We start from the raw sequence: 56407 nt of genomic DNA on the forward strand, positions 1-56407 counted from the left end.
GGAGTACAACGAGGAACACGGCTTCGAGCCGACGACCATCGAAAAGGAGATCGGCGAGACGAACCTCCCGGGGAGCAAGACCGACACCGGCGGCGTCTCCGGGATGGACCCCGAAGACGAGGCCGAGGCCGAGCGACTGATCGCGGACCTCCGCGAGCGCATGGAGGACGCCGCCGACAACCTGGAGTTCGAGTTGGCCGCGGACATCCGCGACCGCATCCGCGAGGTGCGCCAGGAGTACGACCTGCAGGGCGACGACGAGGACGGCGTCGTCCCCGAACCGGCCGAGGAGTTCTGAGCGACCGGGCGAGACGTAGCTAGGCGACCTCGATATAAATCTTGGCCCCGGGCTTCGTTCCGAGAAAGCGTGCGGTGATAGTAAGTCGGTTGCCGTGGACGGTTCGATTGCATGCCTGCCCTCCAGACGACCGGTTTGACTCGCAGATTCCGTGATAGCGGGGGATTCGGCCCCTTCGGCGACCGGACGGAGTCCGGCGACGTTCTCGCCGTGAACGACCTCGACCTCACGGTCGAGACCGGGGAGGTCTTCGGCTTCCTCGGCCCGAACGGGGCCGGAAAGTCGACGACTATCAACCTCCTGCTCGGGTTCATCGACCCGACGAGCGGGAGCATGGACGTGCTGGGTCACGACCCGACCAGTGACTCGCGCGCGCTCCGGTCCCGCCTCGGCCTCCTCCCCGAGGGGTTCGACGTGTACGAGAACCTCTCGGCCCGGGAACACCTCCGCTCGGCCATCGAGACGAAGGGGGCCGACGACGACCCCGACGAGATCACCGACCGCGTCGGCCTCGACCCCGACGACGCTCGCCGCGCCGCGGGCGGCTACTCGAAGGGGATGACCCAGCGGTTGGCGCTGGGGATCGCGCTGGTCGGCGACCCCGATCTCCTGATATTGGACGAGCCCTCCAGCGGACTGGACCCGAAGGGGATCAAGCTGTTGCGGACCATCGTCCGCGAGGAGGCCGAGCGCGGCGCGACGGTGTTTTTCTCCAGCCACGCGCTCGACCAGGTCCAGAAGGTGTGTGACCGCGTCGGCATCATGGCCGACGGCGAGATGGTCGCGGTCGACACCATCGACGACCTCCGCGAGCAACTGGGGACGGGGGCGGTCGTCGAGGCGACCGTCGACCAGGTGCCGGACCTCTCGCCGGTCGAGCGCCTCGACGGCGTCCGCGAGGTATCCGCGACCGACGGGAGCGTCCGGGTCACCTGCGACGAACCCACCGCGAAGATGGCGGCGCTCCGTCGGCTCGACGACGCGGCGGCGGTCCGCGACATCGCCATCGAGGACGCCTCGCTCGAAGCGCTGTTCGAGGAGTACACCAGCCGGACCGGCGACGCGCCCGAGGCCGAACCGGCGGTCGCCGCGGCGGGAGGTGACGACTGATGGGGGCCTACACCGTCGCCCGCGACGACTTCACCAACGCCCGACGCTCGTATATCGTTCTGGGCGTCATCGGCGTGTTCACCGCGCTCGTCGGGCTGATATTCGCCGCGGAGATGAACATCTACGACGACCCGTACCGGGTGCTCTGGGACGTGTCGGCGCTGGTCGCCTTCGTCTTCCCGCTGGTGCTCGCCCCGCTGGTGTATCTCTCCATCGCCGGCGACCGCATCAGCGGCCGCATCAAATTCAGCATGGGCCTGCCCAACAGCCGGCTGGACTACGTCACCGGGAAGCTCTGGTCGCGGCTTGGGACCGCCGCCGCGGCCGTCCTGCTGGGCGTCCTCGTCGGGTTCGTCATCGCGCTGGCGACGTACGCGACCACGCCGGACCCGCTCCGGTTCCTCACGTTCGCTGGGGTGACCTTGATGTATACGCTCACGTTCGTCAGCGTCTTCCTGGCCATCTCGGCGGCCACGACCAGCCGTGCCCGGGCGATGTTCGGCGCGCTGGGCGCGTACTTCGTGCTCGTCGTGTTCTGGTTCGGCTTCTTCCCGCTGGTCAACCTGCGGACGGTCCTCGACGCCGTCGGCAGCCTGCTCGGGACGGAACTCTCCGAGACGGCCCGGGGCTACCTGACGATGCTCTCGCCGGGCCCGGCCTACCTCCAGTCGACGGAACTCGTCTACGGGGGTGTGCTCGACCAGTACGACGTGTTCGGCCAGTTCGAGGGCGACGAACCCTACGACCAGTCGTGGTTCGCGCTGCTGGTCATGGTCGGGTGGACCGCCGTCTCGCTCGCGGTCGGCTATCTCGCCTTCGACCGGTCGGAACTGGGCTGAGACGGGCTGGTGTGACTGTCTACCGCGACGACCGCCGGCGTTCGGGCGGTCGGTGCGGGAACGGGTTCCAGCGACCCGAACGACGGTGCAACTCCTTTTTCGGGCCGCCGCCGCAGTATCCGGATATGCCGCTCCTTCAGTTCGAGACGACCGTCACGATGTCGCCCGAGGAGACGCGGGCGTTCGCCGACTCGGTGCGGAACTGCTACAGCGAAAGCATGGAGACCGGAACGAGCCACGCGGCCGTCGTCGTCCGCCATCGCTCGCCGGGCGAACTCTCTATCGGCCGGGCGGTCCCCGACGAGGACCGCCTCGTTCTCGACGCGGACGTTCGGGCGGGCCGTCCGTTCGAGTCGAAACGCGAGTTCGCCCTCGCCGTCATGGACCTCGCAGCCGAGGAGTTCGACGTCCCGACGCCCAATATGAAGGTCGTGTTCACGGAACACGACGGCCAGGACATGATGGGGTACGATCGCGTCGGCTCCGAGTGGCAGCCCTCTGAGGGGGAGTGATAGCGGTATCCCCTCGACTCATACGGTTTGCTGTAGATCGTTTCCACATCGATCACCCAATTGCGGGCGATCGTCGCGGGACACAGCTCCAGTAAACCGTATCATGCCCGCGTCAGCGAGTAGAGGATCGCGCTCAACCCGGCGATGTCGAAGCCGGTGATGAGGAGGATGTACTGCGCGTCCGAGAGCGGGGCGACCACCTGGAGGCCGCGAGCGACGACGAAGGGAACGACCGTCAGCAGGCCGATGCCGACGGCTAACAGCAGCATCGGTCGGCTGTCGTTGCGGCGGTAGCCGCGAAACGCCTGGTAGGCGACGAACGCGCCGACGCTCGCGGTCACGAAGCCCAGTGCGACGATCGCGGCCTCGGCATCGAGCGATCCGACGGCCTGCAGCGACCGACCGATCGGCGTCACGCTGCCCCCTCCCGTCTGGTCGCGTGGCTCCCGAGCGGGCACACACCGTCGGCGGATCGGCTCTCAGTTCGTACCATAGATGGCGTACAGGATGACGAGGAGGCCGAGCAGTTCGCTGGCGGTCGTGACGACGGTCCGGTCGAGCGCCGAAACGTCGGTCGCGGTCGGCAACACGAAACTGACGATCGTCGGGACGACGGCCAGGAAGACCAGGCCGGCCGCCAGGTACAGCAGGGGCCTGCTGCGGGCGCTCCGGTAGCCGGTGTAGGCGCGATAGGCGATCGCCAGCGCGAGCACGCCCATCAGGAACCGCCCGACGATCGCCGCGATGACGATCGCAGTCGACCCGCCCGTGGTTTCGAGCATGCCCGTCATCTCATCTCAACTCCTTGTAGAGGCGGGTGAAGCGATCGGCGGCGTCCTCGGCCCGGTCGACCTCGACGGTGAGGTCGCCGTCCTCCAGTTCGATCGTGACGCGTTCCAGACGGGCGGTGTAGGTCTTGTAGTGGTGGCCGTCCGGGTCGAGTTGCTGGTCGCTCGCGAGCAGGCCGAACGACTCCAGGCGGTCGATGCGCCGGTAAATCGTCGGTTCGGAGGCCCCACAGCGCTCGGCGAGCGCGTCGGCGGCCATCGGTTCGACGCTGGTCGCGACGAGGATCGAGCGCGCGTACTCGTCGTCGAGCAACGCGAAGAGTTCGTCGTCATCCTCGTCCACGAGCATCCGGAGGGTTCTCCGACTGGATACTTAAAAAAACGACCACGTTTTCTGGCCCAGAAACCGTGGGTGTCCCATTACTATCGCTCCACTCATCAACCCATGTGCGGGGGCCGCCCCGGGACGTACCGCCCCGTCCCGGTGCGCCCACTCGCCGCCCGACGAGGCCTCCGCACGCACCTGCTTCGCTGGTGGGTGCCTGCCCGCACCGCGATGCCCACCCTGCCACGGCATCGGCCCACCAGCGGTCGGTTGCCACCGACTCCCGACGACACGCCCGTCGTCACCGGTCCCCGACCCTTCCCCTGCCCTTCCCTTTGTTTCCACTCCACACCGTGTAGTGACCTCCAGCTACTCGACCGATGCGACTCGTGACCGTCGGTTCCCGATGACTGCGTTACTCCGCACGTCAGTCCGTCGCAGAAGTGCGCCGGCCGGGAATTGAATCCGGTCTATGATCTCGAGAAGCCACTCACCCACTCTCCGGAGGTATATAGGGGCAGGAGGAGGTTCTCTTTCCATCATCGGGGAGAATGGTACTCCTGATGTGTTTCGACCGTGGCACCTGTGTCGTGTCCGACGTGAGGGGTCGTAGCCGATTCGGTCCCGACTTTTCGAGGTGGTTCTCCGACACTCCAAGCGGGCATTTCGGATGATGTCTTATTTCCTGAACTTCAACAAAGGGCCACCCCTCGACCGAACACAGGTATGCATTCATGCGTCTCGGGTCCGACGACTCATCCGAAACGAAGTGGGTTCATCGGGTACTCCAATCGAGCCCAAGAAGACTGTCCCGAAATTTATCATCAAAGCCAAACATCATGCTCGTATGAGTCAGTCAGAACAACGGGGTGATTTCTGCCCTCAATGCGGGTCTGACATCTCGGGAGCAAACTACTGCCCCGACTGTGGTCATCAGATTGACAGTCGGACAAGAACGGAGGTTCAAGCAGAACCGAATTCAGCGGAGAGTAGCGAGTACGTGTCAGTGTTGGGGAGGCAGTTTCACCGAAGTGAATACATGATGATCCTCGGTGGTCTGCTGGCAATTGTCGGGTCCTTCCTACCGTGGTACTCACCATCTGCGTTGGTCACACACTCCGGAATCGACATCGGTGCAGTAGGCTACTTCCCGATAATCGTCGGTGCTGTTGTTCTCTCTCCGTTGGTTCTTGATGATGAAGACTGGTCGTTGCGAAACATGCTGGCGGGGGCTGGTCTGGCCCTAGTGGGGCTTGCCTTCATCCTGTCTTCGAACCTTCCGATGAATGAACAGCAGATCGGGCTCCTCCTCACAGAGGTCGGCTTAGTCGTTATCGCACTGGCTCCGGGAGTCAAGTACTACTACCGACGACAAAAACAAGTCTCATCAGGTGAACCTACAGCATAATCCTTGAGAGAGGCCTCGTCGAAACGAATACAGCTATCCGCCTTGGTTCAGTGGCTCCCGGCTCTTCTCCTCGTCCGGTAGGATGTACCGCACAGTCGTCTCAACCTGCTTGTGTCACATCTGCTCGGCTTGGGAACCAACTGAATTCCTCCCATCTTCTCGGGCGGGGCGTCCGGTACGTCCGTATCGTCGGTCTGAATCTGACGGGTCATGGTCCACAGTAGCACCTACTCATTGACCAATTGATTGCCTGACATCATAACTCACAGTTAGCCCTTTCCGTCGGCTGCTTCGTGAACCAGTTTCCCGAACGACAAGAGAGAGTGAACGGGTACTGTCGAAGCTGTGCTTTCGATCCAGTAGTAGCGGTGACTGACCGGCTACCGTTAGCGTAGTGGTTTTCATCGGTCTGTTGTCAGACCGGCCAAAACAGACAGAAGGAACGGGTGTAGGATGCGCCGGCCGGGAATTGAACCGGAGCCAGACGTGCTCACTCCGTTCCGCGCGACTGGCAGGGTTCAATTCCTGCCCTGCTCGTTCGCTCGCAGGCTCGCTCACTGCGCCGGCCGGGAATTGAACCCGGGCTATGAGCTTGGGAAGCTCATGTCCTACCACTAGACCACCGGCGCTCGTTCGCTTTGCTCACTCGCGCCCAGCCCTGCGTCACTCCGTTCCGCAGGACACCGGCGCGCACGTTGAGTTCGTATCGCACCGCGGCACTTGAACGTAGCGTTTCCGGACACCGCGCTCCCCGCCCGTTGACTGCCTCGAAAGCCCGACGAAACGGCCGAGCGATTTCGGTAAGCTACCCACTGTTTCCGGGTCTCAGCCGGATAGTCGGGAATCAGTGTGATCCGGTTCCGGTTACGGACGGGTCGCTGTCGGGGTTGTCTCGTCTGCCTCCTGGCGGATGCGGGCACCTCTCGGACGATTTTTCGGAAAGAAGGTCTTTCAGGTGACCTGTCATTGGGCGCTGTCCGGCGATTCTGGATACGTCACTCATAACGAAGATGGTGTCGGCCAATGGTTGCTGTGCATGTCTGGCAGCACAAACAGAGGATTGACTCGGGTACAACTGGTCGCTCTCACGCTGGTCGCCGTCGCGATCGCCGGCGTGGCAGTCGTCGGTGGCGCGGCCGCAGTGCCACAGGAGACACCACAGAACGAAACGCAACCCCAGGACGGGGGTCAGGGACAGGGCCAAGCGGAGGCACAGGTCCGACTCGTCCACGCGTCGCCTGACGCGCCGGGCGTCGACATCTACGTCGACGGTGAACCGGCCGTCGAGGACCTGATGTTCGGGAACGAGACCGACTACGTGTCGCTCCAGCCCGGGATGCACAACGTCACGATCACCGAGGCCGGCAACGCGAGCAACGTGGTGTTCCAGCAGGACATCCCGGTCCGGCCGGGCCAGTTCACCATCGCCGCGTCCGGTGAGATCAGCCCCGACGCCGAACGCGAGTTCGCGCCGGTCCTGCTCGTCGACGACGCCCAACCCGGCGACGACGAGTCCATGGTCCGCCTTGCGCACCTCTCGCCCGACGCGCCCACTGTCGACGTGACAGTCGCCGAAAGCGGTGACGTGCTGTTCGACAACGTGAGCTTCGCCAACGCGACCGACTACGAAACCGTGCCGCCGGGCGACTACACCCTCGAAGTCCGTGCGGCCACGCCCGAGGGCGACGGTGAGGTCGTCCAGGAAGTGAACGTCACCACCGAGGGCGGTCAGGCGTACACGGCCATCGCCGCCGGCTACCTCGACCCCGAAGAGGCCCCCGGTGACGAGGAGTTCCGAGTGTTGCTCCTCGAAGACGAGACGGCCGAACAACCCGGTAACGGCGGAATGACCCCGCCCGAACAACCCGGCAACCAGACCGGCGGACCTGGTTCGCCGGCACCGTAGCCACGTCGTCGGAACGGCTGAACGCGACTCAGCGGTTCGTCGGGGACCGCCGATCGAACTGAACGTTTTTTCGATTCTCCGCGCTCGATACCAACGATCGCAACCGAAACCCCCGGAGTGGAAAGCGTATAGTTCCCACCGGCCTAACCGGTACCCATGTCAGAAGCGAACACCGTCGAGCGCGCGCAGCAGCCGCTCGACCTCTCGCTGTCGGACGCCGAACTGGAACGCCACCGGGAGCACATCGTCGCGTTCGTCCGAGACCAACTCGACGCCGCCGGGGTAAATGACGCCGTCATCGGCCTCTCGGGCGGCATCGACAGCACGACGACCGCGTATCTCGCCGTCGACGCGCTCGGCCCCGACCACGTCCACGGGCTGGTGATGCCCAGCGAGGTCAACCGCGAGCAAAACATGAGCGACGCCGAACGCGTCGCCGAGACGCTCGACATCTCCTACGACGTCGTCGAGATCGAACCCATCGTCGACGCGATGCTCGACGCCGTCCCGGACGTCGACCCCGACGTGGACGCGACGACTGACCCGCTCAAGACCGCCGTGGGGAACCTTCGCGTCCGGACGCGGGGAGTGCTCAACTACTTCGCGGCGAACCGCCGAAACGCGCTGGTACTGGGGACGGGCAACCGAAGCGAGGCGCTGGTGGGGTACTACACCAAATACGGCGACGGGGCCGTCGACTGTCATCCCATCGCGAACCTCTACAAAGGACAGGTCCGCCAGTTGGCCAAACACCTCGGTGTCGAGGACGACCTCGCGGAGAAGACCGCCAGCGCGGAGATGTGGTCGGGCCAGACCGACGAGGAAGAACTCGGGCTCGACTACGACACGCTCGATTCGATTCTCGCACTCCACGTCGACGGACCGCTGTCGAAATCCGCGACGGCCCGGGCTATAGCGGTCGATACCGACCTCGTCACGCACGTCCGAGAGCTCTACGAGAAGAGTGCGCACAAACGGCGGATGCCGCCGGGGCCGGAGCCGCTGTCCTAGTTGCTCTCGGAGACGTTCGTCTCGACGATGATGCGGACGAAGTCCCCACCCTGTCCGGTGGCTGAGTCGACGCCACTGAGTTCGTACGTCGCCGGGTTGACCGACTCGTTGTTCACCTGGACGATGACGTTCGTGTTCGGGTCGCTGTCGCGGTAGGTCGTGTCCTGGTAGGTCACGGCGGTCCGGTTGACGTCGATGCCCAGCGTCGCCATCCCGTATTCGAGGGTCACGCCCTCGGCGTGGACGTGCCAGGCTGACCCGTCACCGCCCTCGAAATGAAACGCCGGTGATTCCTGTGGGTTCTGGAACCGTGCCTGACTGAAATCCAGCGTCTGCCCGTCGATGGTGACGTTGATCTTCCCGTGTTCGTGTGCGTCGCCGACGTTCGTCGGCGTCTGTGCCACGTCAGCCATCGGGCCGGACGCGGTACCGCTGCCACCCCAGACGAAAAACGTCACGTACACCAGCACGCCCATGGTGAACAGGAGCAGTCCGCCAATGATTAGCGGACCGGTCGGGAGCCCCCCATCCTCCTCGTACCCCACTTCCTGTTCGACGCGCCGTCGATCGATTCGACTGAGTTCCCCCTCGTCGTGCGCCGCGTGGAGGTGTTCGAGATAGGCCTCCTCGTCGGCGAACGACTCCTCACAGTAGTTACAATCCGGCATGTGCTCTCCCTTGTCGTCCGAAACGCTTGGCGATTCCCGGATTCAACCTTTTCGGTTCCCGAGAGTTTCTCACTCCCCGGCCCCCGCGTTCCGGTCGAGCGGCGCCCGCTCGACGAGCTGCGCGAACGCCTCGGCCTCGCGCTGTTCCTGCGTCTCCGGCGGTGCCGTGTCCCGCATCCGCTCCTTCAGGGTCGCGAGCGCGCCGTGGTCGTTGTCCGTCAGCGACTCCGCGACGGCCTTCGGGTCGTCGACGACCCGGGAGACCAGCCCCATCCGCAGTGCCGCCTCGGCGTCGACGACCCGGCCGGACAGGGCGATGTCCATCGCTTCCCCCTCGCCGACGACCCGCGGGAGACGGACGGTCCCACCCCAGGCACCGAACAGCCCGAGCGTGACGCCCGTTTCCGCGAACGTCGCCCGCTCCGTGGCGATCCGCAGGTCACAGGCGAGCGCCAGTTCGACGCCGCCGCCCCGTGCCGCCCCGTCGATACCGGCGACGACGACGCTGTCGTTCGTCTCGATGGTCCGGGCGACGGCCTGGCCGCGCTCGGCGAAGGCCCCGGCGTCCTCGCCCTCTAGATCCGCGACCACGTCGAGGTCGGCCCCGGCACAGAAGGCGTCGCCGGCACCCCGGAGGTAGATCACGGGCGCGTCGGTCTCGACGACCGCCCGTTCGAGCGCGTCCAGACCCGCCGGCATCAGCGCGTTCCGGCGGTCGGGCCGGTCCAGCGTGAGGACTCGCAGCGAACCCTCGTCGGTGATCGAAAGCATTGGACGGTCGTGGTCGGTCGTTTCCAAAGGTCTTTGCCTTTCCCCCCGCTAGGCCGGGGTAATGGAGGAAGCCGCTGCGGTCCGGCAAGCGGCGCTGGAGGCAGTCGACGACGTCGATCCCGCCCGGCTCTTCGAGCGCATCGAGCAACGCGTCGAGACCGGGTCGATGGCTCCCGGCGTCCTCACGCTCTGTAGCGCAGGGGCCGTCGACGACGCGGTCGGCCACGACGGCATCGACGAGCGTGCTGCCGGCGTCCAGCTCATCTACGAGGGCTTGCGCCTGACGCGAGCGCTGGCCCACGAGAGCCCCTGGGACGCCGGCGAATCCACCGACGCCTGGCAACCCGTCCCGGTCGCCGCCGACCGACCGGAGTCCGACGGCCGCTCGCGGGCCGCCGCCGCGGCCGACATCGACGTGCTCGTCGCCGACATCCTGGTCGCCCGCGGGTTCTACCTGCTCGCCCGCACGGAAGCCGCCGAGGCCGCCGTCTCTGTCGTCCGCTCCTTCGGCCGCGACCAGACCGTCCGCCGCGAAACCGACGACCCGACCCTCGACAGCAACCTCGAAGCCGACGTGCTCGAACTCGCCGTCGTCGCCGGCACGACCGGTGCCGGCGGCAGTGCACCCGTCCACCTCCGCGAGTTCGTCACCGATCTGGCCGACTCGGGGAGCGCCCTGCCGCCGGCCGACGCCGTGTTCACCGAGGCAGTCCTCGACCGACTAGCCGGACTGGTGAGCACCGATTCCCCGCCGGCCGGCGAGGCCCGGACCTCCGCCGACCACTAAACCGAAACCCATAAAGACAATCTCCTGCAATCCTCAGTCGCACACGACGCGACGGTGTGCCTGGGTAGCTTAGCGGTAAAGCGCGTCCTTGGTAAGGACGAGACCGCGGGTTCAATTCCCGCCCTAGGCTTTTTCTCGACTCGCTTAGAAGTTCGCAACTAAGCACAACTCTCGATTTAATTTAAGTATCTGGCTGGTGTATGTAAATGTGTGGTAGCCGACGAGTATCTGCGACGTACCGCAGTAACGCGTCTTTCAGTGTCGGATGAGCAGGCTTCTCTCCTGGAGGAGACTATCGATTCGTGGCGTCGCGGTGCGAACATTGCCGCTTCGGTCGGGTGGAACCGATCCGAAACCCGAAAACGGAAACTACAGTCGCTTGCCTACGATAAAATCCGCGACGAGACCGACCTCGGAAGCCAACACGCTATTCTCGCGTGTTTTCAGGCGGCAGAAGCGCTCAAAGGTATTCTAGACCAGGACGAATCCAGCCGAGGCCGATCGAAACCCGAGTTCACTGCGCCGACAGTAACGTACGACGCTAATACGATGACCCTCTTCGACGATGACACCGTCTCGCTCTCGACCACCGAAAACCGGATTCGGTGTGATCTCTGTTTGCCTGCCGACGAGTCGGAGCGTGTCATAGAAGAGTTTTCACGATTTGCTGAATCAGCTCTAGCGGATTGAAAGCGCCGTACACTTGGTGCACGCTGTTCTTAGATTGTTGTAGCTATGGCCAAAGAGAAGTTCGGGGTCGCTGTTGACGAGGAAATCTTGCAAGAAGTGGATGAACTGGTTGATGAGTGTGACGATCTCGGAGTCAGCCGCTCCGAGATCGTGGAAGCGATCCTCACAGCATTCGTTCAATCCGAGTCAAATCACGTTAAACGGGTGCGAGAAATCATAATTCGGAAACGAAAAGGCACTCTCTAACCGGCTCTAAACGTTGTGCACCTAGTGCACGGATTTCTAAGCAATTAGTCTGCTATAATAGTAATAAACTTGACTGTAGCATGTGAAGAGTTCTATGACACGCTCGACGAGTCGGGCTACCAACACTGGTTCTTGAACGACGAACGATGGGAACTGACGGAGTCGACGCTATCAGCACGCGATGATGAGTACTTCCTCCATCTCGGCTTTCGGAGGCCGAAACCCGGAGATTCCGAAACGGATGCCGCCGAGGACAGGACAGTTCTCGGGGTCGACCTCGGGATCGAGAACCTCGCAGTCACCAGTACCGCACACTTCGAGTCCGGTCGGGAACTACTTCACGAGCATCGCCAGTTCGAGCAGGTCCGTAGTGGTTTGCAAGCGACTGGGACACAGTCAGCCCACCGGACTCTCGACCGTCGTGGAAGCCGTGAAAAACGGTACAACCGAGACTACCTGCACAACGTCTCGACCCGTATTCTCGCGGAAGCGGTGTATTTCGAGTGTACTCACATCGCGTTCGAGAACTTGAAGCATATCCGCGACTCGCTACCGAAGAAACGGAAGTTCCACCAGTGGGCTCACAGGCAACTCGTTCAACTCGTCCAGTACAAGGCCGAGGCTCTCGGCATCGCTGTCGAGTTTGTCCCGCCGGCAAACACGAGTCGGCGTTGTTGTGAGTGTGGCCACACGAGTGAGCGGAATCGAATCACACGCGACCACTTCACGTGTACACAATGTGGGGCCACTGCGAACGCGGATTACAACGCAGCAAAGAACATCGGCTGGCGGTCTGTCCGTCGCGGGCTACAGGACTCGCGACGGACGGGCGACGGTCAACTCGCCCTGAAGTCAGGGACGGTGAAACCGAATCGGGGGTTCGTCCCCTACTCCGAGCAGGAGATCGAGGTAGAGTCCACTGACAAACCGATCCCGACTGCAAGCGAGCGGGCAACTGCCCCGAGCGAGTAGGGATCGGTCGTTGATATTCCGGCCTAGGTTTTCACGCAACTCGACCGCTGAAAAGTTCGGCCTGCGTTCGATGTCCACGCCTCCGTTTCGTCTGTGCAATCCACACTCTCGTGACCGCCGCCGTTCCAGAGCCCTTCATAACTACCCCGCAACTACTTGCCGTCGATTTATTAGTTCGGGACCCATTGCCGTGGATGTCAATGATTCACGGGAACGGACCGCTGCTCAGTATCGACGTGGGGGACCGAACGACGACGGAGGAAGACATCGACGACGTGCTCCAGTCGTTCATCGGGGGCCGGGGTGTGGGGACGAAACTCGCCCACGACCGGATTCCGTTCGACGCCGACCCGCTCGGGCCGGCAAACCGGCTGGTGTTTGCGACAGGGCCGCTCCAGACCTCACAGATGAGTTTCACTGGACGGATGAACTGTACGGGGCTCTCGCCGCTGACCGACGGCCTGCTCTCCTCGAACGCGGGCGGGTTCATGTCTCGGCCCTTCGCCGACACGGGCTACGGGGCGGTCGAGATTACGGGTGCCAGCGACGAACTCGTCGGCCTGCACGTCCGCGACGACGGCGTCACCTTCGAGTCGGTGCCGGACCTAGAGGAAGCCGAGACCGACGAGGTCATCGACTACATCGAGGACGAACACGACCTGGGGATGGAACACACGGCCATCATCGGCCCGGCCGGGGAAAACGAGGTGCGCTTCGCATCCATCATCACGTCCGAGTCCCGCGCGTTCGGCCGCGGGGGCCTCGGCGCGGTGCTGGGGTCGAAGAACATCAAGTTCCTCACCTTCGACGGCGACTCCCGTCCCGAGATCGAACTCGAGGACGACGTCGTGGACGCCGTCCACCAGGAGGCGGCCACTTCGGACAGTCCGATGAAAGACGCCGGAACCGTCTCGGTGTCCTCTTACGCGAACGCCGTCCAGGCCGTCCCGACGAAGTACTTCGAGGAACTGTCCTACGACGGGATGGAGTCGATCGGCTCTTCGGCCGTCATCGACCACAAGTACAAGAAGGGGACCTGCTCGTCGTGTGCGTTCGCCTGCAAACTCCCGACCAAAGACGAGGAGAGCGGCCTCACCACCGAAGGCCCTGAGTGGGAGACAGTGATGGCCTTCGGGTCCAACGCGCTCGTCGACGACTTCGTCGAGATCATGAAGGCCAACCAGCGCTGTGACGAACTCGGACTGGACACCATCTCCTGTGGCGATACGGTGTCGGCCTACCTCGCCGCCAACGACGAGTTCGGCAACGTCGACCTGATCCACGAACTCGTCGACAAGATCGCCTACCGCGAGGAGGAGGGCGACCTGCTCGCGGAGGGGATCGACCGCGCCCACGAGGAACTCGGCGTGGAGAACTGGACGATGAAAGGCATGGAGTTCGCCGCCCACGACGGCCGCACGCTCAACGGCCAGGGACTGTCCTTCGCCACCTCGAACCGCGGGGCCGACCACATGTACGCCGAGGTGTACAACTACGAGTACCCGCTCGTCGCACCCAACGAGGCCATGGAGAAGGAGGGCGTCGCGGGCAAATCCGAGAAGATCATCGAACTGGAGAACCTGAACGCGCTGAAAGACAGCGGCGTCCTCTGTAAGTTCTCCTTCTCGAACATGAGCGAGGAGCGCTACGAGGCGCTGTTCCAGGCCGATTACGACCAGTTGATGGACGTGGGGAGCCGCATCGTCGAGATGGAGCGCCACTTCCACAACAAGCGCGGGAAGGACCGCGCCGACGACGAGGCACTCCCCTACGATCTGGAAGGACTGTCGGCGGAACTGTCGAACTACTACGATCTGCGGGGCTGGAACGACGACGGTACCGTGCCCGACGAGACGGTCGGTGGGACGTCGGCGGCCGGCGACTGACTCCTCGGTCCGTTGCAGGAAGCTTATGCCGGGGGTTCGCCTACGCCCGGTACATGACCGCCGAGACGCCGTTCTCACGTCGACGATTGCTGCAGTCGGGCGCTGCGCTCGGAGCGCTCGCGCTGGCCGGGTGTTCCGGCGGCGGGTCGTCGACCCCGACGAACCCGCCGATCGGGACCCGGGGACAACGGACGAACACGCCGACGGCCACCGAGACCGAAGTTGGGTACACGACTGCCGACGGGCCCGAACCGACGGCGCGCATGGGCGAGGTCGTCGCCGACGAGAAACTCGCGCTGGTCGTCGAAAGCACCGACAAGCAGACGGTGGGCGACGAGGCGTTCCCCTCGATCGAACTCCGGATCAAGAACCGCACGTCGGGTGAGTACCTCACGTTCGACAACATGCGGATGCACCTCCGCGACGACGAGGGGGACCGGTACCCGCGACGGGTGTTCGGCACCGACGCGGGCGCGGAGGTCCGCGCCGAGCAACTCGCTCCGGGCGAACTCGTCTGGGGCCGGATCCTGTTCCAGGCGCCGGCCGACGCGACCGGTCTCAGCGCCGTGTTCACGTTCGATTCCCCGGCGATCTCCTTCGACCGCGTGACCGTCGACCTCTCGGAGACGAACGACGAGGGCGTGACGCTCGAACAGTCACTCGACGTCGTTACGTACGACGTCGGCGAGACGGTCACTGACGGCGGGCTGTCCGTGACGGTCGATGGCGCCCGCGTCGCCGAGAGCATCGGCGGGTCGGGTGCCGGCGAGGGGCGGGTGTTCGTGGTCCCGAAGATCACCGTCGAGAACGGGACGGACGAACCACAGACCGTACGGACGATCTATCACACGAGCGTGAAAGACGGCAGGGGCCGAGCCTACGGGATACAGGACGACGCGAGAGACGCGCTCTCGGACGGGTTCCCCCGCTCGAAACAGATCGCGGCGGGCAATTCTCGAACTGGTGAGATCCCCTACGCCGTGCCCGAAACCGCGGGGTCGCTCCACTTCGTCTTCGACTTCTCCATCGATTTCGACGGGTTCCGGCGGTTCTGGGAGCTCTAGTCGGTGGGTTCCTCCCCGTTCTCGGCTCGACCGTACGTCGCCGACCCGTCGCGGCCGTCCGCCGCGTTCTCGTCCCGGTCGCCGTCGAGCCACGGCGTGTCCTCGCTGTCGCCGCCGGTCTTGTAGACGCCGCGCGCGGTCGCGACGTGGTGGTCCTCGACGTCGTGGACCTCGATGCTGGCGACGGCGACGTTCCCGCCCATCCGGAGGACTTCTGCCTCGGCGACGAGGTCGTCGGTGGCCGGCGCGAGGTAGTCCATTCGCATGTCGATGGTCGGCGAGACGTCCTCGTTGAGCGAGATGACCGCCGCGCCGCCGACCGTATCCGCCAGCGAGTAGGTGACGCCGCCGTGTGCGACCGACCCGCCGGGCACCGACGACAGTTCCTCGCGCATCTCGACGCGGCCCTCGGCGTAGCCGTCGCCGGCTTCGGTCAGTTCGATGCCCAGCAGGTTCGTAAACGGCATATACGAGAACAGCTCGGTGACGTCCATACGGACACATTCAATCACTGGGAAATAAGGGTTCAGAACACGAACCGGATTTTACCAGACGAGTGGCGGGGTGTGCTATCGGGGGCCACGGAGACGGGGCCGACCGCCGTTTCGCCACGGGCCGGGGAGAGTATGACACCATCGCACGCGTTCCACGATCGACAGCCAGTACGGGCACCTGCCGAGCAGTCAGCGATCCGACCGTCGCGGCCGGGGGGCAACGGATGACGATGCGGTATTTCACCTTCACGCTCATCCCGCTGGAGGACAGCGATTTCCATCCCACGATTGCCGCGCTCAAGGAGGACCCGGACATCACGCCGGAGCAGATGAAATACATCAGCCTCCGGGAGGACAAGACGGGGGTCGTCCTCGTTGGCCTCCGGGGGGACGAAGCCGCGGCCGAAGCCGTCTTCGAGGCCCACCCGAGCGCGCTCGACTGGGAACTGATCCCCGGCGATTCGGGCTTTTACGCCTACGTCCACTTCGACGACAGCGACCCCGCGGTCGGCCTCCTCCAGTTGCTCGACGACTACCGACTCGTGCTGGACCTCCCCCTCCAGTTCACCAGCGAGGGGTGGCTCCGGGTCACCGTCATCGGTAGCGACGACAACATCCAGGAGGCACTGGCCAACGTCCCCGACTCGATCAAGGCCGAGGCCACGGAGATGGGGACCTTCCAGCCCGACGACAGCCGCGCGGTCGCCGGCCTCACCGAGCGCCAGCGCGAGGTGCTCGAAGCCGCCGTCGAACTCGGCTACTACGAGGTGCCCAGGCAGGCCACCTACGAGGAGATCGCCGAGGCCTGTGATTGTACCGTCGGCACCGTCGGCGAACACCTCAACCGTATCGAAGCTCGCATCATCGCGAGTACGGTGAACTGACGGGACGATCGTTCGTATCGAAAGGGTGGATGGGGAGAGGGGTTTCCGGGGTCCCGAGCGCCGAATCGGGTCACGGGCGACGAGAGGGGACTGTCCGGTCAGCGTGGCGTGACGCTGTGACCGGCGCTCGGGTGACACGTCGATACTCCTAGTTCGATGGGTGATCGAGCCGTCGGGACCGGTGATCAACCACTGGTGGCGTTTCCACCTCCACGTCGAGTAGAGCGCCAGTAGCACCGTAGTTATGGAGTGGTTGGCGCTCGCGACCACGACGGATTCCCTCGTAAGTCGCTCCTAGGACCCTGGTCGTGTTCCATCTGGTCTACCAATCGATTCCTTCGTGTGTATCGCCAGTTTCGACTATCGCGCTGTCGACGTAGGCGAGGTGGTTGGCGGCGTCCTCGACGGCGTCCATCGCCTCCTCGAGCGTGACGATGAGTTCCCGGACGACGAGCGCCGCCGGCGTCGCCTCGTCCGCGAAGGCCGCCGAGAGCAACTTGTCCCGCGCCGTGTCACAGGCGGATTCGAGCCGTGCGACGGTCGACACCTGCGACCCGATCGCCGTCTCGATCCCGGAGCCACAGAGCGCCGCCCGAACGTCGCCCGTCGCGTCCACGAGCGTTTCCGTCCCCTCGACGACGAGGTCGGCCATCCGCACGAAGTCGGCGCGTTCGGTGTCGGTAAGCGCCGGTTGCATCGCCGCCAGCTCCGCACAGAACCGCTCGGCGTAGTTGGCGATCTCGTCGATGTGTGCGAACAGTTCGAGGACGCTCTCGGGCTGGAAGTACACGCCCGTGAAGTTCGGCGGCATCGAATCGCCCACCGTCGTCCGGATCTCCCCGAGAAGCGCGTCACAGTCCGACTCCAGTCCCGACACTCGTTGACATTCCCGCTGGAAGGCGTCCTCGTCCGTTCCGTAGCATTCGATGACGACCGGCACGCCCGCCGTACACGTCAGGACGGTGTTCAGATACCGGCTGCTCAGGTCTCGGAACTGCTCCCGGAACGCGACGGTCTGCGTATCAGACATCAGACACGAGTATCGGTCCGCCGGGGTAGTCGGTTGCTATGAGTGCTATATGCGGCTCTACACCCGTATCGAGCGTCTACCGTGAAAGAAAGGCGAGTGGTGTGTGACCGACAGTCTAGGGCAGCTGGAACTCGATGGCCGCGCCGCTGCCACCTTTTTCCGCTCGGGTCACTCACTGCGCTCGTGACCACTCGCGCAAAAATCTGGATCAAAAAGCGGCCACTCACTCCGCTCGTGGCCGTCCAACTGACTCGTTCAGGGCAACTGGAACTCGATGGCCGCGCCCTGACCGAAGCCGACACATTCGGTCGCGAGGCCGAGTTCGGCGTCGCGCTTGTTCATCTCGTGGATGAGCGTGACGGGCAGGCGGGCACCGGAGGCACCGAGCGGGTGGCCGATGGCGATTGCGCCGCCGTTGACGTTGTAGATGTCGTCGTCGAAGCCGAGTTCGTTCTGCGAGTAGACACACTGGGAGGCGAAGGCCTCGTTGAGTTCGACCAGATCGTAGTCCTCGGGGTCGCGACCGGTGCGCTCACAGAGCCCGCGCGTCGCGGGGACCGGGCCGATCCCCATCACTGTGGGGTCGACGCCGGCGACGTTGTTGCCGCCGATCTCCGCGAGGATGTCCAGGCCGTGATCCTCGGCGAAGTCCTTGCTCGTGATCATCGTCGCGGCGGCCCCGTCGGAGACCTGACTGGCGTTGCCGGGCGTGACCGTCCCGTCCGCCTTGAACACGGTCGGCAGTTCGCCCAGCTTCTCGGCGGTGGTCCCCGGGCGCAGGCCCTCGTCTTTCTCGACGGTGATCTCGTTGCCATCCTCGTCGTGGCCCTGGATCGGGATGATCTCGTCGTCGAAGCGGCCTTCCTCGGTGGCCTCGACGGCGCGCTGCTGGGACCGAGCGGCGTACTCGTCCTGGGTCTCACGGGACACGTCGTACTCCTCGGCGACCTTCTCGGCGGTCATCCCCATGTCGAGTTCGGCGACGTTGTAGTCGTCGTTCATCCGCGGGTGGACGTTCGCGGTGTTCTGGCCCATCTTCACGCGGGACATGCTCTCGACGCCGCCCGCGATGAGTACGTCGCGCTGGCCGGCTCGAATCGCGTCGCTCGCGGAGATGATCGACTGTGCCGAGGAGGCACACCAGCGGTTGATCGTCGTCGCGGGGACGGACTCGCCCAGGTCCGAGAGGAGCGCGATGACGCGCGCCAGGTTGTTGCCCTGCTCCCCGCGCTGCTGGGCACAGCCCCAGAGGAGGTCGTCGACGTCGTCGCCCGAGAGGCCGGTCTCGGCGAGCATCTCGTTGATCAGCGGGATCGACAGGTCCTCGCTGCGAACGTCCGCGTAGACGCCGTCTTCTTTGCCCTGGGGGGTTCGGTAAGCCTGCACAACGACAGGTGTGTTCTCTGCCATACCCACCCAATCACGGTCCATCATGTTAAATGCCGTCGAACTGGTAACACCTGCACTAACAGTTGTCTCGCACGCCAGACCCGGTGGTGTCCCGGATACGAGCCGCTTTACCGGTGTTAATCTGAGATAAGTAGAACCTAACAACCGACGAAACGATCCGTGGCGTCTGGTAGGGGCTCTCTCCCATCCTGCGGTCGAGTCCGGGGAGCTTATATCCGTCGCGCGGTAACGGTGGTGGGAATGAGTAACCCGGAGCTGGACGTCGTCGAGTTCCTGCTTACGACGGCCGTGTACAATGGGGATCGCGATCTAGACGAGGACGACCTGCCGCCGGCCTACCGGCAGGTGTTCTGGAGCGACGGCCGCATCGAACGACCGCTGTCGGCGACCGGGGGAACGACCACCGACGCCACCGGCGTCGAGCGGCCCTGGGACGCCGTCGGCGACCTGATGTTCACCGACCGGGACGACTTCTCCGGCGACATCGAGTTCACCGACCAGGAGCTGGCCGAGGAGTGGTTCCTCGACCGCGCCGACGAGGAGCGCATCCGCGGGAATCCCACGCTCGCGGCCGAGTACGGCGCGGAGTTCGACGTGACCCACGCCGAGGCCCGCGAGGCCAACCGGCCGGCCCGCGCCGACCGCGTCTGGATCGACAGCCTGCTCGACGAGTACTTCGACGACGAGGAAGAAGAGGAGATGTTAGACCTCGTCGACATCCGCGCGCCCGAGGAAGTCGAGATGACGATGGACGACCTCGTGTTGACCGGGGACCAGGAAGGCGAGATCCACAAGATCGTCAAGGCCATCGAACACCGGGATTACCTCGCCCAGATCGGCCTCCGCGAGATCGGGAAACTCCTCTTCGTCGGGCCGCCGGGGACCGGGAAGACCTCGGTCGCCCGCGCGCTGGCCCACGACCTCCAGCTCCCGTTCGTCGAAGTGAAGCTGTCGATGATCACCAGCCAGTACCTCGGCGAGACGGCCAAAAACGTCGAGAAGTCCTTCGAGGTCGCCCGCCGGCTCGCCCCGTGTATCTTCTTCATGGACGAGTTCGACTTCGTCGCGAAGACGCGCTCGTCGGACGAACACGCCGCGATCAAGCGCGCGGTCAACACCCTCCTGAAGAGCATCGACGACATCAGCCTCATCGACGACGAGGTACTCCTGATCGGGGCGACGAACCACCCCGACCAGCTCGACGCGGCGGCCTGGCGGCGCTTCGACGAGATCGTCAACTTCCCCAAGCCCGACCGGGGAATGCGCTCGGACATCCTGCGAGTCGTCACGCGGGAGATGGACATCATCGACTTCGAACCGGACGAACTCGCCAAGATCACCGAGGGCCTCACCGGGAGCGACCTCCGTCTGGTGCTCCGGGAGGCCGTCCTCTCGGCGCTGACCGAAGAGCGGACCACCCTCACCCAGCAGGACTTAGAAGACGCCGTCGCCGACTTCGAGGAACGGGACAACCTCAAGAACCTCGACATGATCGACGGCGACGCCGACGCCCTCGTCGCCGGCGGCGACATCTCCGGCGGGAGCGACGACGCGGACCACGCCCACGACGGCCACGACCACGATCACAGTCACGACGGCGAGGCGGACGACTAACGCGGCCGAAGGGTCGGGCTTTTTCTCCGCTCGGTCGTATCCGATACCTGATGGAGGTCACGCTGCTGGGGACCGGCGACACGACCGGGACGCCGACGCCGGGCTGTACCTGTGACACCTGCGAGTACGCCCGCGAGCACGACGTCGAACGGACCCGCTACTCCGTGCACGTCCGCAACGAGCGCACCGGCGAGTCCCTGCTCGTCGACGCCAGCCCCGACTTCCGCTATCAGTTCCTCGAACGCGACGTCGACCTCCCCGACGCTGCGATCATCACCCACATCCACTTCGACCACCTCGACGGCCTGGGCAACACCTACCGCCTGCTCGGCTCGCTGCCGGTGTTTGCCGCCGACGAGACCGACCCCGAGACGGGCGAGAGCGTCGCCGAGACGGTCGAGCGCCGCTTCGACTACCTCGACGCCGTCACGGTTCACGCACAGACCCCACTCGAACCGTTCGAGACCTGCGGGTTCGAGGTGACGCTGCTGCCCGTCGAGCACCCGCCCCTGGTCTGTTACGGGGTGGTCATCGAGGACCCCGAGACAGGCGCGAAGCTCTCGCTGACCGGCGATACGAACTACGGTATCTCCGACGCCGCCAGGGACCGACTCCGGGACGCCGACCTGTTGCTGGCCGACGGCATCGTCCCCGCCCACCTCTCCGAACACCACCCGCTCGGCGGAAAACACGAGGATGACGCGGGCGTTCCCCGGACTTTCGGGACGAAACACATGACTATCGAGGGTGCCCAGTCGCTCGGTATGGAACTGGATGCCGCCGAAACGCGGGTGGTCCACGTCTCACATTACGTGCCCGTCGACGAGGCCTTCGAGGAACCGCTGGCCGTCGACGGGGAGCGCTACGAGCTCTGAGTCGCCAGCCGATGCTTCCCGAACGACCACAGCGGATTTGTCGCTCGCGTCCCCAGTAGTGGCGATGACCGACGCCGACGACCTGCCGGCGGAACACCCAGTGCTCGCGACGGCACTCCTCGCCGTGGTGGGTGTCGTCGGGTACGCCGTGCCGACGGCGCTGTTCGGGCGACCGGTCGAACCGGTCCCGACCGCCGCGTTCGCCGGTGTGTTCACCGTCCTTTACTGGGGACTGATCGCGCTCGACCGGTACGTGCCCGAACTGGACCCGCGATAGCGACGCGAACGCTTATGACATTTCCTGACGTACGCTGACAAACACGGACAGACAATGCCGATCAGACTCGACTCCCCCGACGGCGATGAGACGCCGCCGGTCACGCCCGGGACGAACGCCCACGAACTGCTGTCGGTCCTGCTCGATCATCCGGACATGGGGTTCACGCCGAAAGAGCTGGCGGACCTCACTGACGTGCGCCATTCGAGCGTCCACAAGACGCTCGCACGACTCGAGGAGAAAGGGTTGGTTCGGAACCTCGATTCCTACTGGGCGATCGCCGACGACGTCGCGGCGTCGCGGCTCGGGAACGCGGTGAGCCTGCGACACGTCGAAGCCGAATACGGGGACGACGCGTACGGCGAAGACGACGGGTGGGTCGAAGACGCCCCTGATCTCGGCGAAAACGCGTAACGGTGGCGTATGCTCAGGGAAGTGTCGTCCTTGCACCGACGACGTTCAAAAGCGGGATTCGGCCGTATCTGGTGGTTTCCAACGCGAATCGACCGTTCTTCGGCGATCGATACACGGTTGCGGTCATCACGTCCACGGAACGCGACGAGGCGGTGTCGCTCACGCGCGAGTCACTGGCCGAGGGCGAACTCAAGACGTATCCGAGCTACGTGAGTCCCTGGTCGTTACACGTCTTCCCGGATCAGGAGATCACCAAACGTGTTGCGCAGGTCGGCGAGGCGACGATGGAAACCGTCGCCGACCGTATCCGTGCCATCACTGCGGTACTGTGACCCATCGTGGCGTTCCGGTACCAGTCTCATATCGATCGTCCCGCTAGTCGAGAAACCGATCCAGTCCCGACTGTCGGCGCTGTCGCCCCTCGGGGTCGGCTTCCCACGGTTGTCGCCGCGCTCGCTCGGCCGGCAGGTCGACCTCGGGCGGGTCCGCCGGGTCGAAGCCCGCACACGCTTCCCCGCACTCGCTCGCGGGGTCGACCAGCCGACCCTTCCAGGCGCAGAACGGGAGCCCGTCCGTCCCAAACCGCTCGCCGGCCTCGGCTTCGGCGCACGCGGGCATCTCGTAAGTGCGCCAGCCCTTCCCGTAGGCGCGCTCGGCCACCCGCCGTCTGTAGCGTGCCTTCTCGGCGGCGGTGATGACTTCGACGTCCGTCCGCGCGGTTCCGCGCTCGACGATGTCGACGCCGGGGTCGTCGGGGGTCAGCGGCTCCGGCTCGCGGATCACCTCCCGCTCGCCGCTCTCGGGGTCGAACCGCCAGACGCCGATCTCCTCGGGGATGCGGTTCAGGTGCGCGCCAGTGACGTACGACGCCGTCGCGAGGACGACCGCGTCGAGCAGGCCGAGGCTCACGTCCTTTCTGAGCTGGGTCTGCAGGTCCCCCGGGCGAGACAGGTCCGGCTTGTTCTCGATGCCGACGAGTCGCCCGAACCAGTCGTCGGGGTATCGCGCCGTCTGGCGGACGTAGGTCCGGCCGCCGCGGCGCTCGCGCTCGAAAAAACCGAGTTCGACCGCCCGCTCGACGACGGACTCGGCGCGGTCGGGGTGGATGTCGAAGGCGTCCTTCCAGTAGCACGCGCGGCCGGTGCCCACGTCGCTCTCGATGGCGGGCGCGGGAATCCGCTCGGGCGTGACGGCGGCGCGGTCGGCGAAGGTCGGGCCGGGTTCGACGACGAGGAGGTCCATGATGCGCCGGCCGCGGACCGACGTGCCGAGCTGGCGGCTCAGGACGGCCTCACGGGACCGTTCGAGGCGGGCCGCCAGCGCGAGTTCGAAAGCGAACTCCTGCACGCGTAGGGGCAGGGGCGGCCGGCGCAAAAGCCTCGCGCTCGGGTCTGGTGTCCGGCGTTACTCGTCGCGGGCGTCGGTGAGGTCCTGCATCCCCTCTTCGATGGTCTTGGCCTGGTCGAACTGCGACTGGGCGGCGTCGGTGATGGCCTCGATTTCGTCGGCGACGTTGCGTGCCTGGGTGGCCGTCTGGTCGATCATGGCGGCGACCTCCTCGGTGCTGGACGCCTGGTCGTCCGTGGCGTCGGCGACCTCCTCGATGCCCTCGGCCGTCTTCTGGGCAGCGGCGACGACGTCGTCGAGTTTCTCCAGGATGGCTTCGACGCGGTCGACGCCCTCGCCGATGCGCTGGCCGGTGTCCGCCAGACTCTCGGCCGTGTCCGCGGTGTCGGCCTGGACGCTTTCGACGAGGGCTTCGATTTCGGCGGCCTGGGTCTGGGACTCCTCGGCGAGTTGCTTGACCTCCTCGGCGACGACGGCGAACCCCTCGCCGGCCTCGCCCGCGCGGGCGGCCTCGATGGAGGCGTTCAGCGCGAGGATGTTCGTCTGCTCGGCGATGTCGTCGATGATGTCCACGATGTCGCCGATCTCCGCGACGGCATCCTGGAGGTCCTCGACCTTGGTGAGCATCCCCTGGCGGTCGTCGTCGAGTTGCTCCATCAGGTCGCGGGCCTCCCCGGCGGCCGCACGGCCGTCGTCGGCCAGCGAGGCGGCATCACGGCTGGTCGTGCGAACCTCGTCGGCACTGGCAGCGACCTCCTCGATGGAGGCGCTCATGTTCGACACCTCGTCGGCCACCTGCTGGACGTCGTCGCGTTGCGTCTCGGCGAGGTCGGAGATCTCCTCGCTCCCCTCGGCGACGGCCTGGGTCGCCTGGCGAAGTTCTGCGATGGCCGTTTCGATCTGTGCTGCGGTCTCCCGCCTGCGTTCGAGTTCCGCTTCCTGTCGGCGGATGTCTGTGATGTCCTGGATGATCGTCGTCCCGCCTACGAGCGCACCGTGGTCGTCGTACAGCGGGACGCTCGAGAGGACGACGTCGCGCCGTTCGTCGTCGTGGGTCAGGAGTTCGAGTTCCCGTTCGCGGATCGGCTCCTCGCTTTCCAGGACGAGTTCCAGCATCGTCGTCTTCGTGTCGTGGGTCTCGTCAGTCCGGTACACCTCCCACAGCGACAGCTCGCGGGCTTCCGCCTCGGTGAGTCCCGTCAACTCCTCCATCGCCTCGTTGTACAGGAGGATCTCCCCCTCACGGTCGAGGACGATGACTGGCTGGAGCAGCTCCTCCAGGGCGTCGACCCAGATCTGCTCGCCCGACTGGAGGTACGCGTCCATCGCGACCTGCAGATCGAGGTTCGTGATCCGGAGGAACGACTGGAGTTGCCCACGGGTTTCCTCGACGGCCGCGGTGGCGTCGTCGGCCTCGGCCACCTCGTCCGCGAGCCGGTCGAACAGTTCGTCGACGATCAGCCCGTGATAGTGGTTGTACATGCCGATGTACTGCTTGGGCGGCATGTCCAGGCGCTCGTGTAACTTCCCGATGACTGCGCGCTGGCGGAAGTACTCGTGTCCGTAGCCGGGATCACCGTTGGGCGCGTACGGGTGGTCGCCCAGGCTCAGCATGTATCGACGCTGCGTCCATTCGAGTTCCTCGACCGACCGATCCGACCGGTCGAGCACTGACTGGGTCTGGTCGTACTGACCGAGGTGGTCGTAGAAGTACGTGGCGACGTCGTCCGCAATGTCCTCGAGCAACGGCGTCATGTCCGCCAGCCGGTCGACGTCCGCGTCGTCGAAGCCGACGAACTCCTTTCGCCAGTCGATCTCGGCCGGGTCGAGACCCAGCGACGACAGCAGTTGCTCCTCGTCGATTTCCGCCCGGAGGCCGACCTCGTCCAGTGACTCGTCCCCGCCTGCTGGTGGTGTCACGCGACCGCCGTCCGGGGTCGGCGGTCCACGAACGACTGTGTCGTGATCGCTACGCTCCTCGGACTCCGTCGGCCGTATCCGGTCCCTGCCTCGCCACCGACGGTCGAGTGCCGACCGGATTTCCTCAAGGTATGTCATCGTTGAAATATAGTAACCAGCCTGACAATCTGGGTATGAACTCGGCGAGTATCCTACGTATATCTACCGGAATTTGCCCCCGTCGACGACGGCACCGGCGAGCGACACGCTGTGGTTGGCGTGCGTCGACGTGTTCGGCTGGCGGCAGTGGCGGTCGGGGGCGCGGCGTCACCAGGTGCAAACAGCAACTTTATCACCCGCAGGCGGCGAAAGGACGATAAGATTACTTCCGAAATGACTGACGAACACCGACAACCGGAGGTGAACATCGGACTCGTGGGCCACGTCGACCACGGCAAGACGACGCTGGTGCAGGCCCTCTCAGGGGAGTGGACCGACCAGCACTCCGAGGAGATGAAACGCGGGATCTCGATCCGCCTCGGCTACGCCGACGCGACGTTCCGAGAGTGCCCCGATATGGAGGAGCCAGCCCGGTACACCGTCGAGGAGGAGTGTCCGGACGGCTCCCCGAGCGAACCGCTCCGGACTGTGTCGTTCGTCGACGCACCCGGCCACGAGACGCTGATGGCGACGATGCTTTCGGGTGCCTCGCTGATGGACGGCGCGGTACTGGTCGTCAGTGCCAGCGAACCCGTCCCGCAGGCACAGACCGAAGAGCACCTGATGGCGCTCGACATCATCGGCATCGACAACATCGTCATCGCCCAGAACAAGATCGACCTGGTCGACCGCGACCAGGCCGCCGACAACTACGAGCAGATCCAGGAGTTCGTGTCCGGTACTGTGGCCGAAGGCGCACCCATCGTCCCCGTGTCCGCCCAGCAGGGCGTCAACATGGACGTGCTCATCAACGCCATCGAAGAGGAGATCCCGACGCCCGACCGGGACCCCGAGCAGGACGCTCGGATGCACGTCGCCCGGAGCTTCGACATCAACCGCCCCGGCACCACGTGGGACTCGCTGATGGGCGGCGTCCTCGGTGGCAGTCTCACCCGGGGACGGCTCCACGAGGACGACGACATCGAACTCCGCCCCGGCCGCGAGGTCGAGGAGGGCGGCCAGACCGAGTGGCGCTCCGTCGAGACGACCGTCCGGTCGATCCAGGCCGGCGGCGAGAACGTCGAGGAGGCCTCGCCCGGTGGATTGCTCGGCGTCGGGACGGGACTGGATCCGTCGCTGACGAAGGGCGACGCGCTCGCGGGGCAGGTCGCCGGCCCGCCCGGGTCCCTGCCGGCGGTTCACGAGGAGTTCACGATGGACGTGGAACTGCTCGAACGCATCGTCGGTGACGTCGAGGAGGAGGTCGAGGAGATCTCCACCGGCGAACCGCTGATGCTGACGGTCGGCACGGCCACGACGGTCGGGTCGGTCACGAGCGCGCGCTCCGGCGAGTGCGAGGTCGCGCTGAAGCGGCCGGTCTGCGCCGAGGACGGGGCCAAGATCGCCATCAACCGCCGGGTCGGCGCGCGCTGGCGGCTCATCGGCGTCGGTACGCTCCGGGAATGAGGGTCTGTCTCGACACCAGCGCGCTGATGATGCCGGTCGAATGCGGCGTGCGGGTGTTCGAGGAACTCGATCGCCTGGTCGATACGCAGGAACTGACAGTCCCCCGGGCCGTCGTCGACGAGCTGGCGAAACTCGCCGACGGCAACGGCAAGGAGGGGACCGCCGCCAGCGTCGGACACGACCTGGCGACCGAGCGCTGTGCGATCGTCGACCACGAGGAATCGTACGCCGACGACGCCCTGGTCGAACTCGCCTGCGAGGGCGAGTGCGACTACGTCGTCACCAGAGACCACCCTTTGCGGGACCGTCTCCTCGAACGAGACGTTCCAGTAATTGGTTTAAGGGGCCAGCACAAACTCGCCATCACTCAACCATAACATGTACAAACGGGTTCGACTTCGCGACACGGTCGAGGTGCCGCCCAAGCACCTCGCGGACGTAACGCCGGGCCTCGTCAAGCGCCTGCTCCAGGACAAACTGGAGGGACGCATGGACGAGGACGTGGGGAGCGTCGTCTCGGTCATCGAGGTCCACGACATCGGAGAGGGTGCGGTACTGCCGAACCAGCCGGGCGTCTACTACGAGGCGGAATTCGACGCCCTGACCTTCGATCCGCAGATGCAGGAGGTCGTCGACGGGGAGATCGTCGAGGTCGTCAACTTCGGTGCCTTCGTGGGTATCGGGCCGGTCGACGGCCTGCTGCACGTCAGCCAGATCTCCGACGAGTACCTCGCGTACGACGAGGAGAACCAGCAACTCGCTTCCCGGGACTCGAACCGGACGCTCGGCGTCGGCGACGCGGTGCGGGCGCGGATCGTCACCAAGAGCATCGACGAGCGCAACCCTCGGGACAGCAAGATCGGCCTGACGGCCAAACAGGTCGGGCTGGGCAAGCACGGCTGGCTCGACGAGGAGCGCAAAGAGCGGGAGGCGACCGCGGGTGAGTAACCATGGCCGATAGACTCGTCTGCCGGGAGTGTCACCGCGTCCAGCAGTCGGGCGAACAGGAGTCGTGTGTCTCGTGTGGCTCGACCTCGCTCACCGAGGACTGGGCCGGCTACGTCATCATCAGCCACCCGGACCAGAGCGAGATCGCCGCGGAGATGCAGGTCGACGAACCGGGCAAGTACGCCCTGAAAGTCCGCTGAGGCCGTGACCGACGACACCCTCGACGACGCGGCGGTCGTCGTCGAACTCCAGGCGGAACTCCGTTCGGAGCTCAAGGAGCCGGTCGGGCCGATTTATACCGATACCGACGCCATGCTGGCCGAGGCGGAACGGCCGCTGATCGCCGTCGGCGACATCGTCACCTATCACCTGATGACGGCCGAGCGGATGCCGGACGTGGCGCTGGTCGACGGGAAGACCAAGCGGTCGGCCGTCGAGGACCACATCCGGGCCGAGATCGACGGCGGCGCCTTCGACCGGGAGCGTCGCGTCTCGAACCCGCCCGGAACGCTGTCGGCCGACCTGCTGACCGCGCTTCGGGACGCGATAACCGACGCGGCCGAGGGTCGTTCGACGGTAATCGTCGTCGACGGCGAGGAGGACCTGGCGGCGCTACCGGCCGTCGTCGCCGCGCCGACGGGCGCGAGCGTCGTCTACGGCCAACCCGACGAGGGGATGGTGCTGGTCACCTGCGAGGGCGAGGCCGTCGACCGGATGCGGGACCTGCTCGGTCGGATGGACGGCGACACCGAGCGGCTGTGGGCGATCCTCGACGTCGCGGGTTAGCCGTCGACGGTCCAGGCGACGAGGCGGACGTTTTCGGGGTCGAGTGCCCACCGGTCGCGTAGTTTCGTGAGCCACGACCACAGCGTCGCCCAGTCGTAGGCGGCCAGTTCGCGCAGTCGCTTGGGCACGGCCCGGTAGACGTGGCCGTCGTGCTCGACGGTCCCCTCGGTCGCGAGCGTAAACACCGTGTCGCGGGGGAGCACCGACCAGGTGTCGACGTCCCTGTCGAGGAGTCGGCCCTGCCGGTCGAACTTCTCGGTTCGTCGTACGGCCCTGTCCCAGTCCGCCTGTGACGCGATCGCCGTCAGATCGGCGGTCGCGTCCCAGTCGATCCGTTCGAGTTCGGCCAGCGAGATCCACGAGCCGTCGCCGGGCGCGTCCTCGTAGTCGAGTCGGGCGACGCGGCTCATCGGGGAGGGAACGCCGCGGTCGGGGGCGATCGGCTCGAACGCCCCGGTCTCGTCGTCGCCGAACAGACAGCCGTCGAAAGGGGCGCGACCGCCCAGCAACTCCTGGAGATTGACGAGCGCGCGCCAGCCGTCGCCCTCGGACCCCTCGCCGGACGTGTCGACGTGGCGATATTCGACCCAGCCGTGCGTGCTCGTGCCCATCGATAGCCTACGTTCTCACGCATGCTATGTATCTGTTATCCCATCGGAACTGCTGTCTGGTGGTGGCGTGGGTGCGAGACGGTGGCGTCGGTCGGAGTCGATTCCCTCGCGAGTGTCGTCGTCGAGCGGTCCCTTCGAAATCCTTTTACTCGCTTCGCGGAGACGTAGGACCAACGAACCATGGATATCGATATCATCGAGGAAGACGAGAACCCGATGTTGCACCGGACCGACGTTCGATTCGAGATGGTCCACGAGGACGCGACGCCGTCCCGACTCTCCGTTCGTGACAGCCTCGCGGCGAAACTGAACAAGGACTCCGCCGAAGTCGTCGTCCACGAACTCGACACGAAATACGGGATGCGCAAAACGGTCGGCTACGCGAAGGTCTACGACTCGCCCGAGTACGCTCAGGACGTCGAGCAGGACCACATGCTCGAACGCAACAAGATCGCGGCCGACGAGGCCGAGGAAGAAGCAGAGGAAGCATAGATGCCCCGACACGAACTCTACGACGACGACGGCACCACCGAGAAAGAGCAGTGCCCGCGCTGTGGCGACTCGTTCCTCGCCGACCACGGTGACCGTCTCCACTGCGGTCGATGCAGCTACACCGAGTGGAAATAGGGCGATGGGGCGAGCGGCGCGACGCCGTCTCCCGGCCGACCGACCGGTGAGCGGACCGGAACCCGCTCATCGTGTGCACCCCGCGAGCGATCCGTGAGTCGCGACACCCGCGTGCTCGGCATCGAGGGGACCGCCTGGGCGGCCAGCGCGGCCGTCTACGACGCCGCCACCGACGACGTGTTCATCGAGACGAACGCCTACCAGCCCGAGAGCGGCGGCATCCACCCGCGCGAGGCCGCCGAACACATGGGCGAACACGTCCCCGAGGTCGTCGAGACGGCGCTGGCCCACGCCCGGGACCTCGCGGCCGAGGACCCGACCCACGAAGCCGGCGACCCGCCGGTCGACGCGGTGGCGTTCTCCCGCGGCCCCGGCCTCGGACCGTGTCTGCGCATCGTCGGGACCGCCGCGCGCGCGGTGGCCCAGCGACTGGACGTGCCCCTCGTGGGCGTCAACCACATGGTGGCCCACCTCGAAATCGGCCGCCACCAGTCGGGCTTCGAGTCGCCGGTCTGTCTGAACGCAAGCGGTGCCAACGCCCACGTCCTGGGGTATCGCAACGGGCGCTATCGGGTCCTGGGCGAGACGATGGATACCGGCGTCGGCAACGCCATCGACAAGTTCACGCGCCATCTGGGCTGGTCCCACCCCGGCGGGCCGAAGGTCGAGCAGGCAGCACAGGACGGCGAGTACGTCGACCTACCCTACGTCGTCAAGGGGATGGACTTCTCGTTTTCCGGCATCATGAGTGCCGCGAAGCAGGCCGTGGACGGGGCTCCCGCGAGCGAAGCGAGTGGGGGCTCGTCGGACGGGACGTTCGACGGTGGCGAAGCCGTCGAAGACGTCTGTTTCGGCCTCCAGGAGAACGTCTTCGCCATGCTGACGGAGGTCGCCGAGCGCGCCCTGTCGCTGACCGGCAGCGACGAACTCGTCCTGGGCGGCGGCGTCGGCCAGAACGAACGGTTACGCGAGATGCTCGGGGAGATGTGTGCCCAGCGCGGCGCGGACTTCTTCGCCCCGGAGAACCGCTTTTTGCGGGACAACGCGGGTATGATCGCCGTGCTGGGCGCGACGATGTACGAGGCCGGCGACACGCTGGCCATCGAGGAGTCGCGCATCGACTCGAACTTCCGGCCCGACGAGGTGCCAGTGAGCTGGCGCGGACGGGAGCCGGTCTCACGACCGACCACCGACGAGACCGAGGTCACGGGGGCCGAAGCGACGGTCACGATCGAAACGGATCGGGTCGTCAAGCGACGCGTGCCCCGTTCCTACAGGCATCCCCAACTCGACGAGCGGCTTCGTCTCGAACGCACGCGCGAGGAGGCACGGCTGACGAGCGACGCGCGCCGCCACGGCGTGCCGACGCCAGTGATCTACGACGTCGACCCCGCCGAGGCGACGCTCGTCTTCGAACGGGTCGGCGAGGTCGACCTGCGAGCGGCCCTGACCGAGTCGCGGGTCCGGGACGTGGGTCGGCACCTCGCGACGATCCACGAGGCCGGCTTCGTCCACGGGGACCCGACGACGCGGAACGTCCGCGTCGCCGGCGTCGAGGAAGACACGGGCGACACCCGCACGTACCTCATCGACTTCGGACTGGGCTACTACACCGATGACGTGGAGGACTACGCGATGGACGTGCACGTGCTCGCTCAGTCGCTGGCGGGCACGGCCGACGATCCCGAGCGGCTGTTGTCGGCGGCCGAGGACGCCTACGCGTCGGTCGGCGACGAGGCGGTCGTCGACCACCTGCGCGAGATCGAGGGTCGCGGCCGGTACCAGTGAGCGGATGGGCAAACGACTTTAGTGCGCGCCGACGTATCAGCGAGCATGGCTGACAAACCGCAATCCGGAGAGATCTTCGGTGTGCCGTACAACTTCGAGCGACCGTCGATCAAGCGCCTGCTCTCCTCGTACTGGCGGCCGGGCGAGGGGATGCTCGTCGAGAAGCCCTTCGGCATCGGCTACACGCTGAACCTCGCCAACTGGCGGTCCTGGATCGTCCTGGGCGTCGCGGGCGCGCTCTTCTGGCAGCAGCGCGGCGGCGACGACGAGGGTGGCATCGAGACCGACGAGGACGACCCCGTCGAAGTCATCGTCGACTGAAGCGACGCCTCTTTTGTCCCGCCACACCGACGGCGGGTATGCTCAGGTTCGTCACCACGAACGAGGGGAAACTCCGTGAGGCCCGCGAGTACCTCGGCGCCGAGGCCGAGGTCCGACAGCTCGATTTCGACACCACCGAGATCCAGGCCGACGACATCGCGACCGTCGCCGCCCACAGCGCCCGCGAGGCCTACGAACACGTCGACGAACCGGTCATCGTCGAGGATTCTGGACTCTTCGTCGACGCGCTGGCGGGGTTCCCGGGGCCGTACTCGGCGTACGTCGAGGACACGCTCGGTATCGAGCGCGTCTGGCACCTCGCGGAGATGGAGGACGACCGGTCGGCGTCGTTCCGGAGCGTCATCGCCTACTGCGACGGCGAGGGCTTCGCCGCGTCACCCGAACCGGTCGATACCGAACGGCGCGGGCCGGACCAGGGCGCCGACGAGCGCGCGACTGCGACCACGGACGATCAGGTCGCGGCGGGCGATATCCCCGTCAAACTCTTCGAGGGGTACGTCCCCGGCGAGATCGTCGCGCCGCGGGGCGAGGGCGGGTTCGGCTACGACCCGATTTTCGAACACGACGGGACGACCTTCGCCGAAATGGACGCCGAGGAGAAGAACGCGGTGTCCCATCGGGGACGGGCGTTGGCGAAGTTCGGGGAGTGGTACCAAGCGCGAACGCAGTGAGCGGTTGGTACCAGACCAGTCGCAGCCCGCGCAACGAAGTGAGCAGGACCGTCTGGGCGTGGTTCCAGGAGCGAACGGAGTAAGCGACCGGTAGTCACGGGCCGATGTCGAACGCGTCGGGGTTGTACCGAAGGATTTCGCGGGCTTCCGCCCAGATGTCCTGTTCTCGGAGGCGATACCGTGCCAGTCCCGGGTTGCGGACGAGTTCCGCTTCGATGATCCGGAGACGGTCGGAGGGGTACATCTCGTCCCAGTCGAGCGTTCGGGTCCGCTCTTGGGGTTTCGTGTCGGCGTCGAAACCGAGATCGCCGTCGGCTTTGCGCTCGACCGTTCCGGTCTGGTACCGCATCCAGGAGTCGTAGGACGCGAACGGAACGGTCTCGGTCGGTGGCCCTTCGCGTCGGTACTGCGCCCGGTAGCGCTGGTGGGTCGGTTTCTCGCCCCAGAGGTGGCCACTGGAGACGATCTTCGTCCGGCGCTCGGAGTCGACGGCGATGTCGTAGCGAACCTTGGCGCGGACGAACTCCGTCGAATCGAACTGTTCGGTGACGCCCTCGCCTTTGAGCATGATCGACTCACGACGACTGTAGGGCACCGACGTGTCCACGGCCCGCTCGTAGACTGTGTGTTGCATCTCGGGCGCTGGCCGTGTGGCGTCCGGCTCGGTTCCGGCCCACTTCTGTCGGTGACTGTCGCTCGGGTTGAGCCAAGGAGCCATACGATACGTTCGCTGTTGGTACACATAATTATGTGGAACGGTACCAACCAGCTCTGTCGGGAGGCGTCGCGGGACGGACGTTTCGTTCGGGGAGCTGCGACCGACCGATTCTTAGGCTCCCACGGCATAGCGGCGGGTGATGGAGAGCCCCCTCTGGACGACCGAACACGCGCCGGACATCGACGACCTCCCGCAGTCGGAGGTTCGCGAGTCGCTGTGGGGGGCCGTCGAGGAGCCGATGAACCTGGTCGTCCACGGGCCGAAAGGCAGCGGGAAGACCGCCGCCGTCCGGGCGCTCGCCCGGGAGACCCACGCGGACCCGGACAACGACTTCGTCGAGATCAACGTCTCCGACTTCTTTGGGATGACGAAGAAGGAACTGAGCGAGGACCCTCGCTTCGAGTCCTTCATCACGCCGAAACGCAAGCGTGAGTCCTCGAAAGCCGATCTCATCAACCACGTCCTGAAGGAGTCGGCCAGTTACGCGCCGGTGTCGGGGGAGTACAAGACGGTGCTGCTGGACAACGCGGAGGGCATTCGCGAGGACTTCCAGCAGGCGCTCCGTCGCGTGATGGAGCAGTATTACGAGACGACGCAGTTCGTCATCGCGACGCGTCAACCCTCCGCGCTCATCCCGCCGATCCGCTCGCGGTGTTTCCCGGTCCCGATGCGCGCGCCGACACACGAGGAGACCGTCGCGGTGCTCCGCGACGTCGTCGAGGCCGAGGACGCCGACCACGACGACGACGGACTGGAGTACGTCGCCGGCTACGCCGACGGCGACCTCCGGAAGGCGCTGCTCGGTGCCCAGACCACCTTCGAGCAGGAGGGTGCGGTCACGATGGAGGCGGCTTACGAGGCGCTTGGCGAGGTCGGCGTCGACGACCGCATCGAGGAGATGTTAGACGACGCCGAGGCCGGCGAGTTCACGGACGCGCGGAAGACGCTCGACGACCTGCTCGTCGAGGAGGGGTTCAGCGGCGAGGAGGTGCTGGCGGACGTGCTCCGGATCGCCGGGTCGCGGTACGACGCCGACCGGATGGCTCGGCTCCACCGACTCGCCGGCGAGATCGACATGGACATCAAGGAGGGGACGAGCGACCGGATCCACGTGAGCCACCTGTTGTCGAACCTCGCTGGCGGCGAAATCCCCGCGAGTCAGGAGTAGACCTCGGTGAACTCGAAGCGCGCGCCGCCGGACTCGCGCCGCTCGTCCGCCGACTCCCCGCTCGCGTCGCTCGCGGGGACGCCGCCGGCCTCGGTGACGGTCACGGCCCAGCCGTGTGCGGTGGCGATTTCTTCGACCATCGCGAGCCCGAAGCCGGTGCCGTCGCTTTCGTTCGAGTAGCCCATCTCGAAGACGTGGTCGCGTTCGCTCTCCGGAATCCCGGGCCCGTCGTCTTCGACGTAGAAGCCGCCACCGCCGTCGAGGAGGCCGACGCGGACGGTGACCTCGGGGCCGCCGTGTTCGACGCTGTTGCGGTAGAGGTTCTCGAAGATCTGCAGAAGGCGGTCGTGATCTGCCTTGATGATCTCGTCTGCGTCGACCCGGAGGGTCGCCGTCTCGTGGTCGACGCTGTCCCAGGCTCGCCGCGCGACCGCATCGAGCGAGATCAGTTCGAGGTTTGGGGTGGTCTGACCCTGCTTTGCGAACGCGAGCACGTCCTCGATGAGGCGGTTCATACGGTGGAGACTTCCCTCGGCCGCCCCGAGGTGTTCGTCGAGATCGCCGGTCTCGCGGGCGGCTTCGATCCGGGAGAGGGCGACCTGGAGGGGATTGCGCAGGTCGTGGGAGACGAGGCTCGCGAACTGGTCGAGCCGTTCGTTCTTCGCTTCGAGTTCCTGCTCGCGGCGCTTGAGGTCCGTGATGTCGTCGATGAGACCGACGACTTTCTGGACCGTGCCGTCGGGTTCACGGACCGGGTAGGCGTCGGCCTCGACCCAGCGAACCTCGCCGTCGGGTCGCCGGATGCGGTACTCGATGTGGTAGCTGTCGTCGCAGTCCTCGTGGTCGAAGACAGTCGATAGCCAGGCACGCAGTTCGGTGCGGTCATCGGGGTGGGCGGTGTCGACGTACGCCCACAGCTCGTCGCCGAACTCCGCTTTGGTCCGACCGGTCACCTCCTCGAACCCCGGACTGAGATACAGGAGTTCCTCGCCCGTCGCGTCCGCCATCCAGATGATCTCGTGGACGCTGTCGGCGATCTGCCGGAACCGCTGTTCGCTCTCTGAAAGCTCGCGTTCGCGCTCGATGCGGTCGAGTGCCGTCCGGGCGCTGTCGGCCAGCAGTGTGACGAGCGTCCCGGTCCGGTCGTCGAAGGGACCGACTGCAGTCGAGCCGACGACGATCACGCCGTGGTCACCGACCGGGACGGAGACGCCCGCTCGCAGTTCGGTCTCCTCGAATCCCGGCGACGTCCGGATGTCGTCGAAGTGGACGGCGCCGCCGCTCTCGAACGCCTGACCGATGCTGTTGCTGTCGTCGGCGGGAACCGTCGGCAACGGCGTTCCCACGGCAGTCTCGTCGAGGGACTGTGCGACCGGTTCGAGGGGGCCGTCGGGCTCGGACTGGAGGTAGACGGCGACGCCGGAGAGGCCCAAGCGGTCCGTGGCCGTCTCGACGATCCGCTGGCTCACCTCGGTTTCGCCCGTGGCGTCGAAAAGCGCCCGGGACGCCGCGTGGAGCGACTGGAGGGTGTTCTCGAACCAGCGCCGGTCGGTGACGTCGCGCATGATGACGACGGCGTCGTCGCTGGCCGGCGCTTCGAGGGTGCTGATCTTGATCTCGGCGTAGCGACGGCTCCCGTCCGGCGTCTCGTAGGATATCTCCGTCGTCTCGACTGCCTGGCCGTCCAGCTGTCGGTCGACCTGATCGCCGATCGTCTCGGCCGTCGACGAGGAAAACGACGTGAGCGATTCCAGTCTCGTCTCGAGGACCGGGTCCCGATCGGTCTCGAACCGCTCGCAGAACGCGTCGTTGACGTACTGGATCTCGTGGGCCGCCGAGAGGACGAGCACGGGGTCGGGCGTCGCGTCGAACAGCGTCCGGAACCGCTCCTGTGACTGTTCGAGCCGACCGGCGAGTCGCTGGGAGAGACGTCGCCGTTCGAGCAGGTTCTCCAGTCGCCGGTAGAGGACGGATTTCTCGACCGGGACCGACACGATCTCGTCGATGACGTACAGGCCGTCGATGTCCGTCCAGTCCGCCGGATCGAGTCGCTCGCTCGGCGGCTCGCGGCTGACGAGGACGACCGGGACGAACACCGGATGGGTCCGCTCTTTGTGGTCGACCAGCCACTCGCGGTGGCGGACGAACGACGCCGGGTCGACGATACACATGTCGAACGGGTCGTCACCGGTGCCGACCCCGACCTCGTAGCTCTCGGACAGCCAGTCGGCCAACAGCTCCCGGTTGCGGTCGTCGTCGACGAGCAGTCGTACCCGTGTGGCGGGTGAGGTGTCTCCCGGCAGCGCTCCGTCGTCTGGGCCGTTCATCGGCGTTCGTCGCTGCCGTCCGTCAGAAAGTGAAACCCCAGAACCGTTTTACCAGTCCCCGGCGGGCCGTGAACCGGATCGTTCCGGCCCTCGATGAACCCACCGCGAATGATCTCGTCGAGACCGTCAACACCCGACGACACGCGGTCCAGAGAACGATCAGCCATCTTACTTAAACGGAGAGGGTCGGAGAGTATGTATCTTCCCCCGCGATTTCAGGCCGTGATATTCGGTGGCGGGAAGCGGGACGAACGTCTACTTGCGTCGGGAAACTGCGCGCATTCGGGACGGAAACGGCCGCGGATCACCCGGTTCGTTCCAGAACGAGGACGTATCTGGTCAGCGAGCGGTGGACGCGGCGCTCGAACCGGTCGGTCACCGTCCACCCGGCGTCGCTGGCCGCGTCGGCCCAGGATCGGTCGGCGACGACGACTGCCCGCGGTGCCACGCGGCGGGCCTCGGCGAGCGCGCCGGCGACGAGCGAGTCCAGGTCGCGGTTGGCGATCTTCGACTGCCGACCGTACGGGGCGTCGAAGACGACCGCATCGGCCCCGTCGGCCGGCAGGGGGAGTGCCGTCGCGTCCCCCTGTGCGGTGTGGTACCGGCCCGGCTCGGGGAGCCCGTCGGGCGTCGAGCCGTCGAGGAGATGCGAGAGGTTCCGGGCGGCACCGCGGGCCATCTTGGTCTGGGCGTCGAGGCCCAGTACGTCGGCCCCGACCAGGCCGGCCTCGGCGAGGACGCCGCCGGTGCCACACATCGGGTCGACGATCAGTCGGCCGGGCCGTGCGCCGGCCACGTTCGCGAGCGCGCGCGCCAGCAGCGGGTCCATGCTTCCGGGCTGGAAGAAGGGCCGGTCGGTGGGCTGGCGGGTGCCGAAGTCCCGGACGCTCTCGACGGCGAGCCAGCCGAGCGCGCACAGATCGCTGGCAAAGGCCGCCTGCAACACGTGGTCGGGGGCCTCCAGGTCGACGGTGAACCCGCGGTCGACGAGCACCTGGCCGAGTTCGCGCTCGGCGGTCTGGGTGTCGATATCGGTCGATCCGCGAACGTCGCGTGCGCGCACGGCCACCGACCCCGACCGCTCGATGGTCGCCGCGTCGAGCAACGCCCGGGCGCTGGCCACGTCCGGGTCCGTGCGGCCCAGGAGCTCGCTGGCCCGGTGGGTGTAGGCCAGTCCGCGGACGCGCTCGGTCACGCCGCGTGCGGTCGCCAGGCCGGGGGCGACGACGGACACGTCGGTCGCGGCGCTCGCCGCCTCCCGCGCCGCGAAGGCGTCGTCCTCGCCGCCGAGTTCCAGCAGGTACACGCCCGCAGTTGGCCGCTTGACCGACATAACCCTCCCGGTCGACCGCCCGAACGACCCCCATCATAAAGCGGAGCGACGCCGCCGAAACCAACATACGTAATCAAACATATCATCGAGAGGTATCAACCTTTATAAGCCTTAAATACGTGTTTTAAGTCGAGACATGGTTGACCCCAAGGAAACAATCAATATTGAGAACGTCGTCGCCTCGACGGGTATCGGTCAGGAACTCGATCTCCAGAGCGTGGCCATGGACCTCGAGGGGGCGGACTACGATCCCGAGCAGTTCCCGGGGCTGGTCTATCGGACCCAGGAACCCAAGTCTGCGGCACTCATCTTCCGGTCGGGTAAGATCGTCTGTACCGGCGCCAAGAGTACGGACGACGTCCACGAGAGTCTGCGGATCGTCTTCGACAAGCTTCGCGACCTGAACATCCAGGTCGACGAGGACCCCGAGATCGTCGTCCAGAACATCGTCACGTCGGCGGACCTCGGTCGGAACCTCAACCTCAACGCCATCGCCATCGGCCTCGGACTGGAGAACATCGAATACGAGCCCGAGCAGTTCCCCGGACTGGTCTACCGGCTGGACGAGCCGGACGTCGTCGCGCTGCTCTTCGGCTCCGGCAAGCTCGTCATCACGGGCGGCAAACAGCCCGAGGACGCGAAGGAGGCCGTCGACAAGATCGTCTCGCGCCTCGAAGAGCTGGGTCTGCTCGACGGGTAACGGCGAACGCGTTTTTCCGGACCAGAGGGCCCGCGAGCGTGCTGTCTGGCGCCGCGCGGAGTCTCGTACTCATAGCACAGGCTACATACCGTCCCGGGTCGAACCGCCGGTATGCTCCCGTTCCCGTTGCAGGCCGACGTGACTGGCGGCGGGTTGGTGGCCGTCGTCGTGACCTTCTTCGTCGTCGCCGCCTTTTACGCGTTCACGCTTCACCTCGCGGCGATGTTCTTCATCGGCGAGGTCCCCAGTCAGCGCGCGGCGTACGTCTCGCCGGCACCGACCGTCGTCTCGCTGTTGCTCCAGCGCTATGGGGTCGAGAGCGGCGTCGTCTCGCCCGGCATCGGCGTCGCCATCACGATCCTTGCGACCTTCGTCGCCGACGCCATCGCGATCAGCTACGTCTACCGGCTCCGCTGGTCGTCGGCTCTTCCGCTGACGATCCTCCACTTCACGTTCGCCGTCGTGATGGGAATTGCCCTCAACGGCATCTTCGGGTTCGTGTAACCCTCGCCCGCACCGAACTCAGTCGCCGCCGGCCCGCCCGTCGGCGACGTCGAACTCGAAGTCCAGGTCCTCCATTTTCTCGGCCCACTCCTCGCGTTTCTCCTGGTGGTCTTCCAGGAACGACTCCATGAGTTCGGCAGCCTGTTCCTTGCAGCCGCCACAGAGCCGCTCGCCGCCGACGCACTCGTCGTACACTTCCTTGGCGAACTCGTCGTCGTCGCCCGACAGGAGGTAGGCGTACAGCTCGTAGACGGGACACTCGTCGGCCTTGCCGCCCTTCTCGCGCTGTTCCTCGGCCGTTTCGCGCCCGCCCGTCGTCGCGGACCTGACCTTGTCGTACCCTTCCTCGGGGTCGTCGAGCAGGCTGATGTGACTCGCCGGGATCGACGAGGACATCTTCCCGCCGGTCAGCCCGGTCATGAAGCGGTGGTAGATCGACGACGGCGGGATAAAGCCGTAGCCGCCGTGGTCGGCCTCGATCTCGCGGGCGAGTTCTTCGGCCTCCACTCGGTCCATCTCGAAAGCGTCGACGTGGCTCTCGTAGCGGCGTTTCTCGCCGTCGACGGCCTCGACGAGCGCGTCGAACGCCTCGTCGGTCGCCTGCCGGGCGAAGAAGCGCGTCCGGGGACGGAGTGGCTCCTTGCCAGCTTCGCGCAATTGATTCTTAGCTTCCTGCTCTGGAGTGGTTCCGGATGTCGACTCTTCTACTTTTTTCTCGGGCATCTCGTCGATTTCCCAAGAGACAGCATCAATGCCGCCTTCGAGATATTGGGCTGCCCAGCCACACCGAATCGTCTCGATGTCCCTGTTATCGGCTTCCTCACGAAGGGTCTCGTATGCACTACCCACAACATCGTAGACGTCAGGGTCTGATTCGAAACTCGCGAACGCTTCGGTGACCTTGAAGAAACGCATCCGCTCGGCAAGGTCCCGGGCGAAGCGCATGTGGGGGTCCTGGTCGGGGCCGACCGGGATGACGGTGGGTTTCGGTTCGTCCAGTTGGGGGTAGAGGATGTCCGCCATCTGGGTCGTGACGCTCTGCATGTGCGAGATGTCGGTCTCGCCGTCGAAGCCGTAGATGGCCTGGAACTCCGAGAAGTTCGCCTCGATGCCCAGCTCGAAGGCCAGGTCCTGGACCTCCCGATTCGTCGACTGGCGGTAGAGGTCGCCCTCCTCGGGGTCGAATCCCAGGGCCAGCAGGGAAAGGACGTAGTCGCGGGCGTGTTCGTCGATCTCGTCCCACGTGAGGCCGCGGGCGCTGTGGGCTTCGAGGTCGGCGATGAGGCCGTAGGCGTCCCCGCCCTGTTGCTGGTGCCAGATGATCTCGTCGAAGACCATCTTGTGGCCGATGTGGGGGTCGCCGGTGGGCATGAACCCCGAGAGGACCGCCCACGGCTCGTCGTTGCGCATCGCGTCGGCGATTGGTCGGTAGTCCCGGTGGCCGAAGATGACCCCGCGGCGCATCAGGTAGTGGGGATTCGGGACCTCGTCTATGACCTGATCGAACTGCTCGATGCCGAACTGCTCGAACAGCTTGCGGTAATCCGAAACCGTCGAGGACCCCCACGGGTCCAGGGCGACGTCGTCGGCACCTGCCGCCCCGCCGTCGGGCAGCGGTGTTTCGGTTGCCGCGTCGTCCGCGGGCGGTGCCTGCTCGTCGGCAGTCGATTCGGGCTCCGAATCGGTGTCGTGTTCGCGTGTCATCTGTAGTATGGTGAGTCGCTGTGTCCGTCGTGCGAGGCGTCGGTCGAAAAAGCGGAGAGCAACGCGCACCGCGCCCGCGGTCACCGCGCGGCCCGGGTCGCGAGACTGTCCGCTTCCGGCGTCCAGTGCCAGCGCCACGGCCACGTCGCGGAAGCGGACATCTTGGGTGAGAGTAACCGCCAGCAGGTCTTTAATCGTTTCCACTCGAAGCTACGGGGTCAGCCGTCCCGCGTCGAGCCAGTGGATGCCCTCGTCGCCGACCAGCGCGAACACCATCCGTTTCCGGACGCCACCCGCCAGGCGCACGTCCAGCGCCAGGTCCCGCGGCGCGAACGCGTGATCCGCGGGCAGGACCCGCACCAGCAACTCCGAGTGGCTCAGGTTCGCGACCGACTCCACGTCGGCGTAGGTGCGGAAGTCCGCCCCGAACTTGTAGCCGGTCTTGGGCACGACGCCGCGCTCCCGGAGCGCCGCGTACACCCGGAGCCGGCGGTCGAACCGGTCGCCCTCGACTTCCCGACCGCAGGAACGGACCGCGTCCTCGCCGCCCTCGACGTCGAGTACCCCTCGACGGACGAGATAGGCGGCCTCGACCAGCGAGAGCTGGAGCGTCTCGATCGAGCCCTCTTCGCCGTCGCCCGACAGCGGCTGGCCGTAGAACCCGTGCTGGAACAGGGCCGCGGGCGGGTCCCAGACCAGCACGCGGTCGTCCAGCAGGTCCCCCGGTACGCCCTGGGGCGGCTGGTAGTCCGTCGACCCCGTGACTTCGGGCCGATCGGTTTCGAGGTACGTGATCTCGCTCTCCTCGTCGACGACCGCAAGCACCACGTCGCCGAGGTCCGCGGCTGGCACCGTCGCGCGCTCACTGACGACTCGAACCCGGTAGGCCACCTCGTCGTCCCACGGGCCCTTGCCCCGAGGGTACACCACGAGGTCCGCCCCGTCCGGGTCGTCGACCCAGTCTGCCCGGGCCGGCGAGAGGTAGAACCCGCGGTCACGGAGGTCCTTGTACACCAGGAAGTGCAGGTCCGGACAGGTCGCCGAGGCCAGGAACTCGCGGAACCCCATGCCGTCGACTGCCGTCAGGTCGCCCCGGAAGAGGAGGTGGGCGGCCTCGATCGGAGCGAGACGGATCTCCTCGCCGTCCGGTCGGCCGTAGCCGCGAGCGTCGTAGAACTGCTCGCGAGCCTGTCGACCCGCGCGGACGATGCCGTCCGAGAGCGTCGCGTTCATGCCGCCGACTCGGGGAGCCTGCCGCAAAGCCTCTCTGGTCGACCCCGACGACGCGACCGACGGTTTCTCAGGTCTCTGGAACAGGCGAAGAAAGTATACGAGCGAGGTGAACAGTTCGATTCGTGGAAAAGTCCGGCGTCGGCGACGACGAGGAGGGGGCGGGGACGTCTCAGAGCGGGGACGGGACGACGGTCCCCTATCGGAAACTCGTCGAGAACGCCCACGAGGGGATCGCGATCATCCAGGACGAGGAGTTCGTCTACTGTAACGAGCGGTTCGCCGAACTGTTCGAGACGACGGCGGCCGAACTCCGCGGGCAGCCGTACCTCTCCCTCGTCGACGAGGCCGAGCGAGCCACCGTCGCCGACCGGTACGAGCGTCGACTCGCCGGTGAGGACCCGCCGAAGCAGTACCGGTTCACCACCGACGAGGGACGCGTGGTCGAGACCTCCGGCACTCGAATCGAGTACGAGGGGCGGCCCGCGGACCTGGCGGTCGTCAGGGACGTTACCGAGCGCGAGCGCTACGAGAACGCACTGGACGGTCTCCACGAGATCACGCAGGCGTTCCCGCGTGCCGAGACCAGCGACAAGATCGCCAGCCTCGCCGTCGAGATCGGTCGGAACATCCTCGACGTGTCCGAACTCTGCGTCTACCTGCTGGACGAGGACGAGGGTGTGCTGGAGCCGGTTGCCGTGGACTGTAGCGACGAAGCAGAGCGCGAGCGGGCGACCGTCGAACCTGGCGACGATCCGGTGTGGACGACCTTCGTCGACGGTACCCCGGAGCGAATCGACGCCGCCAGTGAGCGAGAGGGGCTGGCCGACGCCGATGGCAGGGGAGACACGCTCGTCGTTCCGCTGGGCGAACACGGCGTGCTGGTCGCCCAGGTCCCGACTGACGAGCGAGCGCACGATCGGTGCGAACTGGTCGAGACGCTGGCCGCGACCACGGCGGCGGCGCTCGACCGGGCAGAGCGCGAAAGCGAGTTGCGAAGCCGCGAGGCGGAGCTCTCCGCGATGGCCGACCGGTACGAGCAGGTCAAACGCTGGGCGGACCTGTTCCGTCGCGTCGTGAACGCCACGTACACCGAGCCGAGCGCACCGGCGCTCGAACGGGCAGTCTGTGAGACGTTCGTGGAACACGGCCCCTTCGAGTTCGCGTGGATCGGGGGATGGGACCACCAGCGAGGTGGCCCCGAACCGCGGGCCGTGGCCGGTGACGCGCGTGGGTATCTGAGCGACGTCTCGCTATCGACGGACGACGACCCGACCGAACCGACGCTCCTGGCCGCCCAGACCCGGACCGTCCAGTCGGTCCCGGACGTGGTGCAGTCGGCGCGGTCAGAGCCCTGGCAGCGCAGCGCGACACAGCGAGGGTTCCGGTCCGTGGTCGGCGTTCCGCTGGAATATCGCGGCGTCGGGTACGGCGTCCTCGGGCTGTACAGTTCCGACCAGTCAGTGGCGGGCGAGTTCGAGCGGGACCGGTTGACAGAGAGCGGCGGGATCGTCGCTGCCTGCCTCAACGCTCACCGGCGACAGGAGGCGCTGCTGGCGGGTCACGACACGGAACTCGACTTCGAGCTGTCGGACCTGGACTGTTTCCTCTATCGGTTCGCCAGGGACGCCGACTGCACGCTGCGGTTCGACGGCGTCGTCCCGGACCCAGCCGGCGAGAACCGCGTGCGGGTCACGGTCGAAGATGCGCCAGGCGCTGCCGAGCGGTTCCGTGAGCGGGTGGCCAACTCGTCGGCCGTCACCGACCTGGAGCAACTCTCCGAGGGCGCACGGGGAGCGACGTTCTCACTCCAGCTGACCGAACCGTTCATCGGGTCCGTCCTCGCAGCCCACGGGCTCTCGCTCAGAGGGATGCAGGCCACCGAGCGAGCAGCCAGCGTGACGGTCGGCGTTCCCGCGGTCATCGAGAGCCAGCGAGCGGTCGCGATCGTGACCGACCGATACCCGGGGGCGACCATGATCGCGAAGCGGTCGACACCGGGCCGCGACGCGGTCGACGACCAGCGGGTGGGGCAGCTGTTCGACCGCCTGACCGACCGCCAGCGTGAGACGCTCGAACGGGCCTATCGGGGCGGGTACTTCGACTCACCGAAGGGCCAAACGGGCGAGGAGCTCGCCGAGAGTCTCGGCATCGCCTCGTCGACGTTCCACGACCACCTCAATCGCGCCCAGCGAGAGGTGTTCGAGGCACTGTTCGAGGACGCGACGGACTGAGTTCCGCGGTGGTGCGCTCGTTGGCAGGCCCACGAGTCCCGCAGGTCGGAAATATCCGCATCCCCGGAGAACGCCTCGTACATCTACGCCACTATACTTTACCGACCGTTGATTCACAGACCGAACAAGTTCGCGGACTGATACCACACCGCGTTCAGTGTGACGCTGGCACCGGCTGGGTTCACTCGTGACGGGCGGAAGCCAGCGCGTATCCGCGGGAAACCACAGATAGTGTGAAACTATGGCAAGTGCAGACGAGAATCTCAAGATCACGGACGAGGACAGGCGGCAGGTCAATGGCTCGACGCTGTGTGACGAGATCGGCATCGACGCCGACGAAATCGCGTGGCGGAAGTCCTTCACCAGATTCAGTGAGGACGACAGGCAGCGGCTGAGCGAACTCGACGCGACGTTCGAGTCCGTCGCCGACGACCTGGTCGAGGAGTTCTACAGTCACATCCAGTCCCATCCCGAAGCGACCAGTTTCCTCGACGCGTCCACGAAGCCCGTCGAGATGCTAAAAAAGAGCCAGCGGGACTACCTCACCGATCTGCCGACGGGCGAGTACGACGCGCAGTACTTCGAGCGACGCGCCCGGATCGGGAAGATCCACGACATGCTGGACCTGGGTCCGAAAATCTATCTCGGGGCCTACAGCGTCTACTACGAGGGGCTCGTCGAGGCCATCGCCGAGGACGTCAAGAGCGAACTGCTGGCTCCCGACGGCGGGACGACGGCAGCCAGCGGGAGCGCCGGACAGTCCGGGCTGACGCCGGAGGAGGCGGTCGACGCCGTCGCCGAGCGGACGCTCTCGACGCTCAAGTTGCTCACGCTCGACCAGCAGGTGGCGATGGACACCTACATCCACTCCTACAGCCAGCGGATGGAAGACGAAATCGAGCGGCGCGACGACGTGAGCGAGGAGGTCGAGGCCGCCGTCCAGGAGTGTCAGGACAGCGCGAGCACGGTCGCCGACCGGAGCGAGGAGATGAGTGAGGTCGCGACCGCCCAGACCGACAACATGGAGCAGATCGCCAACGAGGTCTCGAACCTCTCCGCGACCATCGAGGAGGTCGCCTCGACGGCCGACCGGGTCAACGCGACGAGCGACGAGGCCGCGGACCTGGCCGCGGACGGCCAGGACGCCGCCGAGGGGGCCATCGACGCCATGGAAACGGTCAGCGACTCCGCCGGCGCGGTCGCCGAGGACGTCGACCGCCTCCAGGAGCGCGTCGACGAGATCGACGGGATCGTCGAGGTGATCAACGACATCGCCGAGCAGACGAACATCCTCGCGCTGAACGCCTCGATCGAGGCCGCCCGGGCGGGCGAGGCGGGCGAGGGCTTCGCCGTCGTCGCCGACGAGGTGAAAGCCCTGGCCGAGGAGTCCCAGGAACACGCGAACCAGATCGACGACATGATCGCGAACATCCAGTCGGACACCGACGAGACGGTCGAGAGTCTAGAGGAGACGACGGCCCAGGTCGACGACGGGATCGAGCAGGTCGAGACCGCCATGGAGCGACTCGTCGACATCGTCGAGGCCGTCAAGGACGTCTCACGCGGCGTCGACGAGGTCGCCGACGCGACCGACGACCAGGCGGCCAGCACCGAAGAGGTCGCCAGCATGGTCGACGAGACGGTCGAACGGGTTCACGAGGTGGCCGACGGCATCTCGGAGGTCGCCGCGGCGAACGAACAACAGCGGGCGAAAGTCGCGGAGATCAGCGCGTCCGTCGATCGGCTGACCGACACTGACGGGTAGCCCCGTTCACGCCGTTTGACACCCCGAATCCAGACAGCGCTCGCCGGTCCCGGTCTCGAACCGCGGCAACCCGCAGTCACACTCGCCGACGACGGTCCCAGCAGGTATCCCCCAGCCGGTGTCACAGTCCGGATAGTGCTCACAGCCGGCGAGTAGCCCCCCACGCCGCAGGATTCTGAGGTCGCCGTCACAGTGCGGACAGCTCCACTCGCGGTCGTAGGCCGCTTTTACTGCCTCGTCCAGCGACTCGCAGTCGCGGTCGATGCAGACCTCGAACGCCCGCCCCCGAGCCACGCGCATCCGCGGGTGCCCACACTCGCATGACTCGTCCAGCACGGTCGCGTCGCGGGGAATCCCGTGACGGGTGTCACAGCCCAGACATCGCACGGCACCGTCGGCTCGGACCAGTCGACCATCACAGCCTGGGCAGTCGCCGACCGGAACTCCTGCGGGCGAGGTCGGGTAGCTGGCGCTCCCGTACTCCTCGTGGGTCTCGACGCGGAGCCGCTGGTCGCCGTCGGTCGCGGTCAGGGTCCCGTCGCGGAGCGATACCGAGTCGGCTCGGGTGAGCCAGGCGACGGGCTGGTAGCCGTCGGAATCGTGAACCAGGACGGTGTTGTCGGGTTTGCAGACGATCAGGACCTCGCCGTGGTGTTCCTGGTCCCGTGAGCCCTCGAACGTGGTCGTACACTCGCCGGCCAGGACGCGGGTGCCATCGTGCATAGCCCTGGCTGGTCGGGTTCTGGTACATAAACCTCGGGTCGACGCTGGGCGGACGTGTTGGGGCAGTAGAATGGGGCGCGGTGTTGGGGTCGAGCGGGTGGGACGGTGTGGGATCGGGTGGGGAGTGTGGGATGGTTTGGGGAGGGACGCGTGAACCCGGGGACCACAGGGCTGGGAGAGGACCACCAGTCCAGTGGGGGTCAGTCGCTGTTGTAGTCGCGGCCGACCACGAGGGCGAGGAGATTGGCCGCGACCAGCGCGGTGAACGGGACGAGGTGTTCGCTGGCGACGCCCGAGAGCAGCATCGGGAACAGCGCCAGGGGGAGCACCACGGCGCTCCAGAACCCGACGAACTGGACGGGCACAGCAAGCGATCCGAGCGTCCGTTCGGAGACGATACCCCCGTCGCGAGCGGCGGGCCGGTCCTGGTGAGTGGATTGGGTGGACATGGTGGGCCTCTCTGCACTCGTCGCTTGGACAGACAACCCCATATAAGGGGTCGAAGCTTCGGACGAGTTCGCTTCGTTTCGTCGAATTTGCTGCCAGCTTCGAACGTTTTAGCAGTATTCTACTCTAGTTTTACGTGCCAACTGACTTTTCATAACTCCCTCAAAACCGTCTAGACGTTTTATCGTCTCTTCTAATCTGTTTTTAGCGCGGTTGATTCTTCGAGGCGGACCCCCTCGTTCGAAATCGGAGTGCCGGTGTCCCAAGCGCCGTCCGAGGCGGGCCAGCGGCGTCGAGGCCACGGCGCGCGGTACCGCGTTCAGTCACTCCACGCGGACGGTCCGGGAGTCCGACACGGGCAACAGCGGCAGTTCCGGGAAGTGCACTTCGGCGGTGTAGGTCAGTTCCTCGGCATCGCCGCCGAAGACGCCCACGGGAAGCGTCGCGGTGCCGAGGTAGGTGTCGGTCTCGGTCATCTCGTGGCCGTTGACCGTCACGTGGACGCCCGCGCGAGCGCCGTCGCCGGCGTTCGAGACCGTCACCTCACACATTTCGTTCGCGCCGCTGGCGATACTGTCGGGGAACTCGCCCCAGTCGAACTCGAGGGCGGGCAGCGAGCGGGCGCTCCCGGCGACCTGTTTCGCGACGCCCTCGGCCAGTCCCGCCGCGACGAGGCCGTCGACGCCGGCCACGCGAACGTCCGCGACGGAACTCAGTCCTTCCTTGGCCAGCCGACTGGCGCGGCCGGAACCGACCCCGTCCAGCGCGGTCAACTCGACGGCGTCCTCGCTGACGCCGTGTTCGATGCGGGCCTCGACGCGGCTGGCCAGGTTCGCCGCGGTCGCGCCGGCCAGGTGGTCGAGGAAGGATCGAAGGGCCGCCAGCAGTCGCAGCGCGTTCTGGCGGATGATCCAGGCGTCGCTCCGGAGTTCCGCCGGCGTCGTCGCGTTCATGCTCGACTGGAGAATCGCGAGGACCTTGCGGGGCCCCGGGTCCAGCTCACTCCCGAACTGGCCCAGCACCGCCCGGACCGCGTCGCGCTCGTCACGGCGGGCGCTGGCGCTGTCGAACTCGCCGGCCGTCGCGACGGCTTTCAGAATGTCGTCGCTATCGAGCGTCGTCGTCGTACCGTCCTCACTGGTCGCTCGCTCTGCAAGCGTCGCGAACTCCCGGGCGGTGTCCAGGCGGAGATAGAACTTCGAGGCGAGTCGCCCGAGCCGCGTCGGCGAGAGCCGGAGGTCCTCGTCCATGTCGACGAACCCACGACTGACGAGACTCTCCAATGTGTCGCTGACTCGTTCGCGGAGTTGGCCCTCGGACTCGTACTCGTCGGGAGCCGAGCGGGCACGCACCGCATAGAAGGTCGTCTCGATCCAGTCCAGGACGTCGTCTAGATCCCGGACGGTCCCGAGGACGATCTCGGCGTTGAGGTGGGCGTCTAAGTCCTCGGCCAGTCGGGACTCGATCTCCTTGCCGTCCCGGAGCAGTTCCCGGTACATATCGGCGTCGGCGCGGTCGCAGACGACCCAGGCGTACCCCTGGTCGTCGTAGCCCGGCCGGCCGGCCCGCCCGAGCATCTGGAGGACGTCCAGTGGACTCATGTCCACTTCCCCCTCCAGCGGGTCGTGAAGCTTGGTGTCCCGAATGACGACACAGCGGGCGGGGAGGTTCACGCCCCACGCCAGCGTCGAGGTCGAAAAGAGGAGGCCGAGGGTCCCTTCGCGGAACCACTGTTCGACCAGTTCCTTGTCGCCTTTCGAGAGGCCGGCGTGGTGGAAGCCGACGCCGTCCAGGACCGACTGGCGGAGCGTCTCGTTGTCGATCTCCTGGGCGTCCTGGTGGAAGTCGTAGTCGCCGCGGGCTCCCATCGGTACGTCCCGCTCGGCGATCTCGTCGCGGGCCTTCTTGGCCGCCTGGACGGTGTCCTGGCGGGAGGAGACGAAGACGAGGGCCTGCCCCTCCTCGCGGAGGTGTGGCTCGACTAAGTCCATCGCGCGGTAGAGCCGGCGGTACTTGTCGGCGAAGGCGTTCTCGCCGTGCGTGTAGGTTTTGACGCCGGCTTCCAGCGGGACTGGTCGGTACTCCTCGCCGAAGGCGAAGGTCGTCTCCGGCGGGGCGTCGAGCCAGTCGGCCACGTCGTCGATGTTGGGCATCGTCGCCGAGAGAGCGACGACGCGCGGGTCACAGAGCCGCCGGAGTCGCGAGATCGTCACTTCGAGGACCGAGCCACGGGTGTCCGAGTCAAGCAGGTGCACCTCGTCGATGATGCAGGTGTCGACGTCGGTGATAAAACCGTAGCGGGGCGAATCGTGTTTTCTGGTCGCGGAGTCGGCTTTCTCGGGCGTCATCACGAGGATGTCGGCGCGCTCGGCGCGTCGGGGGTTGAGGTCGCGCTCGCCCGTGACGACGTACACCGAGTAGCCCAGGTCCTCGAAGCGCTCCCACTCGCTTTCCTTCTCGTTGGTGAGCGCGCGCAGCGGTGCGAGGAAGAGCGCGGTCCCGTCGGCGTCGAGGGCGCGACAGATGGCGGCTTCCGCGAGCGCGGTCTTCCCGCTGGCGGTCGGTGCGCTGACGACGACGTTGTCCTCGCGTTCGAGGATTGCCGGCAGGGCCTCCGACTGCATGCGGTTGAACGACTCGAAGGGGAAGGCGTCCGCGTAGTCGGGGAGGAGGTCGCTCACCGCGACTTCGGGTTCGTACTCCGTACGACCTGGCACGTGGAAAGGGGAGAGGGCTGATAGTATAGGCGTTTCTGTAGCGAGCGAGACTCGAACGGAGTGAGAGTCTCGAAGCGAGCGAGGTGCGACCACCGGGAGCACCTCGAAGCCCCACGTTTATTCACCAGCGGCCCCCACTACTCGGCAATGAGTCGCGCCCGCAAACCCGACTGGCTGAAGATGGCCCCGCCGTCGGGCGAGCGCTTTACCGACATCAAAGAAACCCTTCGGGATCACGACCTCCACACCGTCTGTGAGGAGGCGAACTGTCCGAATCTCGGGGAATGCTGGAGCGGTCGGGACGGTCCCGGCACCGCGACCTTCATGCTCATGGGCGACCGCTGCTCTCGGGGCTGTAACTTCTGTGACGTCCAGACCGGCGGGATGGAGCCGCTGGACCCCGAGGAACCCGAGAACGTCGCCGACGCCGTCGCCGAGATCGGCCTCGATTACGTCGTGCTCACGTCGGTCGACCGCGACGACCTGGCCGATCAGGGTGCCGGCCACTTCGCCGAGACCATCCGGGCGATCAAGGAACGCCAGCCGGACGCGCTCGTCGAGGTTCTGATCCCGGATTTCCGGGGCGAGGAACGCCTGGTCCGGAAGATCATCGACGCCGACCCGGACGTGATCGCCCACAACGTCGAGACCGTCGACCGCCTCCAGTGGCCGGTCCGAGATCGACGAGCAGGCTACGAGCAGTCCCTCTCGGTTCTCCGGCAGGTCGACCGCGAATCCGACATCCACACCAAGACCAGCCTGATGCTGGGCGTCGGCGAGTACGACCACGAGATCTACCAGACCCTGCGAGACCTTCGAACTGTGGGCGTCGACGTCGTGACGCTGGGCCAGTACCTCCAGCCCTCCCGGTCGCACCTGGAAGTCAGCGAGTACGTCCACCCCGACCGGTTCGACACCTGGGAGCGGGTCGCCGAGGAGGAACTGGACTTCCTCTACTGTGCCGCCGGGCCGATGGTCCGCTCGTCGTACCGCGCCGGGGAGCTGTTCGTCGAGGCGGTGCTTCGAGACGGCGAGTCGGTCGACGAGGCCTGAGAAATGGCAAAGCAGGCCTGAAACGAGTGGTTACGGCCCGTTGTCCGTCGAGACGATGACTACGGCCGGTCCGTCGGTCGACGCCGGACACGCGTCGGCGCGACGGACGGGAACGCTCCCGAGACTGCGAACCTCGTCGGTCGAGACCCCGTCCACCGATTCCAACAGGAGCACGATCGGGTACGCCCGGGTCTCGCCGCCCGCGAGGCGCGGGTCGTCGACCGGGCTGGCTGTCGACCTGCCGGCGACCACGACGGCCGACGCTCGCCCGGCGGGACCCGATCCCGACGACCCGGCGTACAGACAGGCGTCGTAGTTCGGCAGTCGCGCCGTGCGGGCGAAGTCGAACTCGTTCCGGGCCGTGACCGTCCCCAAGCGGACCAGCTCCTCTTTTTCAGCGTGGTCGCTCACTGCGTACCACCGCTCGTCGGGCGTCGAGAGGTTCACCGTCGACTCGGTGTCGAGTGAGACGGTCGGTCGTGGGCCAGCGAGGTCGTGGGCTATCGCACCGCCACCGACCAGCAGCAGGACCACCACGACCGGGACTGAAAACCGACGGTCGATGGGGTCGGCAGTTCGCAATCGCCACCGCACCGCGAGGAGGGCCGGCATCCCGACGCCAGCAGCGACGAACACGGCGAGCCCACCGAGCGGCCGGATGAGGGCTGCCGGGAGCACGAACGCGAAGACGGTCGCACCAGCGGCGGAGAGAGCCGTATCGAGTCCGCGGTACGGGAGCGCGTTACCCGCGAGCACGAACGCCACAGCCACGGTCGCCAGTGCGACGAGTGGGAGTGTCGTGGACAGCCAGTCGGGGACGCCGAGGACGAGCGCAGCGCCGACTGCCCCACCCGCTCCAGCACCGAACGTGGCAGACAGCGTGATGTGGTCCCAGATGGACTCGCCGGGCGAACCTCCAGGGACGGTGTCGTCGATCCCTCTCCCGGCACTGAATACGCCCACGATTGCCAGTACCGCGAAGTACAGCACCGTCTGGAAACCGAGCAGAATCTTGCTCACCCCGGCAAAGAACACCAGCGGTTCCAGTCGTCCCAGGGGCGGCCCGAACGCGACCAGGCCCAGGATGCACGTGAGGGCGGTCAGGAACTGCATGACGAGGAGTACCGAATCGGCGAGTGGTGGACGACGCTGCCGTTCGGTTGCCATATGGAATCAGGCAATCCGACTGACGGAATAAGTCTTGTGTGGTTGTCAGGAACGGCCGGCGCGCCCGAGCGACTGCCCGTCGAATCGCGATTGTTGTGAACATACCACATCGAAAACGTTCGTCCAGATATTTGCTGCTCTCTGCGACGTTTCTGTGTGTTCTTCGAGGATTTGTCCCGGACTCGCACGACCGGCCGGGCAAGATTGGCAGCTAGCGAAAGGTATTTGGGAAAATAATATTACCGAGCCAAGAGACGTTCTAGTATGCCTCGGAGGTTTTTCGTGTGAGTACGTTACAACGGGACCCGGGCGAACGGGTCGAGATCTTGGACGAGGAGGGACAGGTCCGGGACGGTGCGGACGTGCCGGACCTCTCCGAGACCGAACTCGTCGAGATGTACCGGGAGATCCGACTGGCACGACACTTCGACCGACGGGCGGTCTCGCTGCAGCGTCAGGGTCGGATGGGAACGTACCCGCCGCTGTCGGGTCAGGAGGCCTCACAGATCGCCAGTGCCCACGCGCTGGACGAGGCCGACTGGCTGTTCCCGAGTTACCGGGAGGCCGGTGCGGCGCACGTCCGCGGCATGAGTCTCAAACGCATCCTCCTGTACTGGATGGGCCACGAGATCGGGAACCTGGTTCCCGAGGACGTCAACATGTTCACGATGGCGGTGCCCATCGCCACCCAGATCCCCCACGCCACGGGGGCGGCCTGGGCCTCGAAACTCAAGGGGGAGGAGAAGGCCTTCCTCTGTTACTTCGGGGACGGCGCGACCAGCGAGGGCGACTTCCACGAGGGCCTGAACTTCGCTGGCGTATTCGACACCCCGACCGTGTTCTTCTGTAACAACAACCAGTGGGCCATCTCGGTCCCCCGCGAGCGCCAGACGGCGAGCGAGACGCTGGCGGGGAAGGCCCACGCCTACGGGTTCGAGGGCGTCCAGGTCGACGGGATGGACCCGCTGGCCGTCTACAAGGTCACTCGCGAGGCCGTCGAGAAGGCCAAGGACCCCTCAGAGGGCGAGCGTCGACCGACGCTCGTCGAGGCCGTCCAGTACCGCTTCGGCGCGCACACGACCGCCGACGACCCCTCGGTCTACCGGGACGACGAGGAAGTCGAGGAGTGGAAGCGCAAGGACCCGATCCCACGACTGGAGACGTTCCTGCAGGATCGGGGCATCCTCGACGACGAGCGGATCAGCGCCATCGAACAGGAGAACTCGGACCGAGTGGCCGAGGCCATCGACGAGGCCGAATCCGTCGCCCGGCCCGATCCCGAGGAGATGTTCGCACACGTCTACGCTGACATGCCCAAACGCTTACAGCAACAGCTGGAGTACTTCGAGCGCATCAGGGACACGCATGGCGACGACGCATTACTGGAGTGACACGGGGATGATATTATGAGTCAGACAACAGACACCGATACGCAGGATTTGACGCTCGTCCAGGCGGTTCGGGACGGGCTGTACGGCGAGATGGAACGGGACGAGGACGTGCTCGTGATGGGCGAGGACGTGGGCCGGAACGGCGGCGTCTTCCGTGCGACACAGGGCCTCTACGAGGAGTTCGGCGACGACCGGGTCATCGACACGCCGCTGGCGGAGTCCGGCATCGTCGGCACCGCCGTCGGCATGGCCGCCTACGGCCTCCGGCCGGTGCCCGAAATCCAGTTCATGGGGTTCATCTACCCCGCGTTCGACCAGATCGTCAGCCACGCCGCCCGCCTGCGCACCCGAAGCCGGGGGCGCTTTACCTGCCCGATGGTCGTCCGCGCCCCCTACGGCGGCGGCATCCGCGCGCCGGAACACCACTCCGAGTCGAAAGAGGCCTTCTTCGTCCACGAAGCAGGATTGAAGGTCGTCATCCCGTCGACGCCCTACGACACGAAGGGCCTCCTGGCGTCGGCCATCCGAGACCCCGATCCGGTGATCTTCCTCGAACCGAAGCTCATCTACCGGGCCTTCCGCGAGGAGGTCCCCGACGAGTCCTACACCGTCCCGCTCGGTGAGGCCGCCGTCCGCCGCGAGGGGTCGGACGTGTCGGTGTTCACCTGGGGCGCGATGACTCGGCCGACGATGGAGGCCGCCGACCAACTGGCCGAGGAGGGCATCGACGCCGAGGTCGTCGACCTCCGGACCCTCTCGCCGCTCGACGAGGACGCCATCGTCGAGTCGTTCAAAAAGACCGGTCGTGCCGTCGTCGTCCACGAGGCCCCCAAGACGGGTGGCCTCGCTGGCGAGATCATCGCCACCATCCAGGAGGAGGCCCTGCTCTACCAGGAGGCTCCCATCACCCGGGTCACGGGCTTCGACACGCCGTACCCGCTGTACGCTCTGGAGGACTACTACCTGCCCGAAGCCGCGCGCATCACGGACGGCATCCGCGAGGCCGTGGAGTTCTAGTATGCCGGTGGAGTTCAAACTCCCCGACGTGGGCGAGGGCGTCGCCGAGGGGGAGATCGTCCAGTGGCTCGTCGAACCCGGCGACACCGTCAGCGAGGACCAGCCGGTCGCCGAAGTCGAGACCGACAAGGCCGTCGTGGAAGTTCCCTCACCCGTCAACGGGACGGTCAAAGAACTGCGCGCCGAAGCCGGCGAGGTCGTTCCCGTTGGCGAGGTCATCATCGTCTTCGAGACGGACGGCGAGGAACCGTCGGACGTGGACGTGGGACCAGAAGCGACCGACGACGAGGCCGAACCCGAGGCTGACGACGAAGCGAGCGATGCGGGCGGCCGCGTCTTCGCCGCCCCGAGCGCCAGACGGCTGGCTCGTGAACTCGGCATCGACATCGGGACCGTCGAGGGGTCCGGACCGGGCGGTCGCGTCACCGAGCAGGACGTCCGAACTGCCGCCGAGTCGCCCGATGAGACGCCCGACGAGCCCGCGGAACCGGCCGCCGGAGGTGAAACCGGGGGCGCTAGTGACGCATCCGAAGCCGAGGGGGCGTCCAGTGCAGTGGAAACTACGGGTGCAGGCGATGCAGTGGAAACGGACCCCGGGGGTGGACGAAGGGGTGCCGGAGGGACCGAGCCGGCCGGCCGTGACCGGACGCTCGCGACGCCGGCGACGCGGAAGGCAGCGACGGAGGCCGGCGTCGACATCGACGACGTGCCGGCGACCGAACGGCGCGACGGCGAGGCGTTCGTTACTCCGGAAGCGGTCAGGGAGTACGCCGAGGCTCAGCAGGCCGCCCAGGCCGCCGACGCCGAACGGATCGCGGCGGCCGGGCGGGAAGAGAGCGGTGTCGCGGCCGGCGAGGAAGAGCGGCTTCCCTACCGAGGGGTGCGACGGGCCATCGGCGACCAGATGGAACGGTCGGCCTACACCGCCCCGCACGTCACCCATCACGACTCGGTCGACGTGACCGAACTCGTCGAAGCCCGCGCGGAGCTGAAAGAACGGGCCGAGGAGCGCGGCATCTCCCTTTCGTATCTCCCCTTCGTCGTCAAGGCGGTCGTCGCCGCGCTCGAGGAGTTCCCGATCCTCAACTCCCAGCTCGACGAGGAAAACGAACAGATCGTCACGAAGGGGTACTACAACGTCGGCATCGCCACCGCGACCGACGCGGGACTGATGGTGCCCGTTATCGACGACGCCGACCGGAAATCGCTCCTGCAGGTCGCCTCGGAGGCGAACGAACTCGCACAGAAGGCGCGGGACCGCTCGATCGCCCGCGAGGAGATGCAG

Annotated in this window: 56 protein-coding genes, 2 tRNA genes and 2 pseudogenes (2 of these 60 only partly in view); 38 read left to right on the top strand and 22 right to left on the bottom strand. The window is 66.2% G+C overall.

What is annotated here, in order from left to right; genetic code table 11:
- The 4 genes from uvrB to E2481_RS10155 form a co-directional block, all read left to right on the top strand.
- On the top strand, nt 1-298 hold the end of the coding sequence (gene uvrB, locus E2481_RS10140) for an excinuclease ABC subunit UvrB (RefSeq protein ID WP_136717025.1). 1766 nt of this gene lie to the left of the window's left edge; only the last 298 of its 2064 coding nucleotides appear in the window; its start codon lies off the left edge, out of view; it ends in the stop codon at nt 296-298.
- A 111-nt stretch (nt 299-409) separates the two neighbouring features.
- Complete coding sequence (locus E2481_RS10145; protein WP_136717026.1) at nt 410-1408, top strand: ABC transporter ATP-binding protein; 999 nt, start codon at nt 410-412, stop codon at nt 1406-1408.
- On the top strand, nt 1408-2247 hold the full coding sequence (locus E2481_RS10150) for an ABC transporter permease (RefSeq protein ID WP_136717027.1): 840 nt from the start codon (nt 1408-1410) through the stop codon (nt 2245-2247). Before E2481_RS10145 ends, E2481_RS10150 begins: the two co-directional genes overlap by 1 nt.
- Nucleotides 2248-2372: 125 nt before the next feature.
- Nucleotides 2373-2759: a tautomerase gene (locus tag E2481_RS10155; protein WP_136717028.1), complete on the top strand. Its 387-nt coding sequence runs from the start codon at nt 2373-2375 to the stop codon at nt 2757-2759.
- A gap of 101 nt (nt 2760-2860) precedes the next feature.
- Here the strand turns inward: E2481_RS10155 and E2481_RS10160 are convergent, their stop codons facing one another.
- From E2481_RS10160 to E2481_RS10170, 3 genes are all read right to left on the bottom strand, one after another.
- A complete protein-coding gene (locus E2481_RS10160) occupies nt 2861-3175 on the bottom strand; it encodes a DUF7521 family protein (protein ID WP_250137786.1) in 315 nt (104 codons plus the stop codon).
- Nucleotides 3176-3238: 63 nt separating this feature from the next.
- Entirely contained in the window at nt 3239-3550 is a 312-nt protein-coding gene (locus E2481_RS10165) for a DUF7521 family protein (protein ID WP_136717029.1), read from the bottom strand.
- Nucleotide 3551: 1 nt separating this feature from the next.
- Nucleotides 3552-3896: a winged helix-turn-helix domain-containing protein gene (locus E2481_RS10170; RefSeq protein ID WP_136717030.1), complete on the bottom strand. Its 345-nt coding sequence runs from the start codon at nt 3894-3896 to the stop codon at nt 3552-3554.
- Between the two features lie 823 nt (nt 3897-4719).
- Between E2481_RS10170 and E2481_RS10175 the strand changes: the two genes are divergently transcribed.
- Nucleotides 4720-5280 carry a zinc ribbon domain-containing protein gene (locus E2481_RS10175; protein ID WP_136717031.1) on the top strand — a complete coding sequence of 187 codons (561 nt, stop codon included), beginning with the start codon at nt 4720-4722 and terminating at the stop codon, nt 5278-5280.
- A 558-nt stretch (nt 5281-5838) separates the two neighbouring features.
- On the opposite strand, the gene E2481_RS10180 is transcribed toward E2481_RS10175, so the two are convergent.
- Nucleotides 5839-5909: transfer RNA gene (locus E2481_RS10180), tRNA-Gly, on the bottom strand.
- A 407-nt stretch (nt 5910-6316) separates the two neighbouring features.
- Between E2481_RS10180 and E2481_RS10185 the strand changes: the two genes are divergently transcribed.
- A complete protein-coding gene (locus tag E2481_RS10185) occupies nt 6317-7186 on the top strand; it encodes a DUF4397 domain-containing protein (protein ID WP_169302416.1) in 870 nt (289 codons plus the stop codon).
- A gap of 156 nt (nt 7187-7342) precedes the next feature.
- Nucleotides 7343-8197 carry an NAD+ synthase gene (locus tag E2481_RS10190; RefSeq protein WP_136717033.1) on the top strand — a complete coding sequence of 285 codons (855 nt, stop codon included), beginning with the start codon at nt 7343-7345 and terminating at the stop codon, nt 8195-8197.
- On the opposite strand, the gene E2481_RS10195 is transcribed toward E2481_RS10190, so the two are convergent.
- Both E2481_RS10195 and E2481_RS10200 read right to left on the bottom strand, forming a co-directional pair.
- A complete protein-coding gene (locus E2481_RS10195) occupies nt 8194-8865 on the bottom strand; it encodes a hypothetical protein (protein ID WP_136717034.1) in 672 nt (223 codons plus the stop codon). The two genes, E2481_RS10190 and E2481_RS10195, sit on opposite strands and share 4 nt — an antisense overlap.
- 69 nt (nt 8866-8934) lie before the next feature.
- The gene (locus E2481_RS10200; protein ID WP_136717035.1) at nt 8935-9636 is read right to left on the bottom strand and encodes an enoyl-CoA hydratase/isomerase family protein; all 702 of its coding nucleotides are present in this window, start codon (nt 9634-9636) and stop codon (nt 8935-8937) included.
- 61 nt (nt 9637-9697) lie between these two features.
- Here E2481_RS10200 and E2481_RS10205 point away from each other — a divergent pair, with 61 nt between their 5' ends.
- The 6 genes and pseudogenes from E2481_RS10205 (at nt 9698) to E2481_RS10235 (ending at nt 15281) form a co-directional block, all read left to right on the top strand.
- Nucleotides 9698-10423: a DUF7114 family protein gene (locus E2481_RS10205; protein WP_136717036.1), complete on the top strand. Its 726-nt coding sequence runs from the start codon at nt 9698-9700 to the stop codon at nt 10421-10423.
- Between the two features lie 58 nt (nt 10424-10481).
- Nucleotides 10482-10553 (top strand) — tRNA-Thr (locus E2481_RS10210).
- Nucleotides 10554-10633: 80 nt separating this feature from the next.
- Entirely contained in the window at nt 10634-11113 is a 480-nt protein-coding gene (locus tag E2481_RS10215; RefSeq protein ID WP_136717037.1) for a hypothetical protein, read from the top strand.
- A 351-nt stretch (nt 11114-11464) separates the two neighbouring features.
- Nucleotides 11465-12331, top strand: a pseudogene (locus E2481_RS10225) (RNA-guided endonuclease InsQ/TnpB family protein); the annotation flags it as partial.
- A gap of 200 nt (nt 12332-12531) precedes the next feature.
- Nucleotides 12532-14217: an aldehyde ferredoxin oxidoreductase family protein gene (locus E2481_RS10230; RefSeq protein WP_136717040.1), complete on the top strand. Its 1686-nt coding sequence runs from the start codon at nt 12532-12534 to the stop codon at nt 14215-14217.
- Between the two features lie 53 nt (nt 14218-14270).
- Entirely contained in the window at nt 14271-15281 is a 1011-nt protein-coding gene (locus tag E2481_RS10235; RefSeq protein WP_136717041.1) for a DUF4352 domain-containing protein, read from the top strand.
- Nucleotides 15282-15394: 113 nt separating this feature from the next.
- On the opposite strand, the pseudogene E2481_RS10240 reads toward E2481_RS10235, so the two are convergent.
- Nucleotides 15395-15775: pseudogene (locus E2481_RS10240) on the bottom strand (PaaI family thioesterase); the annotation flags it as partial.
- Nucleotides 15776-15999: 224 nt separating this feature from the next.
- Between E2481_RS10240 and E2481_RS10245 the strand changes: the two are divergent.
- The gene (locus E2481_RS10245) at nt 16000-16659 is read left to right on the top strand and encodes a helix-turn-helix domain-containing protein (protein WP_136717043.1); all 660 of its coding nucleotides are present in this window, start codon (nt 16000-16002) and stop codon (nt 16657-16659) included.
- 322 nt (nt 16660-16981) lie between these two features.
- On the opposite strand, the gene E2481_RS10250 is transcribed toward E2481_RS10245, so the two are convergent.
- Nucleotides 16982-17689 carry a DUF47 domain-containing protein gene (locus tag E2481_RS10250; protein WP_136717044.1) on the bottom strand — a complete coding sequence of 236 codons (708 nt, stop codon included), beginning with the start codon at nt 17687-17689 and terminating at the stop codon, nt 16982-16984.
- Between the two features lie 255 nt (nt 17690-17944).
- Entirely contained in the window at nt 17945-19099 is a 1155-nt protein-coding gene (locus tag E2481_RS10255) for a thiolase family protein (protein ID WP_136717045.1), read from the bottom strand.
- Nucleotides 19100-19339: 240 nt separating this feature from the next.
- On the opposite strand from E2481_RS10255, the gene E2481_RS10260 reads away from it, so the two are divergent.
- The 5 genes from E2481_RS10260 to E2481_RS10280 all read left to right on the top strand — a co-directional run bounded on the left by E2481_RS10260 (nt 19340) and on the right by E2481_RS10280 (nt 22611).
- Nucleotides 19340-20713, top strand: a complete 1374-nt coding sequence (locus E2481_RS10260) for an ATP-binding protein (RefSeq protein WP_136717046.1) — start codon at nt 19340-19342, stop codon at nt 20711-20713.
- A gap of 50 nt (nt 20714-20763) precedes the next feature.
- Nucleotides 20764-21588, top strand: a complete 825-nt coding sequence (locus E2481_RS10265; protein WP_136717047.1) for an MBL fold metallo-hydrolase — start codon at nt 20764-20766, stop codon at nt 21586-21588.
- Nucleotides 21589-21652: 64 nt separating this feature from the next.
- A complete protein-coding gene (locus E2481_RS10270) occupies nt 21653-21865 on the top strand; it encodes a hypothetical protein (RefSeq protein WP_136717048.1) in 213 nt (70 codons plus the stop codon).
- 54 nt (nt 21866-21919) lie between these two features.
- Nucleotides 21920-22279 carry a MarR family transcriptional regulator gene (locus tag E2481_RS10275; RefSeq protein ID WP_136717049.1) on the top strand — a complete coding sequence of 120 codons (360 nt, stop codon included), beginning with the start codon at nt 21920-21922 and terminating at the stop codon, nt 22277-22279.
- A gap of 2 nt (nt 22280-22281) precedes the next feature.
- The gene (locus E2481_RS10280; RefSeq protein WP_136717050.1) at nt 22282-22611 is read left to right on the top strand and encodes a type II toxin-antitoxin system PemK/MazF family toxin; all 330 of its coding nucleotides are present in this window, start codon (nt 22282-22284) and stop codon (nt 22609-22611) included.
- Nucleotides 22612-22654: 43 nt separating this feature from the next.
- On the opposite strand, the gene E2481_RS10285 is transcribed toward E2481_RS10280, so the two are convergent.
- The gene (locus E2481_RS10285; protein WP_136717051.1) at nt 22655-23626 is read right to left on the bottom strand and encodes a DUF5787 family protein; all 972 of its coding nucleotides are present in this window, start codon (nt 23624-23626) and stop codon (nt 22655-22657) included.
- A 57-nt stretch (nt 23627-23683) separates the two neighbouring features.
- Nucleotides 23684-25684 carry a methyl-accepting chemotaxis protein gene (locus E2481_RS10290; protein WP_136717052.1) on the bottom strand — a complete coding sequence of 667 codons (2001 nt, stop codon included), beginning with the start codon at nt 25682-25684 and terminating at the stop codon, nt 23684-23686.
- A 234-nt stretch (nt 25685-25918) separates the two neighbouring features.
- On the opposite strand from E2481_RS10290, the gene E2481_RS10295 reads away from it, so the two are divergent.
- From E2481_RS10295 to E2481_RS10315, 5 genes are read left to right on the top strand one after another with little or no spacing between them, the layout of a single operon-like run.
- Nucleotides 25919-27151 (top strand): translation initiation factor IF-2 subunit gamma, encoded by a 1233-nt coding sequence (locus E2481_RS10295; RefSeq protein ID WP_136717053.1) that lies wholly within the window; start codon nt 25919-25921, stop codon nt 27149-27151.
- On the top strand, nt 27148-27528 hold the full coding sequence (locus tag E2481_RS10300) for a PIN domain-containing protein (RefSeq protein ID WP_136717054.1): 381 nt from the start codon (nt 27148-27150) through the stop codon (nt 27526-27528). The genes E2481_RS10295 and E2481_RS10300 overlap by 4 nt, the downstream gene beginning before the upstream one ends.
- A gap of 1 nt (nt 27529) precedes the next feature.
- Nucleotides 27530-28099 carry a DNA-directed RNA polymerase gene (locus E2481_RS10305; RefSeq protein WP_136717055.1) on the top strand — a complete coding sequence of 190 codons (570 nt, stop codon included), beginning with the start codon at nt 27530-27532 and terminating at the stop codon, nt 28097-28099.
- A gap of 2 nt (nt 28100-28101) precedes the next feature.
- The gene (spt4, locus tag E2481_RS10310; RefSeq protein WP_136717056.1) at nt 28102-28299 is read left to right on the top strand and encodes a transcription elongation factor subunit Spt4; all 198 of its coding nucleotides are present in this window, start codon (nt 28102-28104) and stop codon (nt 28297-28299) included.
- 4 nt (nt 28300-28303) lie between these two features.
- Nucleotides 28304-28885: a GTP-dependent dephospho-CoA kinase family protein gene (locus tag E2481_RS10315; protein ID WP_250137789.1), complete on the top strand. Its 582-nt coding sequence runs from the start codon at nt 28304-28306 to the stop codon at nt 28883-28885.
- Here E2481_RS10315 and E2481_RS10320 read toward each other — a convergent pair.
- On the bottom strand, nt 28882-29496 hold the full coding sequence (locus E2481_RS10320) for a hypothetical protein (protein ID WP_136717057.1): 615 nt from the start codon (nt 29494-29496) through the stop codon (nt 28882-28884). The two genes, E2481_RS10315 and E2481_RS10320, sit on opposite strands and share 4 nt — an antisense overlap.
- A gap of 180 nt (nt 29497-29676) precedes the next feature.
- Between E2481_RS10320 and E2481_RS10325 the strand changes: the two genes are divergently transcribed.
- From E2481_RS10325 to E2481_RS10345, 5 genes are all read left to right on the top strand, one after another.
- The gene (locus tag E2481_RS10325) at nt 29677-29988 is read left to right on the top strand and encodes a 30S ribosomal protein S24e (protein WP_136717058.1); all 312 of its coding nucleotides are present in this window, start codon (nt 29677-29679) and stop codon (nt 29986-29988) included.
- Nucleotides 29989-30123, top strand: a complete 135-nt coding sequence (locus tag E2481_RS10330; protein ID WP_136717059.1) for a 30S ribosomal protein S27ae — start codon at nt 29989-29991, stop codon at nt 30121-30123.
- Nucleotides 30124-30216: 93 nt separating this feature from the next.
- The gene (locus tag E2481_RS10335) at nt 30217-31911 is read left to right on the top strand and encodes a bifunctional N(6)-L-threonylcarbamoyladenine synthase/serine/threonine protein kinase (protein ID WP_136717060.1); all 1695 of its coding nucleotides are present in this window, start codon (nt 30217-30219) and stop codon (nt 31909-31911) included.
- Between the two features lie 45 nt (nt 31912-31956).
- A complete protein-coding gene (locus E2481_RS10340; RefSeq protein ID WP_136717061.1) occupies nt 31957-32232 on the top strand; it encodes a DUF5808 domain-containing protein in 276 nt (91 codons plus the stop codon).
- Between the two features lie 38 nt (nt 32233-32270).
- Entirely contained in the window at nt 32271-32924 is a 654-nt protein-coding gene (locus E2481_RS10345) for a non-canonical purine NTP pyrophosphatase (RefSeq protein ID WP_136717062.1), read from the top strand.
- Nucleotides 32925-33018: 94 nt separating this feature from the next.
- On the opposite strand, the gene E2481_RS10350 is transcribed toward E2481_RS10345, so the two are convergent.
- The gene (locus tag E2481_RS10350; protein WP_136717063.1) at nt 33019-33642 is read right to left on the bottom strand and encodes a hypothetical protein; all 624 of its coding nucleotides are present in this window, start codon (nt 33640-33642) and stop codon (nt 33019-33021) included.
- Nucleotides 33643-33781: 139 nt separating this feature from the next.
- Here E2481_RS10350 and E2481_RS10355 point away from each other — a divergent pair, with 139 nt between their 5' ends.
- The gene (locus E2481_RS10355; protein WP_136717064.1) at nt 33782-34810 is read left to right on the top strand and encodes an AAA family ATPase; all 1029 of its coding nucleotides are present in this window, start codon (nt 33782-33784) and stop codon (nt 34808-34810) included.
- Here E2481_RS10355 and E2481_RS10360 read toward each other — a convergent pair.
- The 3 genes from E2481_RS10360 to E2481_RS10370 form a co-directional block, all read right to left on the bottom strand.
- Complete coding sequence (locus E2481_RS10360; RefSeq protein ID WP_136717065.1) at nt 34801-37137, bottom strand: PAS domain S-box protein; 2337 nt, start codon at nt 37135-37137, stop codon at nt 34801-34803. The two genes, E2481_RS10355 and E2481_RS10360, sit on opposite strands and share 10 nt — an antisense overlap.
- Nucleotides 37134-37304 carry an ATPase domain-containing protein gene (locus tag E2481_RS10365; protein WP_136717066.1) on the bottom strand — a complete coding sequence of 57 codons (171 nt, stop codon included), beginning with the start codon at nt 37302-37304 and terminating at the stop codon, nt 37134-37136. Before E2481_RS10365 ends, E2481_RS10360 begins: the two co-directional genes overlap by 4 nt.
- 137 nt (nt 37305-37441) lie before the next feature.
- On the bottom strand, nt 37442-38443 hold the full coding sequence (locus tag E2481_RS10370; protein WP_136717067.1) for a THUMP domain-containing protein: 1002 nt from the start codon (nt 38441-38443) through the stop codon (nt 37442-37444).
- Between the two features lie 163 nt (nt 38444-38606).
- Here E2481_RS10370 and E2481_RS10375 point away from each other — a divergent pair, with 163 nt between their 5' ends.
- Together E2481_RS10375 and E2481_RS10380 are read left to right on the top strand one after the other, a co-directional pair.
- Nucleotides 38607-39170, top strand: a complete 564-nt coding sequence (locus E2481_RS10375; RefSeq protein ID WP_136717068.1) for a TATA-box-binding protein — start codon at nt 38607-38609, stop codon at nt 39168-39170.
- A 111-nt stretch (nt 39171-39281) separates the two neighbouring features.
- Nucleotides 39282-39674 (top strand): DUF7473 family protein, encoded by a 393-nt coding sequence (locus tag E2481_RS10380; RefSeq protein ID WP_136717069.1) that lies wholly within the window; start codon nt 39282-39284, stop codon nt 39672-39674.
- Nucleotides 39675-39692: 18 nt separating this feature from the next.
- Here the strand turns inward: E2481_RS10380 and E2481_RS10385 are convergent, their stop codons facing one another.
- Both E2481_RS10385 and endA read right to left on the bottom strand, forming a co-directional pair.
- Nucleotides 39693-41288, bottom strand: a complete 1596-nt coding sequence (locus tag E2481_RS10385; RefSeq protein ID WP_370628399.1) for a tryptophan--tRNA ligase — start codon at nt 41286-41288, stop codon at nt 39693-39695.
- Between the two features lie 300 nt (nt 41289-41588).
- Nucleotides 41589-42611, bottom strand: a complete 1023-nt coding sequence (gene endA / locus E2481_RS10390) for a tRNA-intron lyase (RefSeq protein WP_136717070.1) — start codon at nt 42609-42611, stop codon at nt 41589-41591.
- Nucleotides 42612-42733: 122 nt separating this feature from the next.
- Between endA and E2481_RS10395 the strand changes: the two genes are divergently transcribed.
- Together E2481_RS10395 and E2481_RS10400 are read left to right on the top strand one after the other, a co-directional pair.
- On the top strand, nt 42734-44842 hold the full coding sequence (locus E2481_RS10395; RefSeq protein ID WP_136717071.1) for a bacterio-opsin activator domain-containing protein: 2109 nt from the start codon (nt 42734-42736) through the stop codon (nt 44840-44842).
- 241 nt (nt 44843-45083) lie between these two features.
- The gene (locus tag E2481_RS10400; protein ID WP_136717072.1) at nt 45084-46607 is read left to right on the top strand and encodes a globin-coupled sensor protein; all 1524 of its coding nucleotides are present in this window, start codon (nt 45084-45086) and stop codon (nt 46605-46607) included.
- Nucleotides 46608-46613: 6 nt separating this feature from the next.
- Here E2481_RS10400 and E2481_RS10405 read toward each other — a convergent pair whose 3' ends face one another.
- The 3 genes from E2481_RS10405 to E2481_RS10415 all read right to left on the bottom strand — a co-directional run bounded on the left by E2481_RS10405 (nt 46614) and on the right by E2481_RS10415 (nt 50494).
- Nucleotides 46614-47330, bottom strand: a complete 717-nt coding sequence (locus tag E2481_RS10405) for an endonuclease NucS domain-containing protein (protein ID WP_136717073.1) — start codon at nt 47328-47330, stop codon at nt 46614-46616.
- Between the two features lie 200 nt (nt 47331-47530).
- Nucleotides 47531-47779 (bottom strand): hypothetical protein, encoded by a 249-nt coding sequence (locus E2481_RS10410; protein ID WP_136717074.1) that lies wholly within the window; start codon nt 47777-47779, stop codon nt 47531-47533.
- Between the two features lie 321 nt (nt 47780-48100).
- A complete protein-coding gene (locus tag E2481_RS10415; protein WP_250137790.1) occupies nt 48101-50494 on the bottom strand; it encodes a DEAD/DEAH box helicase in 2394 nt (797 codons plus the stop codon).
- Nucleotides 50495-50641: 147 nt separating this feature from the next.
- Between E2481_RS10415 and lipA the strand changes: the two genes are divergently transcribed.
- Nucleotides 50642-51547: a lipoyl synthase gene (lipA, locus tag E2481_RS10420; protein ID WP_136717075.1), complete on the top strand. Its 906-nt coding sequence runs from the start codon at nt 50642-50644 to the stop codon at nt 51545-51547.
- 30 nt (nt 51548-51577) lie between these two features.
- Here lipA and E2481_RS10425 read toward each other — a convergent pair whose 3' ends face one another.
- Nucleotides 51578-52714 (bottom strand): hypothetical protein, encoded by a 1137-nt coding sequence (locus E2481_RS10425; RefSeq protein ID WP_136717076.1) that lies wholly within the window; start codon nt 52712-52714, stop codon nt 51578-51580.
- A 284-nt stretch (nt 52715-52998) separates the two neighbouring features.
- Between E2481_RS10425 and pdhA the strand changes: the two genes are divergently transcribed.
- The 3 genes in view from pdhA to E2481_RS10440 are tightly spaced (at most 15 nt apart) and all read left to right on the top strand, a layout consistent with a single transcriptional unit that may run on beyond the window.
- Nucleotides 52999-54105, top strand: a complete 1107-nt coding sequence (pdhA, locus tag E2481_RS10430; protein WP_136717077.1) for a pyruvate dehydrogenase (acetyl-transferring) E1 component subunit alpha — start codon at nt 52999-53001, stop codon at nt 54103-54105.
- Between the two features lie 15 nt (nt 54106-54120).
- Nucleotides 54121-55122, top strand: coding sequence for an alpha-ketoacid dehydrogenase subunit beta (locus E2481_RS10435; protein WP_136717078.1), 1002 nt, complete (start codon nt 54121-54123; stop codon nt 55120-55122).
- A gap of 1 nt (nt 55123) precedes the next feature.
- A protein-coding gene (locus E2481_RS10440; protein ID WP_136717079.1) for a dihydrolipoamide acetyltransferase family protein crosses the window boundary here: on the top strand, nt 55124-56407 show its 5' portion. 264 nt of this gene lie beyond the right edge of the window; the window shows 1284 of its 1548 coding nt (coding positions 1-1284); the start codon lies at nt 55124-55126; its stop codon lies off the right edge, out of view.

The sequence above is a fragment of the Halorientalis salina genome (assembly GCF_005049285.1).
Classification (GTDB): Archaea; Halobacteriota; Halobacteria; order Halobacteriales; family Haloarculaceae; genus Halorientalis; species Halorientalis salina.

Coding starts and splice junctions, on each gene's coding strand:
- E2481_RS10145 (WP_136717026.1), top strand. CDS start 410: ATGCCTGCCCTCCAGACGACCGGTTTGACTCGCAGATTCCGTGATAGC.
- E2481_RS10150 (WP_136717027.1), top strand. CDS start 1,408: ATGGGGGCCTACACCGTCGCCCGCGACGACTTCACCAACGCCCGACGC.
- E2481_RS10155 (WP_136717028.1), top strand. CDS start 2,373: ATGCCGCTCCTTCAGTTCGAGACGACCGTCACGATGTCGCCCGAGGAG.
- E2481_RS10165 (WP_136717029.1), bottom strand. CDS start 3,550: ATGACGGGCATGCTCGAAACCACGGGCGGGTCGACTGCGATCGTCATC.
- E2481_RS10170 (WP_136717030.1), bottom strand. CDS start 3,896: ATGCTCGTGGACGAGGATGACGACGAACTCTTCGCGTTGCTCGACGAC.
- E2481_RS10175 (WP_136717031.1), top strand. CDS start 4,720: ATGAGTCAGTCAGAACAACGGGGTGATTTCTGCCCTCAATGCGGGTCT.
- E2481_RS10185 (WP_169302416.1), top strand. CDS start 6,317: ATGTCTGGCAGCACAAACAGAGGATTGACTCGGGTACAACTGGTCGCT.
- E2481_RS10190 (WP_136717033.1), top strand. CDS start 7,343: ATGTCAGAAGCGAACACCGTCGAGCGCGCGCAGCAGCCGCTCGACCTC.
- E2481_RS10195 (WP_136717034.1), bottom strand. CDS start 8,865: ATGCCGGATTGTAACTACTGTGAGGAGTCGTTCGCCGACGAGGAGGCC.
- E2481_RS10200 (WP_136717035.1), bottom strand. CDS start 9,636: ATGCTTTCGATCACCGACGAGGGTTCGCTGCGAGTCCTCACGCTGGAC.
- E2481_RS10205 (WP_136717036.1), top strand. CDS start 9,698: ATGGAGGAAGCCGCTGCGGTCCGGCAAGCGGCGCTGGAGGCAGTCGAC.
- E2481_RS10230 (WP_136717040.1), top strand. CDS start 12,532: ATGATTCACGGGAACGGACCGCTGCTCAGTATCGACGTGGGGGACCGA.
- E2481_RS10235 (WP_136717041.1), top strand. CDS start 14,271: ATGACCGCCGAGACGCCGTTCTCACGTCGACGATTGCTGCAGTCGGGC.
- E2481_RS10245 (WP_136717043.1), top strand. CDS start 16,000: ATGACGATGCGGTATTTCACCTTCACGCTCATCCCGCTGGAGGACAGC.
- E2481_RS10250 (WP_136717044.1), bottom strand. CDS start 17,689: ATGTCTGATACGCAGACCGTCGCGTTCCGGGAGCAGTTCCGAGACCTG.
- E2481_RS10255 (WP_136717045.1), bottom strand. CDS start 19,099: ATGGCAGAGAACACACCTGTCGTTGTGCAGGCTTACCGAACCCCCCAG.
- E2481_RS10260 (WP_136717046.1), top strand. CDS start 19,340: ATGAGTAACCCGGAGCTGGACGTCGTCGAGTTCCTGCTTACGACGGCC.
- E2481_RS10265 (WP_136717047.1), top strand. CDS start 20,764: ATGGAGGTCACGCTGCTGGGGACCGGCGACACGACCGGGACGCCGACG.
- E2481_RS10270 (WP_136717048.1), top strand. CDS start 21,653: ATGACCGACGCCGACGACCTGCCGGCGGAACACCCAGTGCTCGCGACG.
- E2481_RS10275 (WP_136717049.1), top strand. CDS start 21,920: ATGCCGATCAGACTCGACTCCCCCGACGGCGATGAGACGCCGCCGGTC.
- E2481_RS10290 (WP_136717052.1), bottom strand. CDS start 25,684: ATGACATACCTTGAGGAAATCCGGTCGGCACTCGACCGTCGGTGGCGA.
- E2481_RS10295 (WP_136717053.1), top strand. CDS start 25,919: ATGACTGACGAACACCGACAACCGGAGGTGAACATCGGACTCGTGGGC.
- E2481_RS10300 (WP_136717054.1), top strand. CDS start 27,148: ATGAGGGTCTGTCTCGACACCAGCGCGCTGATGATGCCGGTCGAATGC.
- E2481_RS10305 (WP_136717055.1), top strand. CDS start 27,530: ATGTACAAACGGGTTCGACTTCGCGACACGGTCGAGGTGCCGCCCAAG.
- spt4 (WP_136717056.1), top strand. CDS start 28,102: ATGGCCGATAGACTCGTCTGCCGGGAGTGTCACCGCGTCCAGCAGTCG.
- E2481_RS10320 (WP_136717057.1), bottom strand. CDS start 29,496: ATGGGCACGAGCACGCACGGCTGGGTCGAATATCGCCACGTCGACACG.
- E2481_RS10325 (WP_136717058.1), top strand. CDS start 29,677: ATGGATATCGATATCATCGAGGAAGACGAGAACCCGATGTTGCACCGG.
- E2481_RS10330 (WP_136717059.1), top strand. CDS start 29,989: ATGCCCCGACACGAACTCTACGACGACGACGGCACCACCGAGAAAGAG.
- E2481_RS10340 (WP_136717061.1), top strand. CDS start 31,957: ATGGCTGACAAACCGCAATCCGGAGAGATCTTCGGTGTGCCGTACAAC.
- E2481_RS10345 (WP_136717062.1), top strand. CDS start 32,271: ATGCTCAGGTTCGTCACCACGAACGAGGGGAAACTCCGTGAGGCCCGC.
- E2481_RS10350 (WP_136717063.1), bottom strand. CDS start 33,642: ATGGCTCCTTGGCTCAACCCGAGCGACAGTCACCGACAGAAGTGGGCC.
- E2481_RS10355 (WP_136717064.1), top strand. CDS start 33,782: ATGGAGAGCCCCCTCTGGACGACCGAACACGCGCCGGACATCGACGAC.
- E2481_RS10360 (WP_136717065.1), bottom strand. CDS start 37,137: ATGAACGGCCCAGACGACGGAGCGCTGCCGGGAGACACCTCACCCGCC.
- E2481_RS10365 (WP_136717066.1), bottom strand. CDS start 37,304: ATGGCTGATCGTTCTCTGGACCGCGTGTCGTCGGGTGTTGACGGTCTC.
- E2481_RS10375 (WP_136717068.1), top strand. CDS start 38,607: ATGGTTGACCCCAAGGAAACAATCAATATTGAGAACGTCGTCGCCTCG.
- E2481_RS10380 (WP_136717069.1), top strand. CDS start 39,282: ATGCTCCCGTTCCCGTTGCAGGCCGACGTGACTGGCGGCGGGTTGGTG.
- endA (WP_136717070.1), bottom strand. CDS start 42,611: ATGAACGCGACGCTCTCGGACGGCATCGTCCGCGCGGGTCGACAGGCT.
- E2481_RS10400 (WP_136717072.1), top strand. CDS start 45,084: ATGGCAAGTGCAGACGAGAATCTCAAGATCACGGACGAGGACAGGCGG.
- E2481_RS10405 (WP_136717073.1), bottom strand. CDS start 47,330: ATGCACGATGGCACCCGCGTCCTGGCCGGCGAGTGTACGACCACGTTC.
- E2481_RS10410 (WP_136717074.1), bottom strand. CDS start 47,779: ATGTCCACCCAATCCACTCACCAGGACCGGCCCGCCGCTCGCGACGGG.
- lipA (WP_136717075.1), top strand. CDS start 50,642: ATGAGTCGCGCCCGCAAACCCGACTGGCTGAAGATGGCCCCGCCGTCG.
- E2481_RS10425 (WP_136717076.1), bottom strand. CDS start 52,714: ATGGCAACCGAACGGCAGCGTCGTCCACCACTCGCCGATTCGGTACTC.
- E2481_RS10435 (WP_136717078.1), top strand. CDS start 54,121: ATGAGTCAGACAACAGACACCGATACGCAGGATTTGACGCTCGTCCAG.